The 55519-nt window shown below is 71.4% G+C and carries 53 protein-coding genes, 1 pseudogene and 1 riboswitch (2 of these 55 cut by a window edge); of the genes and pseudogenes, 30 read left to right on the forward strand and 24 right to left on the reverse strand.

Annotated elements, in window-relative coordinates; genetic code table 11:
• Positions 1 to 1003, reverse strand: the 5' portion of a protein-coding gene (locus tag SSP24_RS00775; protein ID WP_141306571.1) for an ABC transporter ATP-binding protein. 767 nt of this gene lie to the left of the window's left edge; only the first 1003 of its 1770 coding nucleotides appear in the window; the start codon lies at positions 1001 to 1003; the stop codon falls past the left edge of the window.
• A gap of 141 nt (positions 1004 to 1144) precedes the next feature.
• Positions 1145 to 1684 carry a hypothetical protein gene (locus SSP24_RS00780; RefSeq protein WP_141306572.1) on the reverse strand — a complete coding sequence of 180 codons (540 nt, stop codon included), beginning with the start codon at positions 1682 to 1684 and terminating at the stop codon, positions 1145 to 1147.
• 210 nt (positions 1685 to 1894) lie between these two features.
• On the opposite strand from SSP24_RS00780, the gene SSP24_RS00785 reads away from it, so the two are divergent.
• Positions 1895 to 2125 (forward strand): DUF397 domain-containing protein, encoded by a 231-nt coding sequence (locus SSP24_RS00785; RefSeq protein WP_141306573.1) that lies wholly within the window; start codon positions 1895 to 1897, stop codon positions 2123 to 2125.
• Positions 2126 to 2229: 104 nt separating this feature from the next.
• Complete coding sequence (locus SSP24_RS00790; protein ID WP_141306574.1) at positions 2230 to 3150, forward strand: helix-turn-helix domain-containing protein; 921 nt, start codon at positions 2230 to 2232, stop codon at positions 3148 to 3150.
• Between the two features lie 15 nt (positions 3151 to 3165).
• Here SSP24_RS00790 and SSP24_RS00795 read toward each other — a convergent pair whose 3' ends face one another.
• Entirely contained in the window at positions 3166 to 3990 is an 825-nt protein-coding gene (locus SSP24_RS00795; RefSeq protein WP_141306575.1) for an SAM-dependent methyltransferase, read from the reverse strand.
• 285 nt (positions 3991 to 4275) lie between these two features.
• Between SSP24_RS00795 and SSP24_RS00800 the strand changes: the two genes are divergently transcribed.
• Positions 4276 to 5166, forward strand: a complete 891-nt coding sequence (locus SSP24_RS00800) for a Gfo/Idh/MocA family protein (RefSeq protein ID WP_141306576.1) — start codon at positions 4276 to 4278, stop codon at positions 5164 to 5166.
• 105 nt (positions 5167 to 5271) lie between these two features.
• Here the strand turns inward: SSP24_RS00800 and SSP24_RS00805 are convergent, their stop codons facing one another.
• Positions 5272 to 5550: a GlsB/YeaQ/YmgE family stress response membrane protein gene (locus SSP24_RS00805; RefSeq protein WP_141306577.1), complete on the reverse strand. Its 279-nt coding sequence runs from the start codon at positions 5548 to 5550 to the stop codon at positions 5272 to 5274.
• Positions 5551 to 5716: 166 nt separating this feature from the next.
• On the opposite strand from SSP24_RS00805, the gene SSP24_RS00810 reads away from it, so the two are divergent.
• The 3 genes from SSP24_RS00810 (at position 5717) to sthA (ending at position 8692) form a co-directional block, all read left to right on the forward strand.
• Positions 5717 to 6826, forward strand: coding sequence for a PP2C family protein-serine/threonine phosphatase (locus SSP24_RS00810; RefSeq protein ID WP_141306578.1), 1110 nt, complete (start codon positions 5717 to 5719; stop codon positions 6824 to 6826).
• A gap of 127 nt (positions 6827 to 6953) precedes the next feature.
• Positions 6954 to 7160 carry a hypothetical protein gene (locus tag SSP24_RS00815; RefSeq protein ID WP_141306579.1) on the forward strand — a complete coding sequence of 69 codons (207 nt, stop codon included), beginning with the start codon at positions 6954 to 6956 and terminating at the stop codon, positions 7158 to 7160.
• 128 nt (positions 7161 to 7288) lie between these two features.
• Complete coding sequence (gene sthA / locus SSP24_RS00820; RefSeq protein WP_141306580.1) at positions 7289 to 8692, forward strand: Si-specific NAD(P)(+) transhydrogenase; 1404 nt, start codon at positions 7289 to 7291, stop codon at positions 8690 to 8692.
• Positions 8693 to 8696: 4 nt separating this feature from the next.
• On the opposite strand, the gene SSP24_RS00825 is transcribed toward sthA, so the two are convergent.
• On the reverse strand, positions 8697 to 9191 hold the full coding sequence (locus SSP24_RS00825; protein WP_141306581.1) for a DUF5709 domain-containing protein: 495 nt from the start codon (positions 9189 to 9191) through the stop codon (positions 8697 to 8699).
• Between the two features lie 402 nt (positions 9192 to 9593).
• On the opposite strand from SSP24_RS00825, the gene SSP24_RS00830 reads away from it, so the two are divergent.
• From SSP24_RS00830 to SSP24_RS00840, 3 genes are read left to right on the forward strand one after another with little or no spacing between them, the layout of a single operon-like run.
• Positions 9594 to 11066 carry an APC family permease gene (locus SSP24_RS00830; RefSeq protein WP_141306582.1) on the forward strand — a complete coding sequence of 491 codons (1473 nt, stop codon included), beginning with the start codon at positions 9594 to 9596 and terminating at the stop codon, positions 11064 to 11066.
• A gap of 11 nt (positions 11067 to 11077) precedes the next feature.
• Positions 11078 to 12031 carry a hypothetical protein gene (locus SSP24_RS00835; protein ID WP_141306583.1) on the forward strand — a complete coding sequence of 318 codons (954 nt, stop codon included), beginning with the start codon at positions 11078 to 11080 and terminating at the stop codon, positions 12029 to 12031.
• A 46-nt stretch (positions 12032 to 12077) separates the two neighbouring features.
• Entirely contained in the window at positions 12078 to 12800 is a 723-nt protein-coding gene (locus SSP24_RS00840; RefSeq protein WP_141306584.1) for a Type 1 glutamine amidotransferase-like domain-containing protein, read from the forward strand.
• Between the two features lie 9 nt (positions 12801 to 12809).
• Here SSP24_RS00840 and prcB read toward each other — a convergent pair whose 3' ends face one another.
• From prcB to SSP24_RS00865, 5 genes are all read right to left on the reverse strand, one after another.
• Positions 12810 to 13664 (reverse strand): proteasome subunit beta, encoded by an 855-nt coding sequence (gene prcB / locus SSP24_RS00845; protein WP_141306585.1) that lies wholly within the window; start codon positions 13662 to 13664, stop codon positions 12810 to 12812.
• Between the two features lie 74 nt (positions 13665 to 13738).
• Positions 13739 to 15205 (reverse strand): hypothetical protein, encoded by a 1467-nt coding sequence (locus SSP24_RS00850; RefSeq protein ID WP_141306586.1) that lies wholly within the window; start codon positions 15203 to 15205, stop codon positions 13739 to 13741.
• 108 nt (positions 15206 to 15313) lie between these two features.
• The gene (locus SSP24_RS00855) at positions 15314 to 17656 is read right to left on the reverse strand and encodes a glycoside hydrolase family 65 protein (protein WP_141306587.1); all 2343 of its coding nucleotides are present in this window, start codon (positions 17654 to 17656) and stop codon (positions 15314 to 15316) included.
• Entirely contained in the window at positions 17653 to 18393 is a 741-nt protein-coding gene (locus SSP24_RS00860) for an HAD family hydrolase (RefSeq protein ID WP_141306588.1), read from the reverse strand. Before SSP24_RS00860 ends, SSP24_RS00855 begins: the two co-directional genes overlap by 4 nt.
• Positions 18394 to 18469: 76 nt before the next feature.
• Positions 18470 to 18865 (reverse strand): YybH family protein, encoded by a 396-nt coding sequence (locus SSP24_RS00865; protein WP_141306589.1) that lies wholly within the window; start codon positions 18863 to 18865, stop codon positions 18470 to 18472.
• Between the two features lie 162 nt (positions 18866 to 19027).
• Between SSP24_RS00865 and SSP24_RS00870 the strand changes: the two genes are divergently transcribed.
• The gene (locus tag SSP24_RS00870; RefSeq protein ID WP_141306590.1) at positions 19028 to 19705 is read left to right on the forward strand and encodes a nucleoside/nucleotide kinase family protein; all 678 of its coding nucleotides are present in this window, start codon (positions 19028 to 19030) and stop codon (positions 19703 to 19705) included.
• On the opposite strand, the gene SSP24_RS00875 is transcribed toward SSP24_RS00870, so the two are convergent.
• Positions 19692 to 21527, reverse strand: coding sequence for a hypothetical protein (locus SSP24_RS00875; RefSeq protein WP_141306591.1), 1836 nt, complete (start codon positions 21525 to 21527; stop codon positions 19692 to 19694). The two genes, SSP24_RS00870 and SSP24_RS00875, sit on opposite strands and share 14 nt — an antisense overlap.
• A 273-nt stretch (positions 21528 to 21800) precedes the next feature.
• On the opposite strand from SSP24_RS00875, the gene SSP24_RS00880 reads away from it, so the two are divergent.
• The 4 genes and pseudogenes from SSP24_RS00880 (at position 21801) to SSP24_RS00895 (ending at position 28312) form a co-directional block, all read left to right on the forward strand.
• Positions 21801 to 23735: a phosphatase PAP2 family protein gene (locus SSP24_RS00880; protein WP_141306592.1), complete on the forward strand. Its 1935-nt coding sequence runs from the start codon at positions 21801 to 21803 to the stop codon at positions 23733 to 23735.
• A 419-nt stretch (positions 23736 to 24154) separates the two neighbouring features.
• Positions 24155 to 25078 (forward strand): MurR/RpiR family transcriptional regulator, encoded by a 924-nt coding sequence (locus tag SSP24_RS00885; protein WP_167529472.1) that lies wholly within the window; start codon positions 24155 to 24157, stop codon positions 25076 to 25078.
• Between the two features lie 310 nt (positions 25079 to 25388).
• Positions 25389 to 25769: a hypothetical protein gene (locus tag SSP24_RS00890; protein ID WP_174864559.1), complete on the forward strand. Its 381-nt coding sequence runs from the start codon at positions 25389 to 25391 to the stop codon at positions 25767 to 25769.
• A gap of 205 nt (positions 25770 to 25974) precedes the next feature.
• Positions 25975 to 28312 (forward strand): annotated as a pseudogene (locus SSP24_RS00895) (SpoIIE family protein phosphatase).
• Positions 28313 to 28348: 36 nt separating this feature from the next.
• Here SSP24_RS00895 and SSP24_RS00900 read toward each other — a convergent pair.
• Entirely contained in the window at positions 28349 to 28699 is a 351-nt protein-coding gene (locus SSP24_RS00900) for a helix-turn-helix domain-containing protein (protein ID WP_141306595.1), read from the reverse strand.
• Positions 28700 to 28831: 132 nt separating this feature from the next.
• On the opposite strand from SSP24_RS00900, the gene SSP24_RS00905 reads away from it, so the two are divergent.
• From SSP24_RS00905 to SSP24_RS00915, 3 genes are all read left to right on the forward strand, one after another.
• Entirely contained in the window at positions 28832 to 29491 is a 660-nt protein-coding gene (locus tag SSP24_RS00905) for an anti-sigma factor antagonist (protein WP_141306596.1), read from the forward strand.
• Positions 29492 to 29592: 101 nt separating this feature from the next.
• The gene (locus SSP24_RS00910; protein ID WP_141306744.1) at positions 29593 to 30261 is read left to right on the forward strand and encodes a TetR family transcriptional regulator; all 669 of its coding nucleotides are present in this window, start codon (positions 29593 to 29595) and stop codon (positions 30259 to 30261) included.
• A 152-nt stretch (positions 30262 to 30413) separates the two neighbouring features.
• Positions 30414 to 30827 carry a Zn-ribbon domain-containing OB-fold protein gene (locus SSP24_RS00915; RefSeq protein ID WP_141306597.1) on the forward strand — a complete coding sequence of 138 codons (414 nt, stop codon included), beginning with the start codon at positions 30414 to 30416 and terminating at the stop codon, positions 30825 to 30827.
• Positions 30828 to 30881: 54 nt separating this feature from the next.
• Here the strand turns inward: SSP24_RS00915 and SSP24_RS00920 are convergent, their stop codons facing one another.
• Both SSP24_RS00920 and SSP24_RS00925 read right to left on the reverse strand, forming a co-directional pair.
• On the reverse strand, positions 30882 to 31268 hold the full coding sequence (locus SSP24_RS00920) for a PPOX class F420-dependent oxidoreductase (RefSeq protein ID WP_141306598.1): 387 nt from the start codon (positions 31266 to 31268) through the stop codon (positions 30882 to 30884).
• A 25-nt stretch (positions 31269 to 31293) separates the two neighbouring features.
• Positions 31294 to 32472, reverse strand: coding sequence for a MalY/PatB family protein (locus SSP24_RS00925; RefSeq protein ID WP_141306599.1), 1179 nt, complete (start codon positions 32470 to 32472; stop codon positions 31294 to 31296).
• A gap of 146 nt (positions 32473 to 32618) precedes the next feature.
• Between SSP24_RS00925 and SSP24_RS00930 the strand changes: the two genes are divergently transcribed.
• Together SSP24_RS00930 and SSP24_RS00935 are read left to right on the forward strand one after the other, a co-directional pair.
• On the forward strand, positions 32619 to 33449 hold the full coding sequence (locus SSP24_RS00930; protein WP_141306600.1) for an SAM-dependent methyltransferase: 831 nt from the start codon (positions 32619 to 32621) through the stop codon (positions 33447 to 33449).
• A gap of 285 nt (positions 33450 to 33734) precedes the next feature.
• Positions 33735 to 35069 carry a S1 family peptidase gene (locus SSP24_RS00935; protein ID WP_141306601.1) on the forward strand — a complete coding sequence of 445 codons (1335 nt, stop codon included), beginning with the start codon at positions 33735 to 33737 and terminating at the stop codon, positions 35067 to 35069.
• 46 nt (positions 35070 to 35115) lie between these two features.
• Here SSP24_RS00935 and SSP24_RS00940 read toward each other — a convergent pair whose 3' ends face one another.
• Both SSP24_RS00940 and SSP24_RS00945 read right to left on the reverse strand, forming a co-directional pair.
• Entirely contained in the window at positions 35116 to 35301 is a 186-nt protein-coding gene (locus SSP24_RS00940) for a hypothetical protein (protein ID WP_141306746.1), read from the reverse strand.
• Between the two features lie 100 nt (positions 35302 to 35401).
• A complete protein-coding gene (locus tag SSP24_RS00945) occupies positions 35402 to 36562 on the reverse strand; it encodes an ROK family transcriptional regulator (RefSeq protein WP_141306602.1) in 1161 nt (386 codons plus the stop codon).
• A gap of 171 nt (positions 36563 to 36733) precedes the next feature.
• On the opposite strand from SSP24_RS00945, the gene SSP24_RS00950 reads away from it, so the two are divergent.
• The 4 genes from SSP24_RS00950 to SSP24_RS00965 are packed head-to-tail and all read left to right on the forward strand — an operon-like array spanning position 36734 to position 41145.
• A complete protein-coding gene (locus tag SSP24_RS00950) occupies positions 36734 to 37630 on the forward strand; it encodes a carbohydrate ABC transporter permease (protein WP_141306603.1) in 897 nt (298 codons plus the stop codon).
• Between the two features lie 17 nt (positions 37631 to 37647).
• Positions 37648 to 38571, forward strand: a complete 924-nt coding sequence (locus SSP24_RS00955) for a carbohydrate ABC transporter permease (protein WP_141306604.1) — start codon at positions 37648 to 37650, stop codon at positions 38569 to 38571.
• Positions 38572 to 38581: 10 nt separating this feature from the next.
• Positions 38582 to 39928, forward strand: coding sequence for an ABC transporter substrate-binding protein (locus SSP24_RS00960; protein WP_141306605.1), 1347 nt, complete (start codon positions 38582 to 38584; stop codon positions 39926 to 39928).
• Positions 39929 to 39942: 14 nt separating this feature from the next.
• On the forward strand, positions 39943 to 41145 hold the full coding sequence (locus SSP24_RS00965; RefSeq protein ID WP_141306748.1) for a Gfo/Idh/MocA family protein: 1203 nt from the start codon (positions 39943 to 39945) through the stop codon (positions 41143 to 41145).
• A gap of 24 nt (positions 41146 to 41169) precedes the next feature.
• Here SSP24_RS00965 and SSP24_RS00970 read toward each other — a convergent pair whose 3' ends face one another.
• The 4 genes from SSP24_RS00970 to SSP24_RS00985 form a co-directional block, all read right to left on the reverse strand.
• Positions 41170 to 41865 carry a L,D-transpeptidase family protein gene (locus SSP24_RS00970; RefSeq protein WP_141306606.1) on the reverse strand — a complete coding sequence of 232 codons (696 nt, stop codon included), beginning with the start codon at positions 41863 to 41865 and terminating at the stop codon, positions 41170 to 41172.
• Between the two features lie 132 nt (positions 41866 to 41997).
• The gene (locus SSP24_RS00975) at positions 41998 to 42912 is read right to left on the reverse strand and encodes an SDR family oxidoreductase (RefSeq protein WP_141306607.1); all 915 of its coding nucleotides are present in this window, start codon (positions 42910 to 42912) and stop codon (positions 41998 to 42000) included.
• Between the two features lie 94 nt (positions 42913 to 43006).
• Complete coding sequence (locus tag SSP24_RS00980) at positions 43007 to 43636, reverse strand: MBL fold metallo-hydrolase (protein WP_141306608.1); 630 nt, start codon at positions 43634 to 43636, stop codon at positions 43007 to 43009.
• Complete coding sequence (locus SSP24_RS00985; RefSeq protein ID WP_141306609.1) at positions 43636 to 44724, reverse strand: S-(hydroxymethyl)mycothiol dehydrogenase; 1089 nt, start codon at positions 44722 to 44724, stop codon at positions 43636 to 43638. Before SSP24_RS00985 ends, SSP24_RS00980 begins: the two co-directional genes overlap by 1 nt.
• Positions 44725 to 44905: 181 nt before the next feature.
• Here SSP24_RS00985 and SSP24_RS00990 point away from each other — a divergent pair, with 181 nt between their 5' ends.
• Both SSP24_RS00990 and SSP24_RS00995 read left to right on the forward strand, forming a co-directional pair.
• The gene (locus SSP24_RS00990; RefSeq protein WP_141306610.1) at positions 44906 to 46270 is read left to right on the forward strand and encodes an MBL fold metallo-hydrolase; all 1365 of its coding nucleotides are present in this window, start codon (positions 44906 to 44908) and stop codon (positions 46268 to 46270) included.
• Complete coding sequence (locus SSP24_RS00995) at positions 46267 to 47013, forward strand: sulfite exporter TauE/SafE family protein (RefSeq protein WP_141306611.1); 747 nt, start codon at positions 46267 to 46269, stop codon at positions 47011 to 47013. Before SSP24_RS00990 ends, SSP24_RS00995 begins: the two co-directional genes overlap by 4 nt.
• A gap of 6 nt (positions 47014 to 47019) precedes the next feature.
• On the opposite strand, the gene SSP24_RS01000 is transcribed toward SSP24_RS00995, so the two are convergent.
• Entirely contained in the window at positions 47020 to 47295 is a 276-nt protein-coding gene (locus tag SSP24_RS01000) for a metal-sensitive transcriptional regulator (RefSeq protein WP_141306750.1), read from the reverse strand.
• Between the two features lie 83 nt (positions 47296 to 47378).
• On the opposite strand from SSP24_RS01000, the gene SSP24_RS01005 reads away from it, so the two are divergent.
• The 4 genes from SSP24_RS01005 (at position 47379) to SSP24_RS01020 (ending at position 51307) form a co-directional block, all read left to right on the forward strand.
• Positions 47379 to 47945 (forward strand): rhodanese-like domain-containing protein, encoded by a 567-nt coding sequence (locus SSP24_RS01005; protein WP_141306612.1) that lies wholly within the window; start codon positions 47379 to 47381, stop codon positions 47943 to 47945.
• Between the two features lie 123 nt (positions 47946 to 48068).
• Entirely contained in the window at positions 48069 to 49823 is a 1755-nt protein-coding gene (locus SSP24_RS01010; RefSeq protein ID WP_141306613.1) for an ABC transporter ATP-binding protein, read from the forward strand.
• Between the two features lie 115 nt (positions 49824 to 49938).
• Complete coding sequence (locus SSP24_RS01015) at positions 49939 to 50304, forward strand: nuclear transport factor 2 family protein (RefSeq protein ID WP_141306614.1); 366 nt, start codon at positions 49939 to 49941, stop codon at positions 50302 to 50304.
• A 44-nt stretch (positions 50305 to 50348) separates the two neighbouring features.
• Positions 50349 to 50433: riboswitch (ZMP/ZTP riboswitch) on the forward strand.
• Positions 50434 to 50455: 22 nt separating this feature from the next.
• Positions 50456 to 51307: a bifunctional 5,10-methylenetetrahydrofolate dehydrogenase/5,10-methenyltetrahydrofolate cyclohydrolase gene (locus tag SSP24_RS01020; RefSeq protein ID WP_141306615.1), complete on the forward strand. Its 852-nt coding sequence runs from the start codon at positions 50456 to 50458 to the stop codon at positions 51305 to 51307.
• A 23-nt stretch (positions 51308 to 51330) separates the two neighbouring features.
• On the opposite strand, the gene SSP24_RS01025 is transcribed toward SSP24_RS01020, so the two are convergent.
• On the reverse strand, positions 51331 to 51993 hold the full coding sequence (locus SSP24_RS01025) for a TetR/AcrR family transcriptional regulator (protein ID WP_141306752.1): 663 nt from the start codon (positions 51991 to 51993) through the stop codon (positions 51331 to 51333).
• Between the two features lie 150 nt (positions 51994 to 52143).
• Here SSP24_RS01025 and SSP24_RS01030 point away from each other — a divergent pair, with 150 nt between their 5' ends.
• Positions 52144 to 53397 carry a YncE family protein gene (locus SSP24_RS01030; protein WP_141306616.1) on the forward strand — a complete coding sequence of 418 codons (1254 nt, stop codon included), beginning with the start codon at positions 52144 to 52146 and terminating at the stop codon, positions 53395 to 53397.
• Here the strand turns inward: SSP24_RS01030 and SSP24_RS01035 are convergent.
• Together SSP24_RS01035 and SSP24_RS01040 are read right to left on the reverse strand one after the other, a co-directional pair.
• On the reverse strand, positions 53390 to 55249 hold the full coding sequence (locus SSP24_RS01035) for a cellulase family glycosylhydrolase (protein WP_141306617.1): 1860 nt from the start codon (positions 55247 to 55249) through the stop codon (positions 53390 to 53392). The genes SSP24_RS01030 and SSP24_RS01035 overlap by 8 nt on opposite strands.
• Positions 55250 to 55332: 83 nt before the next feature.
• Positions 55333 to 55519 carry the 3' portion of an elongation factor G gene (locus SSP24_RS01040; RefSeq protein WP_141306618.1) on the reverse strand. 1787 nt of this gene lie beyond the right edge of the window, so only the last 187 of its 1974 coding nucleotides appear in the window; its start codon lies beyond the right edge, outside the window; its stop codon occupies positions 55333 to 55335.

Consider the following 55519-nt stretch of genomic DNA (forward strand, 5'->3'; position numbering starts at 1 on the left):
GTTCGGGCGCCTGGAGCACCTCACCGACCGAGCGGACCGATTCGAGGCCCTTGGTGATGACCGGGGCGAGGCCGGCGAGGGTGGTGGTGGAGTTGGTGAGGGTGGTCAGGAAGGCGCTGAGCATGACGACGTCGCCCGCGGTGACGCCCCAGACGTCGTAGTACGAGATCAGCGCGGCGCCCGCGAGGACGAGGACGCCGATCACATTGAGGACCACCCAGGCGAGCGAGCCGAACCGGCCGTTGACCAGGTCGAGGCGCATCCCGGAGGTGAGCAGGCGGCGCAGGGTGCCGTCCATGCGGTGCAGCGCCTTGCCCTCCAGACCGTGCGCGCGGGTCACCGGGATGAGCCGGGTCATCTCCGTGACCCGCGACGACAGGGTCTCGACCTCGTGCCGGAAGTGCTCGTTGTGGGTGCGCAGCCGGGCCCGGAGCCGGGCCACGAGGAGCGCGGCGGCGGGGACGACGACGAGGAAGACGGGGAGGAACTCCGGGGTGCGGACGGCGATGATGATCAGTCCGCCGGTGAGGACGGTGAGCGCGCCGAGTCCGTTCTCTGCGGTCTGCTGCACCATCTGCTCGACCGTCTCGACGTCGCGTACCACCTTGGCCTGCAGGACACCGGCGCTGACCCGGGAGTGGTATCCGATCGACAGCTGCTGCATTCGGGTGCACAGCGCGGAGCGCAGGGCGGTGCCCATGCGGCGCACGCTGCCGTAAAGGAGGCGGACGTAGAGGACGTGCAGGGGGTAGTTGATCACCAGGATGAACATGATGATCCCGGTGCTCGTCCAGAGCCTGCTGATCGGCCCGTGCTGGACGACGGTGTCGATGATGGACGCGGTGATCAGCGGCAGCAGCCAGATCGGGCTGTGCTTGACGGTGAAGACGCCGACGGCGGCGGCGAGCCGCCGGCGGTCGGCGTGGAACAGGTAGGCGAGGGTGCGTATCGGGTGTTCGCCCCGGTAGCGATGGTCGAGCGGTTGCTCCATCGACGACGCCATCCGCGGTGGTCCTCTCCGTTGGCCGAGTGGGTGCGGTGAGCGCAAGCGCGCGAAAGCGCTTACTCCCCTCGTTCGGCCAGGGGTATACCAGGGCGCGGGTGGAATGTGGGGGGCGTCCGGAGCGTGAGACCCGGTTGAGGGCTACTCGCCGAGAGAACGGGCGAGTTCGGTGGACGCGTGGGCGATCTCCGCGTCCTCCTCGGCCATCAGCTGCCGCAGGGCAGCCCTGCGGGCATGGACCGCGCGACGGGCGGCGCGCTCCCAGACCACGTGGTTCTCACGGTGGTTGAGCAGCTTGGGGTAGGCCGACGCGGTGTGCTCCCACTGGCGGGCGTCGGCGATGTTCTTGAGCAGCTGGATGATCCGGGCTCGGCAGGTCACCTGGGGAAGCTGGGCGAGCTCCCACAGGAACGGCACGGTCGCGGCCGTGGCCTGTTCCACCACGAAGCCGTACTGGCAGATGCGGTCCCGCAGTTCGTGCAGCGCGCCGCTCGCGGCCTCGGGGCCGCCCCACGCGATGGTGTTGAGCAGCAGGGGGATCGCGGCCGCGGACCCGGTCGAGTCCTGGATCTCCCGCCACGGCACCTCGCCCAGCGCCCGGAGCGGCGTCGCTGGGCCGCTCGGGCGCGTCTCACGGTCGGTGCGCTCGGTGCTCGGCTGCTGGGTCGAAGCGGTGCGCATGGCGTCGGGCCTTTCCGCGGCAGTCATGTCGGACGGGGAGACAGGTACGCCGACCTGCTCTTTTCCCTGATGCAGCGTCATGATCGGGCGTCTTCCGGTGGGTTGACGCCAGGGCTATTATCCACGCCGTCAGCGCCCGCGTGCAATTGCACGAGAAATTGCGCGAGAATCGGGTAGGGAACTCAGCACCGTGAACTGAGGGAGGTCGCGATGCCAGTGATGCCGAACGGAGTGCGGGCGAGTGCGCTGGACGCCCGCTGGATCAAGAGCCGGCACAGCAACGCCGAGGGCAACTGCGTCGAGGTCGCAGCGCTGGTGGACGGGGGCATCGCGCTGCGCAACTCCCGCGATCCGGACGGGCCGGCGCTGGTGTACACGGCGGCCGAGGTGGCGGCCTTTCTGGCCGGGGCGAAGGACGGCGAGTTCGACCATCTGCTGTGAACGGCGCCCGCTGTGGTCTCCGCCTGCGGTGAAGCTCCGCCTGCTGCGGATCGGTGAAGTGCGGTAGCGTGGTAGGTACTTCTGCCGGTCCGCAGGGAGCCAGGATGTCCGCCGAGTCACAGCGCATCTCCCGCCTCCGACCCTATCTCGATCGGGCGGAGCCCGCCCCGACTCTGCTGAAGATGCTCGTCGGCGTGCAGTTGGCGGGCTTCCGGGAGGACGCCGGGTTCGCCCAGGACCAGGCGGCGCGCGCCCTGGGGTTCAGCCCGGCGAAGCTGTCGCGCATCGAGTCGGGCAAGGGCCGCAGGCCACCGACCGAGGCCGATGTCCAGGCGCTGCTGAAGCTGTACGGCGCGGACGAGTACGAGGCGTCGGTGCTGCTCCAGTTGCTGCGACGGGCCGGGGAGCCCGGCTGGTGGCAGCGGTACGACAAGCGGCTGATGCCCGAGTGGTTCGACCGGCTGGTGGGCTTGCAGGAGGCGGCCGCCTCGATCCGTACCTTCGAGATCCAGTACGTGCCCGGACTGCTCCAGACCCCGGACTACGCGCGGGCGGTCGTGGAACGCGGGTTGCCGGTCGCGTCGTCGCACGAGGTACGGCGCCGGGTCGAACTGCGCGCCCGGCGCACCGAGTTGCTGCTGCGCCCGGCCGCGCCCCAGGTGTGGGTGATCATCGACGAGTCCGTGCTGCTGCGGGTGCTGGGGAGCCGGGCGGTGATGCGCGAGCAGCTCGCGCATCTGATCGAGATGGCCCAGCGGCCCCATGTCAGCGTGCAGATCGTGCCGTTGGACGTGAGCAACGCGTCGGCACCGTCCATCCCGATCACCTATCTCCGGTTCGACGGCCTCGATCTGCCGGACGTCGTCTACCTGGAGCACATCAGGAGCGCGAACTTCCTGGAGGACCGGGACGAGACGGAGGAGTACCGGATCGCCCTGGACCGGCTGGCGGACGAGGCGCTCACACCGCGCGAGTCGCTGGCGCTGCTGCGGGAGACGATGGAGCGGCGCTACCCGGAGGGGTGATCTCCGGGGTCGTGACTACGTGAGGGGGATACGGCCCACGCCGCCGAACTCGATCCACTCATGGGTGAGCTGACGGGGCACCACCTCGTTGTCCGGCCGCCAGGTGGACACCTCCACGAGGCCCGGTTCGAGAATCTTCAGACCCTCGAAGAGTTCGGCGACGTCCTTCTCCTGGCGGACCCGGCCCCAGTGTCCCTGCGTCACCTGGTCCATGAAGTTGGTGACGAAGTCACGGACCTCGGGGTCCTCGCTGACCAGCTGGCACATCACCAGGAAGCTGCCGGGCGCCAGCCGTTCGCTCACGCGCCGGACCACGGCCTGCGGGCCGTCGGTGTCGCTGTCCGGGATGCAGTGGAAGACCGAGTTGAACAGCACGGCCACCGGCTGGGAGAAGTCGATCAGGCGCTCGGTGTCGGGGTGGGCGAAGATCGCGTCCGTCTCCCGCATGTCGGCGTGGATCACGCAGGTGCGCTCGTCCTGCTCCAGCAGCGCGCGGCCGTGCACCAGCACCATGGGGTCGTTGTCGACGTAGACGACGTGCGCGGTGGGGTCGTGGTGCTGGGCGACCTGGTGGACGTTGTCCTGGGTGGGCAGGCCGGAGCCGTGGTCGAGGAACTGGCGGATGCCGTACTCGGCCGCGAGGGTGCGTACGACGCGCTGCAGGAAGCGACGGTTGTTCACGGCCAGTCGGCGGGTGCTGGGGACGACCTTGTCGAGCTCGTCGCAGGCCGCGCGGTCCGCGGCGTAGTTGTCCTTGCCGCCGAGGTAGTAGTCGTACATCCGGGCGGCCGTCGGGACGTTGGCGTCGATCTCCTTGGACAGCGGCTTGTCGGTGTTCATCGATCCCCCTGTTCGCGTCGAGCGCCAACTCGACTGGCCTGACAGGGAGTACATCCTAGGGATGCGGGGATGGCCGGTGCCAGTCCATGAGCGAAACCGGTGTGCTGCGGGCCACAGGCGCAGCTCGGGCTCGCCGGAGCGGAACGCCGGGGACGACGCGCCCGCGCACCTGCCCGCCCACGTCAGCACGCGGTACCCCTTTCCCCCATCCGTGTGACACGCTCACCTCGACCGGCAGCATCCGCGCTGGTCCTCGCAAGGTTCCGCACGTGGGAGAGGCGACGCATGCGTATCGGACTGCTCGGCACCGGCCCCTGGGCGCAGATGGTGCACGCCCCCGTCCTGAGCGGGCACGACGAGCTGGACTTCGTCGGTGTGTGGGGGCGCCGTCCGGCCGCCGCCAAGGAGCTGGCGGACCGTCATGGCACGCGAGCCTACGACGACGTGGACGCCCTGCTCGGAGACGTCGACGCGGTGGCGGTCGCGCTGCCCCCGGCGGTGCAGGCGGACCTCGCGGTGCGGGCCGCGCGGGCGGAGTGCCATCTGCTGCTCGACAAGCCCCTCGCGCCGACGGTCGCCGAAGGGCAGGCCGTGGCCGAGGCCGCGCGCCGGGCCGGTGTCGCCTCGGTCGTCTTCTTCACCGCCCGCTTCCAGACCGAGCCCGAGGCCTGGATCAGCGAGAAGGCGGGCAGCGACGGCTGGTTCGTCGGGCGCGCCCAGTGGCTGGGCGCGGTGTTCACCAGCGGCGACAGCCCGTTCGCCGCCTCACCGTGGCGGCGGGAGAAGGGTGCCCTGTGGGACGTGGGTCCGCACGCCCTGTCCGTACTGCTGCCGGTGCTCGGGGACGTGACCGGTGTGCCGGCGGCGGCGCACGGTCCGCAGGACACCGTGCACGCCGTCCTCGACCATGTCTCCGGCGCCTCCAGCACCCTGACCCTCAGCCTCACCGCCCCGCCCGCGGCGGCGGGCGCCACCGTCGAACTGAGGGGCGCGACCGGGGTGACGTCCCTCCCGGAGAGCTCCGAGGGCGCGCTGCCCGCCTTCTCCCGGGCGGCCGACGCGCTGCTCACCGCCGCCCGCACCGGGCGGCCGCACGCGTGCGACGCGGCGTTCGGGCTGCGGGTCACCGAGATCCTGGCGGCGGTGCAGGACGTGCTCGACCGGCCCGGCGCCTGAGCCGCGCTCGGCGTGACAGTGCGGGGGCACGGACCGGACGTCCGTTCCGTGCCCCCGCGCCAAGGGCTTCTCGGGCCGCGGCCCGCTCTGCTCGGGGCTCACGCCTCAGGCGTGCCGGTGCGAATGCCGGCCGCCGGTGAAGGCCCGGTACAGCAGGAGCAGGATGAGCGAGCCGACGATCGCGGCGACCCACGTCGACAGGTCGAAGAACCCGTCGATCGAGTCGACGCCGAAGATGACCTTCCCCAGCCAGCCGCCGAGCAGACCACCGGCGACACCGATCAGCATCGTGATGATGATCCCGCCCGGGTCTCTGCCCGGCAGCAGCATCTTGGCGATGGCACCGGCCAGAAGCCCGATCAGGATCCAGGCGATGATGCCCACGTCTCGTCCACCATCCGTCGGAACTGTGTTCCCCTACCGGATACGCCGAGAAGCCGTTGTCAAACCAGAAACCGCTCCGGCGAGGACAGGACTCGTCCTCGAACCCCACGCCGCCTCGGCATCCCGGCCCCGATGCGCGGTGCCCGGTCCGGCGTAGCGTGGTGGTGTGGGTAGGGTGCACCTGCTGTCACCGCTCCGGCACCTGGACCGGCGGGGCTGGCTTCGGGGCGCGCCGCCGCCGCGCTGGGTGCGGGTGCTGCCGGTTGCCCTGATCGCGGGTGTGGCCGTGGCCACGGCGGTCAGTCACGATCCGCTCGACATCGGCTTCCTGCTGGGTGCCATCCCGCCGCTCGCCGTGCTGTCGTACGGGCCGCTGGCGACGGCGCTCCTCGGTGCGGCGACGGTCACGCTGCTGCACGTCCCGGCGCTCCAGCTGAACCGGCCCGGCGACACCGACCTGTGGACGCTCAGCTTCGTCGCCGCCCTGAGCGTGTTCGTGTCCTTCGTCCGCAGTCGCCGCGACGCCCAGCTCGACCTGGAGCGCACCATCGCCGAGGCCGCGCAGCGGGCCCTGCTGCCGCCGTTGCCCGAAGCGGTCGGTCCAGTGCGCTGCCGGGGCCTGTACCGGGCGGCGCAGCGCGGGGCGCTGGTCGGGGGTGACTTCTACGACGTGCGCGACGGCCCGTACGGGGTGCGCGCGGTGCTCGGCGATGTCCAGGGGCACGGTCTGGCGGCCATCGGCACCGTGGCCTCGCTGCTGGGCGCCTTCCGGGAGGCGGTGCTCGACCAGCCGGACCTGGAATCGGTGGCCGGCCGGCTGGACCGCCGGCTGACGGCGGACGCGGCGGAAGCCCGGCACGCCGATCTCTTCGCGACCGCCGTGCTGCTGGAGTTCGCCCGCGACGTGCGTTCCGTACGGGTGCTGGCCTGCGGGCATCCGCCGCCCGTGCTGCTGCGCGCGGGGACGGCCACGGACATCGGGGTCGAGGCGTGTACGCCGCTGGGGCTGGGCCTCGCCGACCCCACCCCGCACCGGGGGATCACCGTGCGGCTGGAGCCGGGCGACCGGCTCTTCCTGGCCTCGGACGGGGTCTTCGAGGCCCGTGACCCGGCTGGCGCGTTCTACCCCCTGACCCAGCGGATGGCGCTCCTGACCGGGGACGACCGCGCCGCCCTGCCCGACCTCGTGTGGGAGGACCTGCTCCGGCACACCCGGAGCCTCCACGACGACGTCACGATGCTCGTTCTCGCGCCTCGGCCGCCGGAGCGGCCCTGATGCCTCCGGAGAAGGCCCGGTGCGGAGCCTTCCGGATGCAGGGAGGGCCCCGGCGTTGAATGGTGTAAGTGGACCCGATGCACGCACCGGGTCCATAGGAGAACCCCGGACCGGAGGAGCAGAGATCATGTCGACGCCACAGCCCGACGCGTCCAAGCCGGTCACGGACCGCGTCACCCCGGATGCCCTGCTCCACACCCGCACCGGCACGGACGTGTCGCCGGAGGACGTGGTGCTTGCCTCCGGCAAGGACCTCACGCCGAAGAACCTGGAGTGGGCGCGCCGCAAGCTGGCACAGGAGGGCGACGCCGCGCTCGACAAGCTGCTGCCGTAGCCCGGCGTCGGTGAGCGCCCGCAGGCCCGACTCGCCCGTGGCCCGCGGGAGTTGACCCACGCCACGTCGAGGTTCCGCCACGACTTCGCCCTTACGGAGAGGCCGTTCGGGCTGTCACACTTCCGAGGGTGCCCGACTTCGACATGCTCGTCCTCGGATCCGGCCCCGGTGGCCAGAAGGCCGCCATAGCCGCGGCCAAGCTGGGCCGCCGGGTCGCCGTCGTCGACCGCCCCGACATGGTCGGCGGGGTCTCCATCCACACCGGCACCATCCCCTCCAAGACGCTCCGCGAGGCGGTGCTCTACCTCACCGGTCTCACCCAGCGCGACCTGTACGGGCAGAGCTACCGCCTGAAGGAGGACATCACCGTCGCCGACCTGATCGCGCGCACCCAGCACGTGGTCGGCCGCGAGGTGGACGTCATCCGCAACCAGCTCTCCCGCAACCACGTCACCCTGTTCCCCGGCACGGGCCGCTTCGTCGACCCGCACACCGTCGCCCTGCAAGAGATCGGCGGCCGGGAGCGGCTGATCAGCGCCGAGCACATCGTGATCGCCACCGGCACCCGGCCCGCCCGGCCGGACAGCGTCGAGTTCGACGGCCGCACGATCATGGACTCGGACAACGTCCTGGCCCTCGAACGCGTCCCGCGCTCCATGGTCATCGTGGGTGCGGGGGTGATCGGCATGGAGTACGCGAGCATGTTCGCCGCCCTCGGCAGCAAGGTGACGGTGGTCGAGAAGCGGGCCGGGATGCTCGACATGTGCGATGTCGAGGTCGTCGAGTCGCTCAAGTACCACCTGCGGGACCTCGCGGTGACGTTCCGGTTCGGGGAGACCGTCGCCGCGGTCGAGCGGCATCCCCGGGGTGCCCTGACCGTGCTGGAGAGCGGCAAGAAGATCCCGGCGGACGCGGTGATGTACTCGGCGGGCCGGCAGGGCCTCACGGACGGCCTCGACCTCGACAAGGCGGGCCTGACCGCCGACGCGCGCGGCCGGATCACGGTCGACGAGCACTACCGCACGCAGGTGCCGCACATCTACGCCGTCGGCGACGTCATCGGCTATCCGGCGCTGGCGGCGACCTCGATGGAGCAGGGGCGGGCGGCGGCGTACCACGCCTTCGGGGAGCCGGTGGGGCGGATGCACAACCTCCAGCCGATCGGCATCTACACCATCCCGGAGATCAGCTTCGTGGGGCGTACGGAGGACCAGCTCACCGACGACCGGGTGCCGTTCGAGGTCGGTGTGTCCCGCTACCGTGAGCTGGCCCGGGGGCAGATCATCGGGGACTCGCACGGCGTGCTGAAGCTGCTGGTCTCCCCCGAGGACCGCACGCTGCTCGGCGTGCACTGCTTCGGCACGGGGGCGACCGAGCTGATCCACATCGGGCAGTCCGTGATGGGGTGCGGCGGCACGGTCGACTACCTGGTCGATGCGGTGTTCAACTATCCGACGCTGGCGGAGTCCTACAAGGTGGCCGCCCTGGACGCCACGAACAAGCTGCGCCAGATCGACCGCATCGCCGACTGACCGGTCAGGTCGTGTCCTCGTCCACGATGTGTACGGCCGCCTCCTCGGCGCCCGCGGCCCCCGCGTCGATGCCCTTGTCCTGCGCGACCGCCTCCTTCGTCGTGTCCGGGTGCGCCCCCTCGTCCGGGGCCACCAGCCGCCCGGCGCGCTCGGTGCCCGCCTCGGGGTCGACCGGCTCGCCCGCGCCGCCGGCCAGGTCGCCGATGTCGTCCCCGGCGGGTTCCTCCACGTCGGGGCGCTCCTGGGCGAGGCGCTGGTCGAGGGTCTCGCCGGTGTGCTGTTCGGCGGCCGTGGTGCCGTGCTTGCTGACGCCGAGCGGCTTCTCCGCCGGCGAGTAGCCCTCGTCCAGGGTGTCGTCGTACGTGCGCTCGTCGACGGCGTCCTGCAGGTCGAGGGGCGCGGCGTCCTCCTGCTCCTCGTTGGTCCCGGTGGGCTGGTAGGCGTCGTCGGCCATCGCGTCGTCCGCCCCCGGTTCGGGACGCGTTCCTTCGCTGCCCATGGCTGCCTCCCTGTCGCGGCCGCGTCGGCTCGTCGATCTCGGCGTTGGTCCCTGTCCGCGTTTCCCGTCGGGCACACTCCATTCGCCCGTCTCCCAGGCCGGACCGCGCGGGTTCCGCTTCGCGGGCGACAAGGTCCGTGACCGGCAGCGGAGTTGGCCATGCGGCGGTCCGCGAGATTTCCGCAGAGGTCAATCTTGCAAGGCCGACGCGCGGGGCTATCATCACTCGCACACTCGGTGTGACCGTCCGACAACGGGGCGGCCACCACGCCCACCCTCCGCTTTTTCTGCCGCCCCGGCCCGAGGCCATCCCTCGTCGGCCGCAGGCGGGTTCACCCCCCACACCACTTACGCCGTCGGGGCGTTCGCCCTCGCGTCGTGCAAGTCGAAAGCAGCGCAAGGATGAGCAAGAGCACGGGCAGAGGGCTGCAGGCAGGCGCCCTCAGTACGTTCGACACCGTGGTGATGGCGGTCGCGGGCAGCGCCCCCGCCTACTCGCTGGCCGCGACCACGGCCGTTCTGTTCGGGGCGGTGGGGCTGGCGGGCCCGGCGGCACTGCTGTACTGCGCGATCCCCATGCTGGGCATCGCGCTGGCGTTCAGCTATCTCAGCCGTATCGACGTGAACGCGGGCGCCAGTTACTCGTGGGTGGGCCGTACGCTCCATCCGTTCCTGGGGTTCATCAGCGGCTGGGCGCTGGTGGTGTCGGCGACGATCTTCATGGTGGCCGGTTCGCTGCCCGCCGGGTCGATGACGCTGGCGCTGTTCGACGAGGACCTCGCGGACAACACCGCGCTCGCCTCGGTGGTCGGCGCGGGGTGGTTCCTGCTGATGCTGCTGGTGGTGCTGGGCGGCGCCCGGCTGACCGTGCGCGCGCAGCTGCTGATGTCGGGTGTGGAGCTGGTCATCCTGGCCGTCTTCGCGGTGCTGGCACTGCTGCACTCGGACAACGCCCGCACGTTCGACTGGTCCTGGCTCGGGTTCGGCCACTTCGACGGCCTGTCGGGCTTCGCGTCGGGGGCGCTGGTCGCGGCGTTCTACTACTGGGGCTGGGACGTTGCCTGCAACCTCAGCGAGGAGACCCGCAACAGCCGCCGTACCACGGGTCTCGCCGGGCTCATCGGCGTCGGTATCGTCTTCCTGCTGTTCATGGTGTTCACGATCGCGGTGAACATCGTGCTTTCCACCCGGCAGATCGAGGAGAACGGCGCCGACGTGCTGGCCGTGCTCGGCGACGAGATCTGGCCGGGCTGGGGCGGCAAGCTGATCGTCGCGGCGGTGATGCTGTCCACCATCGCCACGCTGGAGACGACGCTGATCCAGGTCACGCGGTCGCTGTTCGCGATGGGCCGGGACCGTACGATGCCCTCCGCGCTGGGCCGGGTGCACCGCCGGTGGAACACGCCGTGGGTGGCGATCGCCCTGGTCGGCGCGGTGGCGCTGGCGATGTTCGTCGCGGCCAACGCGCTGGGTTCGGTGGGCGACATCCTGTCCGAGGCCATCTCGGCGATCGGTCTGCAGATCGCCGTGTACTACGGCCTGGCGGGCCTCGCCGCGGTCGTCGCCTACCGGGGGATGCTGCTCCGCTCGCCGGCGCACTTCGTGCTCGGCGGGGTGTGGCCGTTGCTCGGTTCGCTGTTCATGTTCTGGGTCTTCGTGGAGTCCCTGGGCGAGTTGAGCGCTACGGCGGTCGCGATCGGCGTCGGCGGGCTCGCCGTGGGCCTGGTTCCGATGCTCTGGTACTGGCACAGGGGCAGCGACTACTACCGTCCGGACCGGCTGGACGCGACCCGCGCCATCGTGCCGGACTACCCGCCCGACGGCCACGCGGCCGCGGGCTCCCGCAGCCATGAGGGTCTCTCCACCGACTTCTGAAAGAGACCCTGATGGCGCGCGACCGTTTCGCCCCCGACTTCGACCCCGACTGCGGGGACGCGGACCTCACCGCGGCCCGCCACGACATCGTCATCGGCCGCTGGCAGGGGCTGCGCGAACTGCTGCGGTCCACCGGCCCCGACTGGCCCCTGCGGGGGCACCGGGTGCGGCTGCTCGCGCAGGCCTGCGCGGGCAGTTCGGCGGTGGAGTCCTGGCTGGCCGCCGAGCCGTACAGCGCCGACGCGCTGGTCCTGCGGGCCGCGACCGAGACGGCCCGGGCGTTCAACCTGGCCATCGCGGCCGGGCGGGGCGTGCCGATCGAGCAGGAGCGGATCGACGGCACGGTCATGGCGTGCATGCGCGCCGCGGAGGCGTACCCGGCGGACCCGACGCCGTGGATCTCGCTGATCTCCGTGGCCCGCCTGTACCCGCAGGGGGTGCGCAGGCGCGAACTGGCTCGCTGGTGGGACGAGTTGCACCAGCGGGACCCGTACAGCATGGAGGGCCACCTTCAGGTCCTGCACTACTACTCCGCCCGCTGGCACGGCACCCACGGCCTGATGTACGACTTCGCCCGCGACGCCGCCGGAGTGGCCCCACCCGGCTGCGCGCTGCCGGTGCTGGTGCAGTACGCCCGCGTCGAGGAGTTCCGCTACGCCCTGGACGCCGCCCGCGGCCTCCACTCCGCGGTCCGTCTCGGCCAGCACTGGGACCACGACGGCGCCGTCAGCGACGTACGCCGCACCTGGCAGCGCTGGCTCCAGGAACGCCCGGACACCCCGGTCACCCCGGTCGAACTGCGCGACCTCAACTACCTGGCCCACGCCGCCTGCCACGCAGGTGCCTCCGCGATCGCCACGGAACTCCTCCGGCTGCTCGGCCGCCGGTACACCCGGACTCCCTGGTCCTACACCGGAGACCCGGCGAAGGAGATCACCAAGTGGCGGGGACAGCTGAGGGTGTGAGCCTTGGGAGACTGGGCCCGACGTTCCCGTCCCGCGCCCAGGAGGCATGCCCGTGACCGCCGCTCCCGCACGTCGTCTGGCCCTGCTCGGCGGGGGTTTCTCCACCGACGAGGACGGACTGCTGGACGACTGGGTTTTCGGCCAGGCGCGCGCGTCCCGGCCGAAGGTGTGCTTCGTCCCCACCGCCAGCGGCGACGCGCCCGGCTACATCGAGCGGTTCCTGGACGCGTTCGGGCCCCGGCGGTGCGAGCCGTCCGTCCTGCCGCTGTTCCGGCGGGAGTTGGACGACGCCGCGCTGCGGTCCTTCCTGCTCGCGCAGGACGTGGTGTACGTCGGCGGCGGCAACACCGCGAACCTGCTGGCCGTCTGGCGCACGCACGGCGTCGACCGGCTGCTCGCCGAGGCCTACGACCGGGGGACCCTGCTGTGCGGGATCAGCGCGGGCGCCAACTGCTGGGCCGAGGGCTCCCACACCGACTCGTTCGGCCCGCTCACCTTCCTGCCGGACGGCCTGGGCCTGCTCCCCGGCTCGGTCTGCCCGCACTACGACAGTGAGCCCGGCCGCCGCCCCTCGTACCGGGAGGCCGTGGCGACCGGCCGGCTGCCCGCCGGGTGGGCCCTGGACGACGGGGTGGGCGCGCTGTTCACGGACGGGGAACTGGCGGAGGTGGTGACTCGCGCGCCGGGCGCGCGGCTGTACCGGGTCGAGCCGGACGGTCGGGGCGAGGCGGTGGAGCGGGCCGTGGCGGCACGGCCACTCGCTCCCTGAACACCGCTGTCACGGTGTGGCGTTCGGCCCGTCGGGGCGGGTGCGGCGTTGTTCGACCATCTCGTGGGTCAGTTCCTCCGTCTCCTGAGCGGGCAGGCGTTCGAAGCCGTCCTCGGTGATGACGGAGACGATCGGGAAAATGCGGCGGTTGATGTCCGGGCCGCCGGTCGCGGAGTCGTCGTCGGCCGCGTCGTACAGGGCGTGGAGGGCGGCCAGGGCGGCCTCGCGCCGGGACATGCCCGGGCGGAACAGCTTCTTCAACGCGCCCCGCGCGTACGGCGAACCGGAGCCCTCGGCGTGGAAGTCCGGCTTCTCGTAGGCCCCGCCGACCACGTCGAAGCCGAAGATGCGGCCCCGCGCGCCCCCGGCGGCCTTGACGTCGTAACCGGCCAGGAGCGGCACGACGGCGAGGCCCTGCATGGCCTGGCCGAGGTTCTGCCGGATCATGCCGGCCAGCCGGGTCGCCTTCGCGCTGAAGGTCATCGGGGTGCCCTCGATCTTCTCGAAGTGCGTCAGCTCGACCTGGTACAGCTTCACCATGTCCACGGCGAGCCCGACGCTGCCCGCGAAGGCGACGGCGGTGTAGTCGTCCGCGGGGTGCACCTTCTCCAGGTCGCGCTGGGCGATGAGGTTGCCCGAGGTGGCCCTGCGGTCCCCGGCGATCAGCACGCCGTCGCGGTAGCCGAGCGCCAGCACGGTGGTGCCGTGCGGGAACCGGTCGTCCGCCGCGCGGACGCCGTCGGGGAAGGGGCGACGCATGGGCAGCAGCTCCGGGCGGTACGCCGCGAGGAACTCCGTGAAGGACGAGCTGCCGGGGACGCAGAACTCGTCCCCCAGTCGTCCGGCGCTCTCGTGTCCCGCCATGCCACTCCCCCCTCGTCCGAGCCGACAATCGGAGTCCTACCTGAGGCGGGCGCCGGGGAAACGTCCCGGCCGGGTCACGGAGCCTTGGTAAGCGCCGGTTCCCCAGGCCCGCTCCGCGGTGCGACGTACACCCGCAGCCCGTCGAGCCGGTGCTCGGTCCAGTCGCGGGCGTACGCCGGTGGGCGGCCGTCGGCTGTGGTCAGGGTGGCGACGGGGATGCGGCGGGCGCTGCTCAGGATCTCCGCCTCGGTGGTGTTGGCGTTGTGGCCGCGGACCGCGCCGGAGGAGCAGCCGGTGTAGTACGCGATGGGGATGGCCTGGTGGCCGGTGAGCAGGCAGGGCGGGCGTACCCCGAGGCTGTGCAGTCGGTCGGCGGTGCGCACCCAGTCCTCGCGGTCGGCGACGGTGCGCTGCGCGGTGCGGTCCAGGACGACGTACTGCACCGCCAGATGACCGGCCAGCCCGAGCGCGACCAGTGTCGCCGCCACGGGCCGCCACCGCCCGTCCGGTGCGGTGACAAGGCGCCACAGCGCGTCGGCGGCGGGGAGGGCGAGGAGCGCGTAGGCGGGCAGCAGGAAGCGGGGGGCCGCGTACTCGATCAGGAAGAGGTAGGGGACGGCGGCCGTCGTGGCGCAGGCGAGGGCGGCGAGGGTGGGTCTGGTGCGGCCGGCGCGGATGGCGATCGCGAGGCCGAGCGCGGCGAGGAGCGGAAGGGCGTACCACCACAGGGTGATGACCGGGTTGGGCATCGGCGCGGTGCACGGGCGGCACAGGGTACGGCCGACCAGGCTGCGCAGTTGATCGTCGACGGCGAAGTTCAGGCCGAGTCCGCCCTGGATGCGGGAGCCCTCGGCCAGCCGCTCCCCGAGGCCGCCGTAACTGACGTAGGCCTCGACGATCCACTCCGCGGCCCCGGCCGCCAGGCCCGCCAGCAGTGCCGCGAGGGCTCGCCACTGCCGTACGGACACGGCGAGGACCAGCAAGGGAATCGTCACCCACACCGCGTCCGTCGGCCGCATCAACGCCATCAGCGCCGCGCTCGCCCCGATCCCCCACAGCGCCCTGGCGCTGTCCCCGGCCCGCACGAAGCAGCCGACGCAGATCAGCGCGCCGATCGCCACCCAGTAGTTGGGCATGGCCTGCGGGGCGTAGAAGAGCGTCACCCAGAGGGTGCCGAACAGGGCGCCGGCGGTGGCCAGGACCCGGGGCGGGAACAGGCCGCGCCAGGAGCGCAGGGCCAGGTAGAGGCCGAGGCCGGCGAGGAGTGCGAGGTAGACGCGGAGCAGTGCGGTGGACGTCGACCAGGACGCGATCGGCGCCACCAGCAGGGAGACGCCGCGGGCGCGGGGTGCGCTGAAGAAGGCGGCGGGGGCCTGGTCGCCGACCTGGCTGACGTACACCGTCTCGTCCCAGCCGAGGCCCATGCCGGGCGGCACCAGCAGGAGTTGCGCCACGGTGAAGGCGCCCGCCACCACCGCCGGGGCGCCCGGCGGGCCGAGGCGCAGCCTTCCGACACGGGTCACCCTCGCACTTTCGGCCATGGTCCGGCCCCTCCCCCAAGCTCACCGGGTTACTGAAACCCCCACGGTCGATGAACTTGGGGAGGATTCAGGGAAAACAATCAAGAACATTAGCTTACGTGAGTGGGCTCAGTGGGCGTTCGGTGTGCGGTGCGGGGGCTGTTCCGGGGTCGGGCGCTCGGGTGTCGGCGGGACCGTGCGGACGGCGGGGCTGTCGGGGCCGACGTTCAGGTGCTCGCCGTGGTGAGTGATCGTCAGGCGTGGGCCGGATAGCAGGGTGTACGTGGCCTTGTCGGGGCTGATCTCCACGTGCAGGCGGCGGTCGAGGAGCTGGATCGTGAAGGCGAGCCTGCTGAACCGTTCGGGCAGGCGGGGCGCGAAGCGCAGCGTGTCGCCGGTGCGGCGCATCCCGCCGAAACCGGCGACCAGCGCCATCCACGTACCGGCCAGCGACGCGATGTGCAGCCCGTCGCGGGTGTTCTGCTCCAGGTCGGCCAGGTCCATCAGGGCCGCCTCGACGGTGTAGTCGTAGGCGAGGCCGAGATGGCCGGCCTGGGCGGCGATGACGGCCTGGACGCAGGCGGAGAGCGAGGAGTCCCGCACCGTCAGCGGCTCGTAGTAGGCGAAGTTGCGGGCGATGTGCTCGTCGTCGAAGTGGCTGCCGCAGGTGTACATCGCAAGGACCAGGTCGGCCTGCTTGACGACCTGCTTGCGGTACAGGTCGAAGTACGGGAAGTGCAGCATCAGCGGGAACTGGTCGGGGCCCGTCGACTCGAAGTCCCAGCGCTGGTAGCGGGTGAAGCCCGCGTGCTGCTCGTGCACGCCGAGGTCGGGGTTGTACGGGATGTGCATGGCGGTGGCCGCTGCGCGCCAGGCGGCGCTCTCCTCGTGGTCCACGTCCAGTTGCGCGGCCTGTTCCGGGTGGCGTTCGACGGCGGCGGCGGCGGCCAGCAGGTTCGCCCGGGCCATGAGGTTGGTGTACGTGTTGTCGTCGGCGATCGCGCTGTACTCGTCCGGGCCGGTGACACCGTCGATGTGGAAGGCGCCGTGGTGGTCGTGGTGGCCGAGGGAGCGCCACAGCCGGGCCGTCTCCACCAGCAGCTCCACGCCGGTGTCCCGCTCGAAGTCGCGGTCGCCGGTCGCCGCCACGTACCGGACGACGGCGTCGGCTATGTCGGCGTTGACGTGGAAGGCGGCGGTGCCGGCGGGCCAGTACGCCGAACCCTCCGAGCCCTCGATCGTCCGCCATGGGAACGCCGCGCCGCGCAGGCCGAGTTGGGCGGCGCGTTCGCGGGCGGCGGGCAGGGTGTTCTGCCGCCAGCGCAGCGCCTCGGCGACGGCACCCGGCGAGGTGTAGGTCAGCAGGGGCAGCACGAAGGTCTCGGTGTCCCAGAAGGCGTGGCCGTCGTAGCCGGAGCCGGTCAGGCCCTTGGCGGGTATCGCTCGGCCCTCGGCGCGGGCGCCCGCCTGGAGGACGTGGAAGAGGGCGAAGCGGACCGCCTGCTGGATCTCCTCGTCGCCGTCGACCTCTACGTCGGCCCGCGCCCAGAAGTCGTCCAGATACGCCTGCTGTTCGTCGAGCAGGCCCTGCCAGCCGCTGTGCGCGGCCGCCGCCAGCGCCGCCTCGACCTGGTCGCTCATCGCGGGCCGGGAGCGGACGCCGGACCAGCCGTGCGCGACCAGCTTCTCCACCCGCAGCCGCTCACCGGGGTCGAGCACGGAGGTGACGGTCAGGCGGGCCACGTCCACATTGCTCTCGCTGCTCGTGGTCGTGCGCTCCGGGCCGGTCAGGACGTGGTCGGCGGCCACGGCGACGCGCAGGCCGCTGCGCCGGGTGCGGTGCACGAGGCGCAGCCGGGGGCCGTCGGCGAAGTCCTCCTCGTGCTCCAGCGGCGACTTCAGCGCCCGGGCGGCACGCGGGTCGCCGTTCGGCTCGGGCAGGCTCTCGTTGGCGACCAGCTCCGACTGGATCACCACCCGCGTACGGCTGTCGACGGGCTCCACCTCGTACGCCACGGCGGCGATCGCCCGCTGCGTGAGCGACACCAGCCGCGTCGAACGCACCCGCACCGTCGAACCGGCCGGTGAGGTCCACTCGCAGACCCGCTCAAGGACACCCCTGCGCAGATCCAGGGTCCGTTCGTGCGCGACGAGCCGCCCGTAGCGCAGGTCGAACGGCTCGTCGTCGACGAGCAGCCGGACGACCTTGCCGTTGGTGACGTTGATGACCGTCTGACCGGACTCCGGATAGCCGTACCCGGCCTCGGCGTACGGCAGCGGATGCAGCTCGTGCACCCCGTTGAGGTACGAGCCGGGCAGGCCGTGCGGCTCGCCCTCGTCGAGGTTGCCGCGCCAGCCGACATGGCCGTTGGACAACGCGAACACGGACTCGCTCTGTGCCAGCACGTCGAGTTTGAGGTCCGTCTCCCGCACGGTCCACGGCTCGACGGCGTACGCCCCCTGTGCGATCACTCCTTGCCCCCCAGTTCGGCGAGATCCTCTACGACCCGGTCCGCGCCGTGCGCGTACAGGGCCTCGGCCTGTCCGGCGCGGTCGACGCCGACAACGTAACCGAAGTCGCCCGCGCGCCCGGCGTCCATGCCGGCCAGCGCGTCCTCGAACACGGCCGCCTGCCGCGCCTCGACGCCGAGGTCGTGGGCGGCGGCCAGGAAGGTGTCCGGTCGCGGCTTCCCCGGCAGCTTCCGCTCCGCCGCCACCACGCCGTCGATGCGTACGTCGAACAGCTCCTCGGCGTCGATCGCGCGCAGCACGTCACGGCAGTTGGCGCTGGACGAGACGATCGCGGTGCGCAGGCCCTGGGCGCGGACCGCCTCGATGTAGCGCAGGGTGCTGTCGTAGGCCTCGACGCCGCCGCTGCGGATCTTCGCCAGGAGGAGCTCGTTCTTGCGGTTGCCGACGCCGTGCACGGTCGGGGCGTCGGGCGGGTCGTCGGGGCTGCCTTCGGGCAGGTGGATGCCGCGGGAGGCGAGGAAGGTGCGCACGCCGTCCGCGCGGGGGCGGCCGTCGACATACTCGTCGTAGTCGGCGACGGCGTCGAACAGCCGGAAGTCGTCGCCGTCGCGCTCGCGCAGGAAGGCGTCGAACGTCTCCTTCCAGGCGGCGGCGTGCACCACGGCCGTCTTGGTGACGACCCCGTCGAGGTCGAAGAGGCAGGCCAGGATTTCTTCGGGGAGACCGAGCTCTGTCATACAGGGACGGTTCCCCGGCTCGCCGGGGTCCAGTGGGTGGCGGGCGCCACACCGGGCACGTTCCGCCGTACGACGGTCAGTCGAGGGGGAACGAGTGGTGCTCGTGCGCGATCCGCCAGCGGCCGTCCTCCTTGCGCAGGCCAATCGTCAGCCGCAGGCGCAGGGTGGGCTGCGCGGCGAGTTCCTTGGGCATGCCGCAGCGCAGCAGGGCGTGCGCGTAGGCCACCTCGGTGCCCGCGGTGACGTCCAGGGACTCGATCTCGAAGGACGCGCCCTGGGACTGCCACTCGAAGAACGGCGGCCAGGTGTCCCGGTAGGCGTCGATACCGCGGACGCCCTCGTGCGGTGGCGGCACGTCGAACATGACGATGTCCTCGGTGTGGTCCGCGAGGACGCCGTCGAGGTCTCCACGGTGGACGGCTTCGGCCCACCGGGTGATGAGGTCACGGATCAGGGTCTCGTCGTCGGACATGTGCCTTGCTCCCTTCTTCCTGTCTCTCCCCCCTTCTTCCTCGTCTCGCAACCCCCCTTCTTCCTCGTCTCGCAACCCCCCTTCTTCCTCATCTCTCCCCTGATCCGACTCTGCCCGGAGCCGGAACTCATCGCCCGTCGGCCGGATGCCACACTCTGCTGTGTGCCAGTGACCTTCGACGACCTCCTGGCCCGCGCCCGTGCCCTCGCGGCGGACGGCCGCCGGGCCGTCCTCGGCATCACCGGCAGCCCCGGCGCGGGCAAGACGACCCTCGCGGAACGCCTGGTGCGGGAGCTGAACGACACCGGCCGGCCCTGGGTCGCACACGTCCCCATGGACGGCTTCCACCTCGCCGACGTGGAGCTGGACCGGCTCGGCCGCCGCGAGCGCAAGGGCGCGCCCGACACCTTCGATGCGGCCGGGTACGCGGCCCTGCTGCGGCGGCTGCACGAGGACGGTGACGACGTGGTGTACGCGCCCGGCTTCGAGCGCGTCCTGGAGCAGCCGATCGCGGGCGCGATCCCGGTCCCGGCGACCGCCCGCCTGATCGTGACCGAGGGCAACTACCTGCTGCTCGACTCGGGCGCCTGGGCGCGGGTCCGGCCGCAGCTGGACGAGGTGTGGTTCTGCGAACTGCCCGAGCCGGAGCGAATCCGCCGCCTCGTCGCCCGGCACGAGGAGTTCGGCAAGGGCCACGAGGAGGCGGTGGCGTGGGTACTGGGGACGGACCAGCGCAACGCCGAGCTGGTGGCGGCGACCCGGGGGCGTGCGGACCTGGTCGTGGGCATGGGCTGGCGGGGTTTCGACGTCAACTCCGGTTCGCCGGTTAGTGGGGCTTGAGTCTCAGCTCCGGTTCGCCGTGGGTGTCGCCCGCCGCGATGCCGATCAGGGCCGTGAAGGCCTCCGTGCGGACCGTCAGGCCGCGTGGGCCGGGCTCGAACGTGGGGGCGAACGGGGTCGGATCGCCGTAGCGGACGGCGAAGACGTGCAGGTCCGCCGGTGCCTCCGGGGCCGGGGCCGCCTCCAGGGCCGTGGAGGAGATCAGGTGCCGCCAGCTTTCGTCCGGGTTGCCGAAGACGCGCGGGTCGGCGGCGAGTGCGAACGCCGCCTGCTCCTGGGTGACCTCGGCGCGGGCGTCGAAGTGGTCGGGCCCCGGCGCCGAGGGGTGCGTCAGGCGCAGGGGGCCCGCGGAGGTCACGCCGGCGGGCTGCGCGGTCCTGCGCACCCGGTCGCCGTCGTCCGCCGCGTACGGCATCCCGGCCAGCAGATACGGCGTCCCGGCCAGCCGCTGCACGGCGACCGTCACCCACAGACGCGTGCCGTCGGTGACGTACAGGGACCGCACATGACGCAGGACGTGCTCGCGGTCCACGACCGGCTGGGTGACCAGCTTGCCCGCGAGGCCGCCGGTGCGCAGGTCGCGGACGCGGACCTCGCCGAACGGACGGCACAGCAGGAAGCCGTCCGTCACCGGGCCGAAGCCGTGCTGGCGGTGGACGGCGGCCGGGAGGTAGTAGGTGCCCGCCGCCTCGATCAGTGACGGGGTCATCCGGTCGTCGAACGCCACCGAGACGCCGCCCGCGCGCAGTTGGTGGCGGGCCGGGGTCGTCGAGGGCGTGCGGTGCCAGCCCGGGGTGTCCTGGATCTGCCAGACGAGCATGAAGGCGAAGTGGCCGTCGAGGCCGCCGTCGGGCTGTGCCGCGTGCCGGGCCCAGCGGGTGTCGCCCCGGTAGCGGCCCAGGTCGGCGCCGATACGGCGGCCGAAGTGCCGCAGGCCGAGGACCGCCTCGAAGCCGCAGTGCTGTTCGCTGTAGCGGGGCCCGCCGAGGTCGAAGCCGCCGCCCGTCAGGCGGGCGTCGAGATAGCGGGCGAGCGCGTCGCCGTCCTCGGCGAAGACCTCCTCGCCGCTGACCCGGTGGGCCTGGGCGAGGAAGGAGAGGGAGATGGGGCCGTAGTTGTTGTCGTACGCCCCGCCGTGCTCGGGTGGCAGGAGGGCACCCCGGTCGCGGATCCGGCGGGCGCGGATCTCGTGGTCGTACAGACTCATCGCCCGGAGCCGAACCGCCTTGCCCTCCGCGGGCGGGAGATGGCGTGCCAGCATCAGGCCGCCGACGACGCAGGCGATCGCCTGGTTGCCGGCCTGCTGCGGGTTGAAGAAGGTGGCCTCGGTCAGCCAGCGCCAGTAGCCGTGGGCCAACTCCCGCAGCGCGCTGACCGGTTCGTCGTCGAGGATGCTGTCCGTCGCGTCCAGCACGTTGACCGTCTGCAGCAGCGCCCACACCGTGCTCGGCCAGTCGCCGTGCGGGTGCGCGCCCGCCCGCAGGGCGAAGCGGGCGTACGGCAGTCCGGAGCCGCGGATCCTCAGGTTCGGATAGCCGGGGTTGTCCTCGCGGAACACCCGCTCGCGCAGATGGAAGGCGAGGCTGCGGCGCACCACCTCCGGCAGGCGTGGATCCCGGCCGCGCTGCCAGGCGAGCGCCAGCAGGGACGTGACGCCGAGGGAGGTGTCGCCGACGTCGAGGACGGCGGCGGGGTGTTCGAGGCTGCCGTCGGGCGCGATGCGGGCCAGGGCCTGCTCGGTGACGGCGGCGAGGACGGCGTCGTAGGCCTCGGGGGTGTCCGGCAGGTCGTGCAACGGACGGCGCTGGTAAGGGAGATGCACGTCGGTCAGCCTTTCCGCGCGGCCGCTTCGGCGAACGCGGCATCGGATAGGATCCCACGCGTTCACACAGCGAACATCAATGTCCGTCAGGCAGAACGAACACACCCGCACAGAGATCACCAGATCTCGTTCACCCGCAGGACATGGCGCCGTCGCCGGACCATCCCCGGACCGACACAACTCGCCCGTAGATCTTCGCTCGCAGGCCTTGAGTGCCTCACCCACCCCCGTCGCCACCGCACCCACCCACCCGAACTCCAGAGAGGCACCCTCATGCCGTCACCAGCCGGGCACCCGTCCACCGCGTCGGCGGGTCAGCTCGCCCTCAACCGCCGGGGTTTCCTCAGGACCTCGCTGGGCACCTCCGCGGGACTGCTGGCCGCCCCGACCTTCGCCGGCTGGCTGGCCGCCGCGGACGCCAAGGCCGCCACCCCGCTCGCCGCGTTCGTCGACGACTACAAGAGCAACGACACTGCCAACCGGACGCCCGAGACCAACGCCGTGGTGCGGATCCTCGGCGGGATGGCCGAGGTGTGGAAGACCGGCGACGCCTGGAACACCGGCACGCCGCTCCACCCCGAGGTGCTGCGCGCCAACATGCGCTACTGCGCCCGGATCACGGCCAGGCGGACGCCGGAGCAGGCCAAGGAGGCGTTCATCGTCGACCGGCAGCACCAGAGCTACGCGATGATCGCGGGCCTGGGCCCGCTGGCCGGCCTGTACCGGGAGGGCGCCAAGGCGGTCACCTCGATCACCAGCGCCCCGGACGGCACCCCGGCCACCAAGATCAGCGACGCGGTTCCGGCCGACGCGCCCGCCGGATCGGCGCTCGGCGCGGGCTCGACCGCCTCGGAGCTGGGCAAGGTGGCCGAGCTGGTCAACACGGTGCGCGGCCCGTTCGCCTCCAGCAACCCCGCCAAGTTCACATACCAGTACCCGCGCCCGTGGCGCATGAACGAGGACAGCGAGGTCGTCGACACCGGGCGGACGGACGCGTTCGGCTACCCGGTGTACGACTGCGAGGTGATCGTCGCCCCGCAGCTGCTGCGTCAGCGCAGCACCAGCCCCGCCGACGACGGCGGGTTCCCCAGCGGTCACGCCAACGCCCTGCACCTGGCGTGCCTGGCGTACGCCTACGCGATACCCGAGCGGTTCCAGGAGCTGGTGACGCACGCCTTCGCGCTCGCCGACACCCGGATCGTGGCCGGTATGCACTCCCCCGTCGACGTCATCGGCGGCCGCGTCATGGCCACGGCCCTGGCGGCGGCCGCGCTGGCCGACCCGGCGAACGCGGAGCTGAAGGCCGCGGCGCGCGCCCAGGCCCTCGCCTACTTCCGGGCGCGGACCGGCACCACGGCGGACACCCTGAACGCCTACGCGCACTCGGCCGACGCCGAGACCGACCCGTACGCGGACCGGGCCGCCAACGCCCGTTCCGTGCGGCCCCGGTTGACGTACATCCTGACCCGGCACGGCCGTAGCAAGCCGATGACCGTGCCCAAGGGCGCGGAGGTGCTGCTGGAGACGCGGCTGCCGTATCTGACCGCCGAGCAGCGCCGCGAGGTGCTGCGCACGACCGCGCTGCCCTCGGGGTACGTGCTGCTGGACGGCGTCGAGCAGTGGGGCCGGCTGAACCTGTTCGCCGCGGCGGACGGTTACGGCGCCTTCGACTCCGACGTGACAGTGACGCTGAACGCGGCGGCCGGCGGCTTCGGCGCAGCCGACGCCTGGCGCAACGACATCGACGGGCGGGGCGGGCTGACCAAGCGGGGCACCGGCACGCTGACCCTGACGGGCCACAACAAGTACACCGGCGGCACGGTGGTTTCGGGCGGTGTGCTGGCCGCCGGTTCGGGCCACGCGCTGGGGCACGGTGACGTGCGGGTGACCGGCGGCACGCTGAGGCTCGCCAAGTCGGTGCAGGTGCACGGCACCTACGCCCAGGAGTCGGGCACGCTGGAGGTGACCCTGCGTTCGGGCAAGGAGCCCGCCCTGGAGGTGACGCGCCGGGCGATGCTCGGCCGGGGCAGCACGCTGTCCCTGCGGCTCGACGCCGACAAGCCGCCGGCCGCGGGCAGGACGATCCGCGTGCTCGACGTCCCGGTGCTGCGCGGCCAGTTCGACCGCGTCGAGCTGGACTCCGACACGCTGCGGGCCGTGCCGCTTTACACCGCGCGCGGTCTGTCGGTACGGCTGCTGAAGCGGTGACGCCCGGCCGGTGCGGGAGCCTGTGCACGACCCCGACTCCCGCACCGGTTCCGGCCGCCCTCGGTGACCGGCGTGCGCCCCTGGCCCAACTGCCCCCGGTGACCGGCATGCGCCCCTGCTCCGACCGCCCCGGTGACCGGCATGCGCCCCTGCTCCAACTGCCCCCCGTGACTGGCATTGGCCCTTGCTCCGGCTGCCACCGGTGACCCGCGTGCGCCCCTGCTCCGACCGCCCCGGTGACTGGCATTGGCCCCTGCTCCGGCTGCCACCGGTGACCCGCGTGCACACCTCCTCCGACCGCCCCCGGTGACCGGCATGCGCCCCCGCTCGGGCCGCCCCCGGATGACCGGCATGGGCCCCTGATCGCCACGGTGCGTGAGCTATGTTGAAGCTCCGTGGGAAGCAAAGGAGGCGCACCCGTGGCATCGCCGCAGCAGGCACGCGCACAGGCATCCGCGATCACCTCGGGGAAGACCGCACCGGAGGCGGAGGCCGCCCCGAGTTCCCAGCTCAGGGCGCTGTTCGACCAGCCCAGACTGTCGCCGGGGCAGCGGCGCATCGCGCAGTACCTGATCGAGCACCTCACCGAGGCGGCGTTCCTGTCGATCACCGAGCTCGCCGACCGTGCCGGGGTCAGCCAGCCGTCGGTGACGCGTTTCGCCGCCGCGGTCGGCTTCAGCGGTTACCCCGCGCTACGGGAGAAGCTCCAGGCGATCGCCCTCGGCGCGCTGGCCGGCGGCCCCGCGACCGCCGAGGAGGACCGCGGCAACGAACTCCAGGCCGCGGTGGACGCCGAGATCGAGAACCTGGAGAACCTGCGCCGTGACTTCGCCGACCCCGACCAGGTGATCGCGATCGGTCGCCAGCTGTCGGAGTCGACCCCGCTGACCGTGCTGGGGCTGCGCATCTCCGCCTCGCTCGCCGAGTACTTCGCGTACGCCGCGCGCCGTATCCACCCCGACGTACGGCTGGTGACGAAGGGCGGCAGCGTCGCCTACGACGCGCTGCTGCAGTCCCGCGAGGCCGGCGGCACCTGGGTGCTGGCGTTCTCGATGCCCCGGCACGCCCAGGAGACCCTCGCCGCGGTACGCCTCGCGCGCGGCGCCGGGCTGCGCGTCGCCCTGATCACCGACCTGGCGCTCGGACCGGTCGCCGACGAGGCCGACGTCACGTTCGCCACCGGCACGGGCTCCCGGCTCGTCTTCGACTCCTACGCGGCGCCCGGCGTGATGGCGGCCGCGCTGCTCCAGGCCATGACGGACGCCGACCCGGAACGCACCCAGGCCCGCCTGGAGGCGTACGAGCACGTCTCCGACCAGCACCAGTTCTTCCTGCGGGACTGAGCTCCCGCCCCTACCTGAGCGGAATTACAAAGGGACCTTTCATTTCAAAGCGCGCATGAATGTTTTCATACGTCTTGCAAAGCGATCGGCATATATAAATACTGCTCGCGGATCCGCACCCGCCCGAGAGAGCCGACCGTCAGCCCATGCGCAGGCCTGCTTTCCCGGGTGCCCGCACGAACACCCGAAGCCGACGTCCCCTACCCGCGTCGGTGCCCTGGGTGTTCGGTCAGGGCGGCCCCGGTCATCCCCTAGGCCGGGGCCGCCCCACCACCGCGGACCACCTCCGCACCGCAGCACACCGGAAGCGATGATCATGCCCCTGACGTCCACGCGCACCAGCCCGGACTGGCCGTGCCAGGTCAAGACCCCCGGCAGCTACGACTGGGAGCGCTCGGCGGCCAAGTGGCTGCGCGAGCTGGTACCGGCGCGGTACGCCGGCTATCCGGCGCTGATCCGCCACCCCGTGCTGCTCGCCCGGCACGCGCAGATCCAGGTCCAGCACGAGATCCGGGTCGCCCGCACCGCCCTGCAGACCGCCCGCGCCGACCTGCCGCGGCTCGGCATGCCGGAGTCGGTCATCGAGCACACGATCAAGCTGTACGCCGCCGAGGTGCTGCAGCTCCAGCACATCGCGCGCAGCGTACGGGCGGTGACCGACGCGTTGGTGGAGCGCAACATGGGGCGCTGAGGGGGCTTCGGGAGCACTTCACTGCTTCGCCGACCGGAACCGGCGTGACCAGCCATGGCCACGCCTTGCGCTTTCGAGTGGATTCCCTCCAGGCGACCTTGCGCTCTCCGGGGGGTCCCTGTGCGATGCTCGACGCGTGACGAGCGACCCCGCGATCCCGGCGGAGAACAGCACCGGATCCGAGACGGTCACATCGGCCGGAGCCATGGCCGGGCGACGCGCCGAGCTGGACCGGCTGCGGGACCTGGCGGCGACCTCGGCTGTCCTGGAGCGGGCCAAGGGCGCTCTCATGGCCCTCACCGGGTGCTCCGCGGACGCGGCGCACGAGGAACTCCTCAGGCGCGCGAACGCCGGGAACCGCACGCTGATCGAGGAGTGCTGGATCACGCTCGGCAACGGCTCCCCCGGCAAGGCCATCCCGGCCCCCGACCGGGCCCCGCCGGCGCCCGACAACCCCGGCGTCCCGGTCCCCCCGCCCGCCCGTGAGCCGTCCGACGACGGATCGACCGCCCTGGGACGACTGGGCCGAGCACTCGTGGGCGTGCGCACCCCGCAGGAGCTGGCCGGATGCCTGCTGGAGCATCTCGCGCACACCGTCGCCGCCGACGCGGTCATGATCTTCGCCCGGCTCCCCGAGGGCGGCCTCGAACTGGTCGGGCACGCGGGCGTCGACGCCACACTGGCCGCCCAGTGGCGTCGGGTGCCCCCGCTGACCGGCATCGCCGCGCTGGAGACGCTGCGCACCCGGCAGGCGCGCTGGCTGGAGGACCTCGCGGAGGACCGGAAGCGGTTCCTGCTCATCGGCGACCCGCCCGAGCGCTGGCGGTCGCGCGCCTGGCTGCCGGTGGTGACCGGCGACACCGCCGACGTCGCGATCGGCGTGCTGCGCACCCGCCCCGTTCCGTTCACGCCGCGCACCCGCGAGCATCTGCGGGCGGTCGTCCGGCTGTGCGCGGGTCGGCTGCGGGCCTTCGACGCCCGGCCGGAACCCGTCGCCGACGGCGCCGCCGAAGCCGTACAGGCCGTGTTCGACACCCTGCCCGGCGCGGCGATGCTGCTCACCCCGCTGCGCGCCCCCTCCGGCGACATCGAGGACTACCGCATCGACGCGGCCACCCCGGAGGCGATCGACGTCATCGGGCGTGGTGGCCGTGAGCTGGTGGGGCTGCGGATCCTGGAGTGCTGGCCGCCGATCGCGGACGAGTCGCTGTGGCAGCGGTGCCTGGATGTGCTGAGCGCCGGGAGGCCGTACGAGGGCGAGCCGTTCGGGCAGCAGGACGTGGTGGCCGGCGTCGCCGAACTGTCGACGTACTCGGTACGGGTGGCGCGGCTGGGCGACGGGCTCGTGGTCAGCTGGATCCGGCTCGACCCGTCGGACCGGCAGGAGCAGCGGCTGGCGGACGTGCAGCGGCTGGGCAACCTCGGCTGGGCGAACTGGAACCTGGTCAGCCACGACGCCACATGGTCCGCCCAGATCTTCACCGTCCTCGACCGCGATCCCGCGCGCGGACCAGTGCCGCTCTCCGACCTGCCCGGCCTGGCCGTGCCGGAGGACGTGCCGGCCCTGACCCGCGCCATCAGGGCGCTCCAGCACGAAGGACGGCCGGTCGACGTGCCGTTCCGGATCCGGACGGCGCGTGGGCTACGCCATCTGCGGGTCGTCGCCGAGGCGGTGGCCGACCTGCACGGCACGCCCGTGGAGGTGCACGGCTTCGTCCAGGACCTCACGGCGCAGCGCAGCGCCGAACTCGCCCTGGTGGCGAGCGAGCGGGCGATCCTCACCCAGCACGGGGTCCTCCAGGCCGAACGGGCGCTGGCCGCCCGGCTCCAGCACGCGCCTGCTGCCGCTGCCGGACAAGCCGTTGCGGCTGGCCGGACTGCGGGTGGAAGTGGCGTATCTGCCCGCGCAGTCGGGGATCCACGTCGGCGGCGACTGGTACAGCGCCATCGAACTGCCCGACGGGAACGCGCTGTTCGTGGTCGGGGACGTCGCCGGTCACGGCATCGACGCGGTCGCCACGATGGCCCAACTCCGGTTCACCGCCAAGGGCATGGTCATCACGGGCTCCTCACTCACCGGTGCCCTGAGCCGGCTCAACACGCTGCTGCTGCACTCCCGCGACCCGCATGGCACGGCGACCATGGTGCTGGCCCACTACCGGCCCGGCGAACGACGACTGGTCTGGGCCCAGGCCGGCCATCCCCCGCCGCTGCTGCTGCGCGCCGGTGCGGTACGACGGCTCGGGCGGCCCGGCGGCATGCTGCTCGGGGCGAGCACCACACCGGTCTTCGAGGAGGCGGAGTGCCGACTGGAGCCCGGCGACCGGCTGTTGCTCTACACCGACGGGCTGGTGGAGCGCCCCTCGGAGGGCATCGACCGCGGCCTGGAACGGCTCGCGCAGGCCCTCGTCACCCACCACACCGACGAGCCCGGCTCACTCGGCCCGCTGCTCGCGGCCGTGTTGGAGGAAGAACGACGGGACGACGTCTGTGTGGTGGACATCCGCGTGCCGACCGACCCGGCGGACCCCGCGCAGAGCTGACCGTCGCATGTGATCCCAGGTCAGAAAATGCGGGTCTCAGCTTTCGCCGACCGACGCCCCGCTGTCCGCGGACTCCCGGCCGCGGTGCGCCTCGTCCCGGGCGAGCAGGGAGAGCAGGGCCGCCACGGTCAGCCCCGCCTCGGCCGGGTGCCGCAGCACCTTGGTGGGCTCGATGCGGTACATGTTGCCCCGCCCCTCACGCCGGTGGGAGAGGTAACCGGCCTGCTCCAGATCGACGATGATCTTCTGCACGGCTCGCTCGGTGAGCCGGCAGTGCGCCGCGATATCGCGTACGCGGGCGTTGCGATCATCGGCGATGGCGGCCAGCACCCTGGCGTGGTTGGTCAGGAAAGTCCATCCGGTATGCGGCTCAGGCACTCCACCCATGGCCCCCATCATAGGAGCGACGGTTCCCGCATTCAAAAACGCGAACCGGATTTCATGTATCCCTTGACGTATACCGACATGAGGTCGACTCTGGTGGGGACGGCAGGCAGGAGATTCGAAGGAGTGTCGGCCATGCCGGAGCCTGCGTACTCCACGCAGCCCGCTACCCCCGCGGCCGTGCGGCCACAGCCGCTGACGATCGCCACACAGCCCGACGGCGGCCGCTCCATCGTGGTGGTGCGCGGCGAGTTGGACCTGCAGGCGGCCGACGAGCTGGGGGCCGCCCTGCGCCGGGTGCTGAAGTCCGCGGCCGAGGGCATCGACCTCGACATGCGAGGCGTCACCTTCTGCGACTGCTCGGCCCTGAACGTCCTGCTCGCCGTCCGCGAACAGGCCCTGGCAGAGAGCAGGACGGTGACGATCCAGTCCCCCAGTCCCGCGACCGAACGGCTCCTCACCCTCACGGGCACCCTGTCGCTCTTCACCGCCGAAACCGACGACGGCACCGACCACCAACTCGGGGTGGAGGTCGTGCAGTTGCGCCGGGCCATGCAGACCCGGCCGACCATCGATCTGGCCCGCGGGGTCCTGATGGCCACGTTCGGGCTGAGCCCGCAGGACGCGTGGCACGTGCTGGTGATGGTGTCGCAGCACACCAACACCAAGCTCCATCGTCTCGCCCAGGACCTGGTGACCGCCGTACAGGGAGAACCGCTGCCCGACTCGGTACAGCGTGAGGTGGCCGCGGCGGTGGCCCGGCTGGCGGAGTCCGACGGCGACGGGGAGGCATAGGGCGGTCGCACGCAGGGCACTCGGTTCCCCGCCTGCGCTGCACTGAGTGCCATCAGACCTGTTCAGGTGCTACGTTCCGTCCCATGAGCGCGAAACCGCCCATGCGGGAGGCCCTGGTCGCGGCGGCGTTCCAGCTGTTTCTGGAGCGGGGCTACGAACAGACCACCGTCGACGACATCGTGGCCCTCGCGGGCGTCGGACGGCGATCGTTCTTCCGCTACTTCCCGTCCAAGGAGGACGTGGTCTTCCCCGACCACGAGCGCTGCCTGGCCGACATGACCGCCTTCCTGTCGACCGGCGGCGAGGACGACGAGCCGGTCGAACGGGTCTGCGACGCGGCCCGGCTGGTGCTGCGGATGTACGCGGAGAACCCGGCCTTCTCCGTGCAGCGTTACCGGCTCACCAGGAAAGTCCCGGGGCTGCGCGCGTACGAGCTGTCGGTGGTGTGGCGCTACGAGCGTGCCCTCGCCGAGTATCTGCGGGGGCGCTTCGCGGGCCGGCGCGACGGCACCCTGCGGGCGGACGTGATCGCGGCCGCCGTCGTCGCGGCGCACAACAACGCGCTGCGGTCCTGGCTGCGTTCGGACGGCAAGGGCGACGCGACCGCGGCGGTGGACCACGCCCTGGGCCTGGTGCAGGCCACCTTCGCGGGCGGGCCCACTCCCCCGGTGGACGAGCGGCCGGAGGACGTGGTGGTCGTCGTCTCGCGGCGCGGGGCTCCCCTGTGGCGGGTGGTGCAGGAGATCGAGACCACGCTCGGCCGGGACTGACTCCTCGGGATTCTGGGGTACGGAGTGCCTTTACGCGTGGCACTCAGTGCCATACGCTGGGGCCGTGCACGGTGGCACGGTGAGCCGCGCACAGACGTGCGCGCGGTGTCGCGCACGCGGGTTTTCCGGCCGAGCGCAGGGAGTTGACCAGCGTGTACCACCACTCAGGAAGCGTCGCTCAGCAGGCATCCGGCTCCGCCGCGGGCGTCCTCGACCATCGGGCCCCCGACCAGGAGGCCATGCTCTTCCAGCGCTGCACCTGGTGCGGCACCGCCATGTACCACCGGCTGCTGTGCCCGGTCTGCCAGGGCAGCGACCTGCGGACGGAACGCAGCGAGGGAACCGGTACGGTCCGCCACACGACGGTGGTGCACCGCAACACGCCCGCCGCACGCAATGTGTCCCTGGTCGAGATGGCCGAGGGGTTCGTGGTGCGGGGCCGGGTGATGGGCCCGCCGGTCGGCATCCACAGCGGCGACCGGGTGCGGCTGTCCACCGCCAAGGACCCGGTGCGGGGCGAGCCCGTGTTCCAGCTGGTCGACGAGCCGTATCGGGCCTGGAGCTGACGGGGCTCGCGCTCGGGCGAGTTGACGGGCGTTCCCGAGTCGAGGGGCGTCCCCTCAGCCCTTCAGCGTCACCCGGATCCCGACCGTGCCCTCCGGGCCGCGTCGCAGTCGGCTGCCGAGCAGCACGAGGCGGCCCGAGATGCCGTACTTGCGCGCGATGAGCTGCCGATAGCGGGCCGTCGTCGCCGCGTCGGTGATCTCGGCGGTGGCCGGGACCTGCTCGCCGGTCGGGTTGCCGCGCAGGTCGCAGGGGCCGACGAGGACGTCGGAGCGGCGCCGGATCCGCTTGACCTTCCAGGAGTCGGCGACCGTCCAGACCCCGAGCGCGTCACCGTCGGCGACCACCCAGACGGGCGTCGGGACCGGGGTGCCGTCCTTGCGGTAGCTGGTGATCAGCAGGTACTTGCCGGCGCCGAGCCGGGCCGGTGACGTGGCGTCCATGGCGGGAGTGTAGGCGGCCCGCACCTCAGTCCAGCGCGGCGGCCATCCGCCGTACCGCTTCCGTGATGATCTCCGGCGATGTGGCCAGGTTCAGCCGTACGTGCCCGGCGCCGCCCGTCCCGAAGGGCAGACCTGAGTTGAGTGCCACCCTGCCCCGGTGCAGCAAGACGTCGGCCGGGTCGTCGCCCAGGCCGAGCGGGCGGCAGTCGAGCCAGGCGAGGTAGGTGGCGTCGCCGGGTTGGTAGGCGATGGCGGGCAGGTGCTCGGCCAGTAGCTCGGCGAGCAGGCGCCGGTTCTCGTCGAGGCCGGCCAGCAGGGCGTCCAGCCAGGCGGTGCCGTCGCGCAGGGCAGCGGTGTGGGCGATGATGCCGAGGTGGCTGGGGCCGTGGCTGACCTCCCCGGGCATCAGGGCGAGGTCGGCGGCGGACTCGGGGCCTGCGATGGCCAGGGCCGCCTTGAGACCGGCGAGGTTGAAGGCCTTGGACGCCGACATCAGCGACAGGCCCCTCCCGCCGCCCGGCACGCTGAGATACGGCACGAAGTCCGCGTCGCCGACGACCAGCGGGGCGTGGATCTCGTCGGCGACGACGCGCACGCCGTACTCCTCGGCGAGGCGGGCGACGGCGGCCAGCTCCTCGGTGGTGTGCACGGTCCCGGTCGGGTTGTGCGGGCTGCACAGCAGGAACGCCGCCCGGCGCCCGCCCGCCACGGCCTGCCGGAAGGTTTCCTCCAGGACGCCGAAGTCGACGCGCAGGTCAGCGCCCAGCGGGGCCTCGACCACCCGCCGGTCCATGTGCGCGACGAACTGGAAGAACGGTGGATAGACGGGCGGGTTGACCACCACCGCGTCCCCCGGCCCGGTCACCAGCTTGAGCATCTCGACCACGCCGAGCATCACGTCGGGCACGATCGCGGTGCGCGCCACGTCGAGCCCGGTCCAGCCCCACCGCTTCTCCGCGAAGTCGGCCAGCGCCTCGGCGTAGGCGGTCCCCGCCGGGTAGCCAGTGTCGCCGAGCGCGAGCGCGTCGGTGAGCGCGCGGACGACGGGTTCGGCGAGCGGCACGTCCATCTCGGCCACCCACAGCGGCAGCACGTCGTCGGGGTAGGTGCGCCACTTCATGCTCGTACGGCGCCGGAGCTGGTCGAGGTCCAGTGCGCGCAGGGGGTTCGGTTCACCGGACGTTCCGTGCGTGATGCTGGTCATGGGCACACGATAGGCGGCACGGCTCGGACCGCCCACCGAAAACGCACAAGCCCCGGCAAAGATCAATTCATCGGTCTAGATTGCGTCTTGACACCGCACGAGGCGTCTTCACGCCCCGGCACCAGGCATCCCCAGGAGCTGATCCCGTGACCGAGAACCCGCCAGCCGCGGACGGCATGGCCCAGTCGCTGCGCGAGCGCATCAACACGTCCCAGCCGCACACGGCCCGGATCTGGAACTACTGGCTCGGCGGCAAGGACAACTACGAGGTCGACCGGGCGGCCGGTGACCAGATCCGCCAACTGCACCCGGGCATCGGCGAGTACGCGCGCGCGGACCGCCTGTTCCTGGGCCGCGCCGTGCAGCACCTGGTCTCCGACGTCGGCATCCGCCAGTTCCTGGACGTCGGCACCGGCCTGCCCACCGCCGACAACACCCACGAGGTCGCCCAGCGGCTCGCCCCCGACGCCCGGATCGTGTACGTCGACAACGACCCGCTCGTCCTCGCCCACGCCCGCGCGCTGCTCACCAGTACGCCCGAGGGCCGCACCGACTATCTCGACGAGGACCTGCGCAACGTCGACGCGATCCTCGGACACGCCGCGAAGACCCTGGACTTCACGCAGCCCGTGGCGCTGATGCTGCTCGGCGTCGTCATCTTCCTCGGCGACGACGAGAACCCGTACGGCGTGGTCCGCCGGCTGATGGACGCGCTGCCGTCCGGCAGCCACCTGGTGCTGTCGCACACCATCACCTCGCCGGCGATGCCGGACGTGGACGAGGCGGTGAAGTTCTGGAACGAGCACGGCACTCCGAAGCTGACCCAGCGCACCCCCGAGGCCATGACGCGCTTCTTCGACGGTCTGGAGCTGCTGGAGCCGGGTGTCGTCTCGTGCTCACGCTGGCGGCCGGAGCACACCAACGAGGCGGAGCCGGAGGAGGTCGCCATGTTCGCCGGGGTGGCCCGGAAGAACTGAGCCGATCGCCCCTCGGGCCTGCCTGACCAATCCCCGCCTCCCCCGCGACTCCTGGCACGCACGCTCGTAGGGCGCCCCGGTGCCTTGCGAGCGCACGCTCGAACGGGCTCCGCGGGGGCGCCCCCATCGCCGCTTCGGGGACCGCACTTGGGACGACGGAGATTTGTCAGACCGGCCCTCGGGGTGAACGCTGCGGGACCCCGGCACGTATGGAGAGGGGGCGCTCGACGACCCGGGCGCCCCGCGGCGTAGGCGCGCCGCGTGTTCGGGGTTCGGGAGCCATGCATGAGGCACGCACGACGACGGATCGTCCGGCGAGTGACACGGCTGGCGTCAGTCGGCGGGATCGTCCTCGGGGCGGCCATGGTCACGCAGGCAGTCGCGAGCGAACCTCCTGTCGCGTCCCCCAGAGTGCTCGCCGAGGACACCGGCGCCGACCTCGTCGAGCGGCTCGGCGCCTCCCGTACGGCGGGCAGCTGGATCGACGACAAGGGGCGGCCGGTCGTCGCGGTCACCGACGACAAGGCGGCCGCCGAGGTCCGCGAGGCGGGCGCGACACCCAAGCTGGTGCGGCACAGCATGCGCGAGCTGAAGTCGGCCACGGAAACGCTGCGTTCGGCGCCGACGGTGACGGGCACGGCGTGGGTGGTGGACTACCGGTCGAACGAGGTGGTGGTACGAGGCGACAGCACCGTCTCCGCCGGCGACTGGTCCGAGCTGACCGACCTCGCGGACGGCATCGGCGGCTTCGTCCGCATGGAGCGCACCGAGGGCACCTTCACCACCCGCATCAACGGCGCCCTGCCCATCCTGTCCACGGCCGGGCGCTGCTCGGCGGGCTTCAACGTCACCAACGGGGAGACCGACTTCATCCTCACCGCCGGGCACTGCGGACCCAACGGTTCGGTCTGGTTCGCGGACAACCGGGGCAACCAGCCGGTGGGCCGGACGGTGACCGGCAGCTTCCCGGGCAACGACTACTCCCTCGTGGAGTACACCGGGGGCCGGGCGGGCGACGGGGCGGACGTGGTGGCCATCGGCAACGGGCAAGGGGTGCGGATCACAGGTGTGGGTCAGGCGTCCGTCGGGCAGCGGGTGTTCCGCAGCGGCAGCAGCAGCGGGTTGCGGGACGGGGAGGTGACCGCGCTCAACGCCACGGTGAACTACCCCGAGGGCACGGTCTCCGGTCTCATCGAGACCAACGTGTGCGCCGAACCCGGGGACAGCGGCGGCCCGTTGTTCTCGGAGGGCATCGCGCTCGGCGTGACCTCCGGAGGCAGCGGGGACTGCCAGGCGGGCGGGACGACCTTCTTCCAGCCCGTGACCCAGGCGCTGTCCGCGCTCGGTGTGCAGCTGATCACGTCGGCCGCTCCGGCGCCGTCCGCGTCGGGCACCCAGAGCGCGGTCGCGCCCCCTCAGGCGGCGGCGCCGGGAGCGTCGACGCCGATCTCGGGTGAGGCGGGCAGGGAGCTGCTGGCCCGGCTGGCGGACCCGAAGAACGTCGGGCCCGGCCTGCTGGTCATCGGGGGCAGTCTGATCGCGCTGGTGGCCACGCGGTGGATCCGTACGGAACAGGACCGCAAGGCCTACCAGCGGTACTACTCGGCGACGTGGGGCTGACGGAGAGATCCGGGGGCCCGAGGGGGCACCGGGCCGTCGGGAGCGGTCAGGCGGCCCGCGCCGATTGCGGCGTCGCGGCGGCCCACTCCATGACGAGGCGCTGATACTCCTCGCGCTGCTCGGTGCTCAGTGTCCCGCCCGACCGGCGCCACAGCGCCCGGATCTCCTCGTTGACCTCCGCAGCCGATCGCTCGATGGCGGCTTCAACACTGGTGGACATGCTGTGAAGCATACGGCGCCCGAGGTGAAGGCGATGTGAGTAATCGTGAGCTAAACGGACATATCGGGCCGTGTTGCTGATCACGTCCATTTCCCTGAACCGGCCGGGCAGTTCAGGCATCCGCCGCACCCAGCACGAGCACCTGAATCGCCAGCACAGCGGCACCGCGGGCCCAGTCGTGAAAGTCGGACTTCCTGGTCTCCAGGTCGACCGGGGTGGCCAGCGGATGCCGACGGGCACGGATGGTCTCCTGCACCGTGTTCCTCGCCACGTCCATCAGCCCGACCCCCTCTCCGGCGAGCAGGATCTTCTGCGGCATCGCGAAGTTGGCGATGTGGGCGACGAGGACACCCAGGGCTCGGGCGGCTTCGTCGACGACGCGGGCGGGCATGGGCTCCCCGGCGGCGGCGAGGGCGAGGATCTCCTCGTAGGTGTGGTCGCCTCCGGTGGCGGCCCGGATCTGGTAGCGGATGCTGGGGATGGCCAGCAGCGAGACGGCGCTGCCGCGGTCGCCGTCGGGGGTGAGCGGACCGTTGGGGTCGAGGATCCAGCGCCGCCCGAAGGCCCGGTCCTCCCCCTCGGACGGCACCCGCTTGCCGCCCAGCACCAGCCCGTAGCCGATACCGGCGCCGATGGTGAGCACGACGAACCGGTCGAGGCCACGCCCGGCGCCGAACCACGTCTCGGCCTCGACGAGGGCGGCCACGTCGTTCTCGACGACCACGGGCAGCCCGGTGCGCTCCTCGACGAGCGCGGCGAGAGGGATGTCACGCCAGTTCAGGAACGGTGACTCGCCCACGACGGCCCGGTCCTGCACGAATCCGCCCACGCCGATGCCGATCCCGGCGAGCCCGGGGTGGCTGCGGGCCAGTTCGTCGGCCATCTCCGCGAGCAGGTCGGCGACTTCGCCGGGGTCGTGCGTGGTGAGGGGGCGGTCGTGGCGGGCGACGATCTCGCTTCTGAGGGTGGTGACGACGCCGTAGACCATGTCCTCGGTGACCTTGAAGCCGAGAAAGAAGCGGGACTCGGCGACGACGTCCAGCGGCTGTGAGGGCCGTCCCTGCCGGGCCTCCCCCGGGGCGCCACCGTCGGGGGCCTCGACCAGCAGGCCGGACTCGATCAGCGGTTTGGTCAGCCGGGTGAGGCTGCCCGCGGACAGGTTCAGCCGCCGGGCGAGCTCCGCGCGGGAGAGCGGTCCGTTGACGAGTACCTCGATCGCCACCGAGCGTTCACCCGGACTCAGCGGCAGCCAGTTGTCGGAACCTGCGGTCATGGAGATCAGACTCCCACGAGTTTTTTCTTTCGCGCCACAACTAATGATCCCACAGTAGGGCCGAGGGGCCAGCCTTCAGAAGATGTCCGCGCGCCTCTTGACGCCGAGATTATTCCGGCTCAAAAGTAAGTGGCACCCAGGACGAGCCGCCACAGCCGAGGGAGCCTGCCCATGTCCATCGCCTCCAGCAGTCCGCCGACATCCCGGGGTGACGGGCGTCTCGCGGCCGTGTTCCTCGCGCCCGCCCTGCTGGGCTTCCTGGTCTTCCTGCTGTGGCCCACGCTGCGAGGCGTGTATCTGAGCTTCACCCGCTTCAATCTGCTGACCCCGGCGGAGTGGGTCGGCCTCGACAACTACGTCCGGATGGTCAACGACCCCATCTTCTGGGACTCCTTGCAGGTCACCGTCGCGTACGTGGTGATCAACATCGGGGTGCAGACCGTCGCGGCGCTGGCGATCGCCGTGCTGTTGCAGCGGCTGACCCAGTCGGCGGTGCTGCGCGGGATCGTGCTCACGCCGTATCTGATGTCGAACGTCGTCGCGGGCATCGTCTGGCTCTGGATCCTGGACACCCAGTTGGGCGTGGGCAACGAGATCGTCACGGCGCTCGGCGCCGACCGTATCCCGTTCCTGGCCGACGAGACCTGGTCGATCCCGACGATCGCGCTGATCAACGTCTGGCGGCACGTCGGCTACACCGCGCTGCTGCTGTTCGCCGGTCTCCAGGCCATCCCCCAGCACCTGTACGAGGCCGCGAAGGTGGACGGCGCGGGCGAGTGGCGGATGTTCTGGCGGATCACGCTGCCGCTGCTGCGGCCGGTGCTGGCCGTCGTACTGATCATGACGGTGATCGGCTCGTTCCAGGTGTTCGACACCGTCGCGGTGACGACCATGGGCGGCCCGGCGAACGCCACCAATGTGCTCCAGTACTACATCTACGGCTCCGCCTTCGGCCGCTTCCAGTTCGGCTACGCCTCCGCGATGTCCGTGGCCCTGCTGATCGTCCTGACCGCCATCACCGTCCTGCAGTACCGGCTCACCCGGGCCGGCCGGACCGACCTCGGCTGACGGAAGGGAGAACCGACATGGCTGCTGTCGCGACGACGACCGTGACGACCGTACGGCGCACAAGGCGCAGGCCTCCCCTCGGGCGTGCCGTGGCCTGGGCGGTGATGGCCGCGATCGTGCTCGTCACCCTGCTGCCGTTCTACTGGATCCTGCGCACCGCGCTGTCCACCAACACCGGGCTTGCCGCGCAGCCCGCCGACCTGCTGCCGGTCGACTTCACCACCGGCGGTTTCGAGCGGGCGCTGGGCCTGCAGTCGACGGAGGAGGCGATCGCGCAGGGCGGTTCGGGCGCCGGGCTGGCGTTCTGGCGCTATCTGCTCAACTCGGTGCTGGTCTCCACACTGATCACCGCCTGCCAGATCTTCTTCTCGGCGATGGCCGCGTACGCCTTCTCCCGGCTGCGCTGGCGGGGCCGGGACAAGGTGTTCGGGCTGTTCCTGGCCGGGCTGATGGTGCCGACGATCTTCACTCTGCTGCCGAACTTCGTGCTCATCAAGGAACTCGGCCTGGTGGACACGCTGTTGGGGATCGCGCTGCCGACGATGTTCATGACGCCGTTCGCAGTGTTCTTCCTGCGCCAGTTCTTCATGAACATCCCTCGCGAGGTCGAGGAGGCCGCCCTGCTCGACGGTGCCGGGAAGGTGCGGGTCTTCTTCCGGGTGCTGCTGCCGATGGCGTCGACGCCGGTCCTGACGCTGGCGGTGCTGACGTACATCACGTCCTGGAACGACTACTTCTGGCCGCTGATGGTGTCCTACAGCGACAGCTCGCGGGTGCTGTCGGTCGCGCTGGCCGTCTTCCGCGCGCAGACGCCGCAGACCGGCACCGACTGGTCGGGGCTGATGGCGGCGACGCTGATCGCGGCGCTGCCGATGCTGGTGCTGTTCGGGCTGTTCGCCCGGCGCATCGTCGGCTCCATCGGCTTCACCGGGATCAAGTGAGGGAACTGCCATGCGCATTCGTACGGTCTTCGCGTCGCTGGCCTCAGCCGTGGCGCTGTCCCTGGTGACCGGGTGCGCCCAGGGCGGCTCTGCCGGGTCGTCGGGGAACACGGTGACGTACTGGCTGTGGGACGCCAACCAGCTGCCCGCCTACGAGGCCTGCGCCAAGGACTTCGAGCGGCGCAACCCCGGTCTGAACGTCGAGATCACCCAGATGGGCTGGGACGACTACTGGACCAAGCTCACCGCGAGCTTCATCGCGGGCACCGAGCCGGACGTGTTCACCGACCACATCCAGAAGTTCGGCCAGTTCGCCGACCTGGACGTCCTCGAACCGCTCGACGACCTGGGCATCGAGGAGTCGGACTACCAGCCGGGCCTCGCCGCCAACTGGGTCGGCCAGGACGGCCACCGCTACGGTGCCCCGAAGGACTGGGACACGGTCGCCTTCTTCTACAACAAGAAGATGGCCGACGACGCCGGCCTCACCGCCGAGGAGCTGAACGACCTGTCCTGGAACCCGCAGGACGGCGGCACCTTCGAGAAGGCCGTCGCCCGCCTCACCGTCGACAAGAACGGCAAGCGGGGTGACGAACCCGGCTTCGACAAGAACAACGTCAAGGTGTACGGGCTGGCCACCGGCGGCGCGGGCGACGGCGACGGGCAGACGCAGTGGAGCCCGTTCACCGCGTCGGCCGGGTGGAGCTACACGGACGAGCAGCGTTGGGGAACGAAGTACCAGTACGACAGCGAGACCTTCCAGTCGGTCGTCGACTGGTACTTCGGTCTGGCGAAGAAGGGCTATCTCGCGCCGTTCGCGGACTACAGCAACAACGGCAACCCGGCCAACGCGCAGGTCGCCTCCGGCAAGGCGGCGGCCGCCTTCGACGGCGCCTGGATGATCTCCACGTACTACGGCGCCAAGGGCCTTGAGGTCGGCACGGCCGTCACTCCGCAGGGCCCGACCGGCAAGCGGGCGACCATGATGAACGGCCTCGCCGACTCGGTCAGCAAGAACGCCCGCAACAAGACGGGCGCGAAGAAATGGGTCCGGTATCTGGCCTCCGACGCCTGCCAGCGGATCGTCGGCCGCTACGGGATCGTCTTCCCCGCGACACCGGACGGTACGGAGGCGGCCGTCGCCGCGTACCGGAAGAAGGGCATCGATGTGACGGCGTTCACCGAACCGGTCACGGACAAGGAGAGGTTCACGACCTTCTCCTTCCCCATCACCGACTACGCCGCGGACGTGCTCGCGCTGATGCGCCCTGCCATGCAGGACATCTACGCCAACGACGCCCCGGTGAGCGGCCTGAACCAGACCAACAGCCAGATCAATCTCATCCTCGGCCAGTGAAAGGCACCCATCCCATGACGTTCTCCCTCGGCATCGTCGGCGCCGGGCAGTTCTCCGGGCAGTTCGCGAAACTGTTCCTCGCCCATCCCGGCGTCAGCGACGTCTACGTCACCGACCTGCTTCCGCAGCGGGCCGAGCAGCTGGCCGCCGCGGAGGGCCTGAGCGGCACCTTCCCGACGTACGAGGCCATGCTGGAGTCGACGGCGGTCGACGCGGTCGCGATCTTCACGCAGCGCTGGACGCACGGCCCGCTGGTGCTCCAGGGGCTGAACGCCGGGAAGCACGTCTACTCCGCGGTCCCCATGGCGATCACCACGGAGGAGATAGCGGCGATCATCGACGCGGTCAAGGCGACCGGGCTGACGTACATGATGGGCGAGACCAGCCAGTACAACCCGGCGACGGTGCACGCCCGCAACCAGATCGCCAAGGGCGCCTTCGGGCGGATCTTCTACGCCGAGGGCGACTACGTCCACGACATGGATCTGGGGTTCTACGAGGCGTACCAGTACAGCGGCGGGGAGAACTGGAAGGCGACCGCGAGCTATCCGCCGCTGCTGTACCCGACGCACGCGGTGGGCGGGGTGCTGGGCGCCTGGCAGACGCACGCGGTGAGCGTGTCGGCGATCGGGGTGGTGGACGAGCGGGGCGACGGCGTGTTCGACCGGTCGGTGAGCCAGTTCGACAACGACGTCTCGAACGCGACCGCGCTGTTCGAGGTGGCGGGCGGTGGCTCGTTCCGTACCAACGAGTTCCGGCGGGTCGGCTACCCGTCCCACATCCGGGAGTCGCGCTTCCGCTTCTTCGGTACGGAGGCGAGCATGGAGCAGCTCGCCACGGTGGCGCTGTGGCAGGACAAGACGGGCGTCACGGATATTTCCGAACTGCTGGAGCCCAAGCCGACGATGTCCCCCGACGACCCGTCGCTGCAGCACATCGCGCCGGATCTGCGGGCGGCGTTCACCTCGGGGTCGGCGCCGGTGCACGACCGGTCGCGGCTGCCGCGCACGTTCGACCACCTGCACAACGGCCACGAGGGCAGCCACCACTTCCTGGTGGACGACTTCGTGACGGCGGTGAACACGCGCTCGCTGCCGTCCGTGAACGCCTGGGTGGCGGCCCGCTACACCCTGCCGGGCATCATCGCGCACGAGTCCGCGCGGCAGGGTGGTGTACGACTGGAGATCCCGGACTTCGGCGACGCGCCCGAGGCCTGACACCTCCGCGCGGGCCGGGTCCCGTCAGGTGCCCGGCTTGCGCCCGTACACGTAGACGTCGTCGCCGTTCTTCAGCAGCGACCAGTACTTCTTGGCGGCGGTCTTGGTCATGTTGACGCAGCCGTGCGAGCCGGGCGGGTTCCACATGCTGACGCCGACGGAATGGAAGGCCTGACCGCCGTCGAAGAACTGGGCGTAGGGCATCGGCACGTCGTAGATGGTCGACACGTGGTCGATGTTGCGCCAGTAGATCTTCTTCAGGCCGGTGCGGGTCTCGTAGCCGTTGCGTCCGGTGCGGACCGGGACGGGGCCGTAGACGAGCTTCTTGCCGTCCTGGATCCAGCTCAGCTGGAGCGTGAGGTTCACACAGGCGATGCGGCCCTTTTTGACCGGGCACTTCCCGGCCTTGTTCGGGTTCTTCCCAACGGCCTTCTGCTTGTTCATGAGGTCCATCACACCCCAGGTGACGGGACCCGCGTAGCCGATGTTCGGCTTGATGCCGTGCTTGGTCTGGAACGCCTGGATCGCCTTGCAGTCGGCGGCGGACTGCTTGCCGTCGACGGGGCGGCCCAGGAACTTCTCCACCTGCTTCTGGTACGGCCCGGTCTGTGTGGTGCAGCTCGCCGCCTGCGCCGGGCCGGCGCCCAGCGCGAGTGTGAGCGGCGCCACAAGTGCGGTGGTCCCCAGAACGACGGTCGCCCGTCTGCGTGTCTCCCCCATGGGTGGCCTTGTCTCTCTCGCATGGATTGCGCGTCGGTCGCGCGGTCTCTGCCAGCTAGACCGGTTCCGGGCGGAATGGGTTGTACGGGCGGGTCGATCGCGACGAAACGGTGACATTCGGGTCCAGCGGGATCACCGGTACCCGGTCGTGTCCGCCGGTTTGCCCGCGTCCTGGACCTCGACAAGATAACGCCAGGCGTCCGGCCGGCTGCCGTCGAGGTCGGTGAAGCCGTACTCCTGGGCGAGGGCGCCGCTGGAGAGGGAGTGGCCGTTGAAACGGGACACCTCGGGGTCGGCGGCGAGGGCCGCGACGGCGCGGCCGACGTAGCGCGGGGTCTCCGAGATGGCGAAGTGCGGGACCTTGTCGAGGGCGTCACGCCAGTTGTCCTCGCGGACGCCGTAGTGTTCGAGCATCATCTCCGAGCGCAGCCAGCCCGGTGTGAGGGCCACGGCGGTGGCGCCGCGCGGGCCCAGTTCGTGCCCCAGGGAGAAGGCCATGCGCAGGACGGACGCCTTGGCCAGGTCGTAGAAGAAGTTCACCCGGTAGTTGTCGCGGTTGTAGTCGGCCGTGCCGTCGGTCATCTCCACGACCAGGCCGCCGGGGCGGCGCAGCAGGAGGGGCAGGGCGTGGTGGCTGGTGATGGCGTGGGTCTCGACGGCGAGGCGGAGCAGCCGTAGGCCGTTGTCGAGGTTGTGCTCCCAGACGGTGGTGTCCCATTCGAAGAGCTTCTCGCCGCCCCAGATGTCGTTGGCCAGGATGTCGAGGCGGCCCTGTTCCCCGTCGATGCGCTCGACGAGGGTGCGGACCTGCGCCGGGTCGAGGTGGTCGGTGGGTACGGCGATGCCGTGGCCGCCGGCCTCGGTGACCAGGTCGGCGGTGTCCTCGATGGTCTCGGGGCGGTCGTACTCGGAGCGGCGGGCGCGGGTGCTGCGGCCGGTGACGTAGACGGTGGCGCCGGCCGCGCCGAGTTCCACGGCGATCCCGCGGCCCGCTCCGCGGGTCGCTCCGGCGACCAGCGCGATCTTGCCCTGCAGCGGCTGTGACATGTCCGACCTCCCGTGTGGCTGTTCCCGGGGAGGAGCCTGACGCGAAAGCCGGACATCTTCTGTCACCTTTCCCGGCGGGTCACTCCGCCGGGATTCAGTGACCCCGTGCGATCCACTCCTCCAGGTGCGGGGCCTCGGCACCGATGGTCGTCGAGTCGCCATGGCCGGTGAGGACCTTCGTCTCCGGCGGGAGGGTGAGGAGCCGTTCGCGGATCGAGTCGATGATCGTCGGGAAGTGGGAGTACGAGCGGCCGGTCGCGCCGGGGCCGCCCTGGAAGAGGGTGTCCCCGGTGAAGACCACACCGAGGCCCGGATCGTGGAGGCAGACCGCGCCGGGGGCGTGGCCCGGCGTGTGCAGCACCCGCAGGTCGGCGCCCGCCGCCTCGATGACCTGGCCGTCGAGCAGCCCGGCGTCCGGGTCGCGGTCGGGGTGGGTCTGCTTCCACAGAGCCAGGTCGTCGTGGTGCAGCCAGATCAGGGCTCCGGTGCGCTCGGCGAGCGCGGGCGCGGCGTTGATGTGGTCGTTGTGGGCGTGGGTGCACACGATGGCCGTCAGCCGGCGGCCGCCGACCGCCTTCACGATCGCGTCGACGTCGTGGGCGGCGTCGATGACGACGACCTCGTGGTCGTCGCCGACGAGCCACACGTTGTTCTCGACGTCCCAGCTGCCGCCGTCGAGCGTGAACTGCCCGGCGGTGACGAGGCGTTCGATGCGGGCGGTCATCACAGCACCACCACCGAGCGCAGTACGTCACCGTGGTGCATCCGCTCGAACGCCTTCTCCACCTCGTCGATCCGGATCGTCTCGGTCACGAAGGCGTCCAGGTTCAGGCGCCCCTGCAGGTGCAGGTCGATCAGCATGGGGAAGTCGCGGGACGGCAGGCAGTCGCCGTACCAGGAGGATTTCAGCGCACCGCCGCGTCCGAAGACGTCGAGGAGCGGGAGTTCGAGCTTCATCTCCGGGGTGGGTACGCCGACCAGGACGACCGTGCCGGCCAGGTCCCGGGCGTAGAAGGCCTGCTGGTACGTCTCCGGGCGGCCGACCGCCTCGATGACGACGTCGGCGCCGAAACCGCCGGTCAGGTCGCGGATCGCCTCGACCGGGTCGGCCTTGGTCGAGTTGACGGTGTGGGTGGCGCCCATCGTGCGGGCGGTCTCCAGCTTGCGGTCGTCGATGTCGACCGCGATGATCCGCGCCGCTCCGGCCAGGTGCGACCCGGCGATGGCCGCGTCGCCGACGCCGCCGCAGCCGATGACGGCGACGGTGTCGCCGCGGCCGACGTTGCCGGTGTTGATGGCGGCGCCGATGCCGGCCATCACACCGCAGCCCAGCAGTCCGGCGACCGCCGGGGAGACGGCCGGGTCGACCTTGGTGCACTGACCGGCCGCGACCAGCGTCTTCTCGGCGAACGCGCCGATGCCGAGCGCCGGGGAGAGCTCCTGGCCGGTGTTGGCGAGGGTCATCTTCTGCTCGGCGTTGTGGGTGTCGAAGCAGTACCACGGCCGACCGCGCAGACAGGCCCGGCAACGGCCGCACACCGCACGCCAGTTGAGGATCACGAAGTCTCCGGGCGCCACGTCGGTGACACCGTCGCCGACCGTCTCGACGACCCCGGCGGCCTCGTGGCCGAGCAGGAAGGGGAACTCGTCCGTGATGCCGCCCTGCTTGTAGTGCAGATCGGTGTGGCAGACCCCGCAGGCCTGCACCCGCACCACGGCCTCGCCCGGCCCCGGGTCCGGCACGACGATCGTCTCGACCCGCACCGGCTCGTCCTTCCCCGGTGCGATCACGCCGCGTACTTCCTGCGCCATGGTGCTGACCCCTTCCCTCTCCGGGCGTCCGTCCCGCTCCCGACCTTACGTGTGACTGATCGGTAAGGGGCGGGTTCGGGGACCGGAGGAAGGGCGGGCGGTTGCTTCCGGCCACCTTTCTGGATACCCCCGGGGGTACTTCACCTTTGCTCCCGGGTTCGCCTAGGAGAGGAGCGCTGCCGTGTACTTCGTCGACACCATCGACGTGCCTGGTCTGGGCAACCGCGGCTATCTGGCGGGTGGTGCGCACGGTGCCGTCGTGGTCGATCCGCCGCGTGACATCGATCGGGTGATCGGGGCCGCCGCCCGGCGCGGGGTGCGCATCTCGCACGTCGCCGAGACCCATGTCCACAACGACTACGTCACCGGTGGCCTGGAGCTGGCCCGGGTCACCGGCGCCCGCTATCTGGTGCCGGCCGGGGCGCGGGTGGCGTACGAGCGGACTGCCGTCGAGGACGGCGATCTCACCTGGATCGGAGACGGTCTGGCGCTGCGCGCGCTGGCCACGCCCGGCCACACCCCGCACCACATGTCGTACGTCCTGGAGGACGACGGGCGGGCCGTGGCCGTGTTCACGGGCGGCTCCCTGCTCATCGGCACCGTGGGGCGGCCGGACCTGGTCGAGCCACGGCTCACCGAGCGGCTGGCGCGGGCGCAGTACGACTCCGCGCACCGGCTGGCCGCCGAGCTGCCGGACGCGGCGCAGGTGCTGCCGACGCACGGCTTCGGCAGCTTCTGTTCGGCCGGGCAGGATGACAGCCGGACGCAGACCACGATCGGCCGGGAGCGCACCGCCAACGAGGCGCTCGTCAAGGACGTCGACACGTTCGTCGCCGATCTGCTGGCCACGCTGGACGACATACCGGCGTACTACGCCCACATGGGCCCCGCCAACGCGGGCGGTCCGGCGCCGGTGGACCTCACGCCGCCGCGCAGGGCCGACGCCGGGGAGATCGCCGCCCGGCTGGCCGCCGGGGAGTGGGTGGTGGACCTGCGTAGCCGGGTCGCGTTCGCCGAGGGGCATGTCACCGGCGCGCTGAACTTCGAGGCGGAGGGGCAGCTCGCCACCTATCTGGCCTGGCTGTTGCCGTGGGGCAAACCGGTGACGCTGCTGGCGGAGTCGGCCGAGCAGCTGGCCGACGCCCAGCGGGAACTCGTCCGGGTCGGCATCGACCGCCCCGCCGCGGCCGCGACCGGCTCCCCCGCCGACTGGGTGCCCGCGGGCGAGCGGCCGCGCTCCTTCCCGCGCGGCACGTTCGCGGAGCTCGCCACCCGTGACGGCGCCGTGATCCTCGACGTACGGCGCGACTCCGAGCGGGCGGCCGAGCACATCGCGGGTTCGCTGCACATCCCGCTGCACCGGCTGCGCGACCGGCTCGCCGAGGTGCCGGACGGCACGGTGTGGGTGCACTGCGCCGGCGGGATGCGGGCGGCCATCGCGGCCTCGCTGCTGGATGCGGCGGGGCGGGACGTGGTGGCCGTCGACGACGGGTTCGACGCGGCGCGGGAGGCGGGGTTGCCGCTGCACCGCGAGTCCCGCGCGTGAGCGCGCTGATCCTCGCGCTGCTCGCCGGTGCCGTCACCGGTCTGGCCCTGGGGGCCCTCGGCGGTGGCGGCAGTGTGCTGGCCGTGCCCGCGTTGATCTACCTACTCGGCCTCACCCCGGCCGCGGCGGCCACCGCGAGCCTGCTGATCGTCAGCGTCAGCTCCGGCATCGCACTGCTCGGACACGCCCGCGAGGGCACGGTTCAGTGGCGTCGAGGCGTGCTGTTCGCGCTCGCCGGTCTGGTTCCCGCCGCCGTCGGTGGCGCGGTCTCCGGGCGGCTCCCTGCCGGGCTGCTGACCGGCGCCTTCGCCGTCCTCGCGGCCGTCGCCGCGGTGCGGATGCTGCGTCCCTCGGCGGCCGTGCGCGACGAGGCGCCGGTACGGCGCGGGCGCGTCGCCACCGCCGGGGCCGGGCTCGGCGCGGTCACCGGGGTGCTGGGCGTGGGCGGCGGCTTTCTGGCCGTACCGGCGCTGGTGAACGTCGTGGGCCTGGGCATGCGAGCGGCCGTCGGCACCTCGCTGCTGGTCGTCACCGTCAACTCGCTGGTCGCGCTGGCGGCCCGCGCGGGAGCGGCCGTGGGCGTCGACTGGGCGCGCATCGCGCCGTTCGCGGCGGCGGCTGTCCTCGCGGCGTGGGACGGCAGACGGCTGGCGGCGCGGGTTTCCGCCGGTTCGCTGCGGCGGGTCTTCGCCTGGACGCTGCTGGCGGTGGCTGCGTTCATGCTGGCGGACGCCGTCTGGTGAGAACGCTCAGGCCAGAGACAGGAAGAGCTTCTCCAGGCGGCCCTTCATGGCGTCCGTGGTCTCCTCGTCCTGCGCGTCGGTCAGGCACTGCTGAAGCCCCGTCGCGATGATCGCGAACCCGGCGCGGTCCAGGGCCCGGGAAGCCGCGGCGAGCTGGGTGACGACGTCCTCGCAGTCGCGTCCCTCCTCGATCATCTTGATCACTCCGGAGATCTGCCCCTGCGCCCGGCGCAGCCGGTTCAGCACCGACTTGAGCTCATCACCCTCGAACCGCAACTCCACAGCCACCACCCACTCCTCTACCCACCGGACCATATACCGGTGGGGGTATTCTACCTCTCCCTCCACGGAAGGATCGAACCATCATGACCGCTCCCGTCGCCCTCACCCCGGAAGAGGCCCGGACCCGACTCCCCCACCTCACCGTCGTGGACGTCCGCACCCCGGCCGAGTACGCAGGCGGCCACCTCCCCGGCGCCCTGAACGTCCCCCTGGACCAGCTCCCCCGCGCCCTCCCCGCGCTGCGCGAGGCGCGCGGCGAGCTGCTCATGGTCTGTGCCTCCGGCCGCCGTTCGGAGCAGGCCTGCGCGGCGCTCGCCGAGGAGGGCGTAACGGCCATGACGCTGACGGGCGGTACGCAGGAGTGGGCCCGGCGCGGTCACGAACTGGGCCGCCCCGACAGCACCCCGCGCACTACCTGGTCCATGGAACGCCAGGTTCGGTTCACCGCGGGGGCTCTCGTCCTCACAGGGCTCGCGCTCGGACTGCTGCATCCCGCCTGGCAGTTGCTCGCCGCGGGCATCGCGGGCGGGCTGGTCTTCTCCGCGCTGACCAACACGTGCGGCCTGGCCGCCCTGCTCGGCAGGCTGCCGCACAACCGGCCGCGCCCGGCCGACCTCGACGCCACCCTGACGGCGCTCAGGGCGCGGTAGCCGCCGACGGCGAAACCCGGAGGTCGATTGTCAGTGCTCCCCCGTAGTCTCTGAACATCCCGCCGGATTCGTGAACGAGCGAATTCGTGAAAGAGCGAGTTCGTGAAAGAGCCAAGGAGCAGCGTGAGCATCGCACAGACGGAGACCGCCCCGCCCCCGTGGCGCATGCTGCTGGGTTATGTACGACCCCACCGGTGGGCCCTGTTCGTGGGCGCGGTGCTCTCGCTGGTCACCGGGGCCACCGGGCTGCTGCTGCCGCTGGTGGCGCGGGAGTTGATCGACGACCTGTCCCACGACCGGGCCATCACCGGCGCGTTGATCGCCATGTCGGGCCTGGTCGTGGCCAACGCCGCGGTCGGCGCGCTGGGCGCGTACGTGCTGCGGCGCACCGCCGAGTCGGTGGTGCTCGGCGCGCGGCGCACCCTGTCGTCGTATCTGCTCCGGCTGCGCATTTCCGCGGTGGACCGCAGCGAGCCCGGTGACCTGATGGCCCGGATCACCTCGGACACCACGCTGTTGCGCGAGGTCACCACCGACTCCCTGGTCGGCCTCGGCACCGGTGGGCTCACGCTGGTCGCGACCGTGGTGATGATGGGCCTGGTCGACCCGGTGCTGCTCGGCGTCACCCTCGCCGTGGTCCTCGGCGCGGGCACGGTCCTCGGCGTCATCGTGCCGCGCATCAACAAGGCCAGCCGGCGGGCGCAGGACGCGGTCGGGGTGATGGGCGCCTCGCTGGAGCGGGTGCTGGGCGCGCTGCGCACGGTGAAGGCGTCCGGCGCCGAGCACCGCGAGGAGCAGACTCTGCACGCCGCGGCTCAGGAGTCGTGGCGGCAGAGCGTGCGCGCCGCCAAGTGGTCGGCGGCCGCGGGCAACACGGCCGGGCTGGCGATGCAGATCGCCTTCATCACGGTGCTCGCGGTCGGCGGCGCGCGGGTCGCGACCGGCGCCGTCGACGTGGGCACGCTGGTCGCCTTCCTGCTGTACGTCTTCTACCTCATGGCGCCGATCCAGCAGGTCGTCGGCGCGATCACCCAGTACCAGACGGGTGCCGCGGCCCTGGCCCGGATCCAGGAGGCGCTGCGGCTGCCCGCCGAACCCCCGGCGTCCGCCGCCCCGTTGCCTTCGTCCGAAGCGCGCCCGGCGGCGCTCACCTTCGAGGACGTCCGCTTCCGCTACGCCGACGACCTGCCTTACGTCCACCACGGCGTGAGCTTCGAGGTGCCGGCGCAGGGCATGACGGCGTTCGTCGGCCCGTCCGGCGCGGGCAAGACGACCGTCTTCTCGCTCATCGAGCGGTTCTACGACCCCGAGTCGGGCGTGATCACGCTGGACGGGCGGGACCTCACGGAGTGGGAGCTGCCGCAGCTGCGCTCGGCGATCGGCTACGTCGAGCAGGACGCGCCGGTGCTGTCCGGATCGCTGCGCGACAACATGCTGCTGGGCAATCCGGAGGCGGACGACGACGCCCTCGCGCGGGTGCTGAAGACGACCCGGCTGGACGGGCTGGTCGGGCGGCTGCCGAGCGGGCTCGACACGCTGGTCGGCCATCGCGGCACCAAGCTGTCGGGCGGCGAGCGTCAGCGGGTGGCGATAGCCCGCGCGCTGCTGCGCCGCCCGAGGCTGCTGCTCCTGGACGAGGCCACCTCGCAGCTGGACGCGGTCAACGAGGCGGCGCTGCGCGACACCGTCGCCGACGTGGCCCGTACGACCACGGTGCTGGTCGTCGCGCACCGGCTGTCCACGGTGACGATGGCCGACCGGATCGTGGTGATGGACTCGGGCAAGGTCCGCGCGGTGGGCACGCACCGCGAACTCGTGACCGCCGACCCGTTGTACGCGGAGCTGGCGGCAACGCAGTTCCTCGCCACGGCGGGCTGACCCGTCAGGCGCGGCCGCCTGCGCTTGCCGAGGCCCACCGTGCGGAGGAATCTCGTAGGTGAGGCCCTGCGCGGCCCGCGTCCCCTGTGGGCCGCGGCCCTCGAAGGAGGTCACGATGGGTACTGCGGCAAGTCCCGCCTTCGACGCAGAGACGTTGCGCCGGGGCATTGAAGGCAATCCGAACACCCTTCTGTCGCTCTACGCCGACGACGCCGAACTGCGCGTCGTGGACCACAACACACAGCCCAGCCACCCCCGGGTGCTGCACGGCCGCGACGAGATCAGCGCCATGCTCGACGACGTCTACAGCCGTGACATGACGCACAAGCTGGAGGACTGCATCGTCCAGGGCGACCGTGCGGCCTTCAGCGAGTCCTGCGAGTACTCGGACGGGGTCCGCGTCTTCGCCGAGTCGATGATCAGGCTGCGCGGCGGCAAGATCACCGAGCAGACCCTGATCCAGGCGTGGGACGAGCAGTAGCGCAGAAGCAGGAGAGCAGGTGCGGCACGGCCTCGGTTACTCTGGTCCGGGGCCGTGACTGGCGCTGAGGTGGAGTACCACCGGGGAGCGGTCCACGCAGAGTCGATGCCGCGCGCCTGGGCGATCCGCACGATCGACCCAGGAGTGGATCATGTCTCAGGCCCGGCTCATGGATGGCACCGCGCTCGCCCGGCGCATCGTCGAGGACACCGCGAAGCGCGCCACCGCTCTCACCGAACGCACCGGCACCGCCCCGTGTCTGGCGACGGTGCTGGTGGGCGAGGACCCCGCGTCCGTCACCTACGTCCGTATGAAGCAGAACCGCTGCCGCAAGGCCGGTATCACCTCCCGGCATGTGGCGCTGCCCGCCGCCACGACCACCGAGGAACTCGTCGGCACGCTCAGGGCCCTCTCCGCCGACCCCGAGGTGCACGGCATCCTGCTCCAGCACCCGGTCGGCGAGCACATCGACGAGCGGGCCGCGTTCGAGGCGATCGCGCCGGAGAAGGACGTCGACGGCGTCACCTTCGCGTCCTTCGCGACGATGAGCTTCGGGCTGCCGGGGTTCGTCTCGTGTACGCCGGGCGGGATCATGCGGCTGCTCGACGCGTACGACGTCGACCCGGCCGGCAAGCGGGCCGTGGTGGTCGGCCGCAGCGCGATCCTCGGCAAGCCGGTCGGCATGCTGCTGCTCGCCCGGGACGCCACGGTGACGTACTGCCACTCCCGCACCCGGGACCTGTCGTCGGCCGTCCGGGAGGCGGACATCGTGGTCGCCGCCGTCGGCCGCCCCCGCCTGATCCGTGGCCAGGACATCAAGCCGGGCGCCGTCGTGATCGACGCCGGTTACAACGCCGGGAACATCGGTGACGTCGATTTCGACTCGGCCGTGGAACAGGCCGCGCTGATCACGCCGGTGCCGGGCGGGGTCGGGCCGATGACGATCGCCACGCTGCTGGAACAGACGGTCCACGCGGCGGAGCGGCAGCTGGGGGTGGCCTGAACCCGGCGCTCAGGTAAGGGAGTTCACCTCTCCCCCGACCGCCATCCCGTAGGCCGCAAAATCCCCAGCAGTTGTCGCACCAGCTCGTCCACCACCTCGTCGAGCGTCGCCGGCACCCACCCCGCGCTCCAGTCGTGGATCAGGCCGTTGACGCTGCCGATGAAGGCCGTCGCGGCGAGGCGGTAGTCACGGCGGGCCGCCTCTCCCCGCTCGGCGGCCGCATGTGCCTCCGCGCAGATCAGGTCGACCCAGCGGGCGCGGCGCGTGAGCCGCTGCTCCTCCATGCGCGGGCTGACGCCGACGATCTCGACGAAGGTGATGCGGATACGGCGGGGGTCGGCGGTGACGTTCCCTGCGTACGCGCGGAAGATCGCGGTGGCCCGCTCGTCGATCGGTGAGCCCTGTGTGGCGGCCGACGCCGTCAGTACGGCTTCCTCGGCCCAGGCGTTGACCTGGAGGTGGAGGGCGGCCAGCACATCCTCCAGGGTGCGGAACTCCTCGTAGAACTGCCGGGTGGACAGTCCCGCCGCCTCGCTGAGCGCGGCGACGGTCGTGGACCGGTAGCCGGGGCTGTCGCCGAAGAGCTGGAGCGCCGCGTCCAGGAACCGCCCGTGCCGCTCGGCCTGGCGTTCCTGCGCCGACTTGCCGCCGTAACGCCCCGTCGGCGCCCTGAGCCTGCCCGCCAACATCCCTCCCGTTCCGAACCGTTGGCCAATTTTGTCGTGTACGCAGTCTTGTGGAGAAGGGCGCCGCCTCCTTACTTTCCAGTAAGTCAAACTCTGAACGATCTCGTATTCAGAATCCAGAGCATTCAGAATCCAGAGGAAAGAGCCGTCATGCCTGCCATCAGCCCCAGGCACCTGTGCTCCATCGCCGCCGCCCTCACCCTGACCCTCGCCGCCCCCGCGACCACCTCCCTCGCCGACACGCCCGACTCCGCCGCCCTGCGCGAGGTCCTGTTCGTCGGCAACAACTGGGACGGCACCGCCGACGTCATCAAGTCCACCGGCGACTTCGCCAAGATCGGCCGCATCAACGTCATCCCCGACAAGGACGAGCGGATGGCGGAGATCAACGCCGATCCGATCAAGTGGATCTACTTCATGGCGATCCGCAACAGCGTCGGCGAGGGCCACGACCAGTTCGTCGACGACATGTACGCCACCCCGGACGGCACAGCGATGGTGGTCTCCCGGCCGAGCTTCGCCGATGTCGTCTCCATCGACCTGGCGACCGGTGACATCAACTGGCGCTTCCCGGTGTCGGGTTACCGCTCCGACCACATGGCCGTCTCCCCGGACGGCACCCGGGTCGCCGTCTCCGCCTCGACCTCGAACACCGTCCATGTGCTGGACATCGCCACGGGCGAGCAGGTCGGCCGGTTCGCCACCGGCGACAAGCCGCACGAGAACGTCTTCAGCAAGGACGGCAAGTACATCTGGAACATGTCCATCGGCGACGTCAACACCGCCACGGACGCGCCCTGGCTGGACTGGACGAAGGGCGACCGCCGCATCACCGTCGTCGACGCGAGCACGTTCCAGCAGGTCAAGGTGATCGACATGCGCGAGCGGCTGGACGCGATCGGCCTCGACGACTACTCCGACGCCGTCCGCCCCGCCGCCTTCAGCCCCGACGAGAGCAAGCTGTACTTCCAGGTGTCGTTCTTCAACGGGTTCTTCGAGTACGACGTCGCCACCGACAAGATCACTCGTACGAAGACCCTGCCGAAGAACCCGGAGACCAGCGAGGACCGCACCACCTGGGTCAATGACTCCCGCCACCACGGCATCACCATGAAGCCCGACGGCAGCAAGCTGTGCGTCGCGGGCACCATGGACGACTACGCGGTCGTCGTCGACCGCGCCACCCTCCAGGAAGGCCCGCTCGTCCCCGCCTCCAAGCCCTACTGGTCGACCGTCAGCGGGGACGGCAAGGCCTGTGTGGTCTCCGAGAGCGGCGCCGACCAGGTCACCGCGATCGACTTCGCCACCGGCGGGAAGCTCGTGTCGGTCCCGGTCGGCGACCACCCCCAGCGCGTACGGCTGGCCCGGGTGCCCGCCGACTGGACGGGCCCGTCGGCTAGTTGACGGCCTGCGCGGCCCACGCCGTGAGTTCGGCGCGGGCCGCGCTCAGCAGCTCGGCGGAGGGAGCCGTCGCCCCGTTGGTCACCAGCGCGTAGTGCAGGACCCTAGAGTCCGGCGCGGTGAGCAGCAGGCGGCGGCTGCCCGCGCCGCCCGCCTCGGCGGCCACGCCGATCGGGGTCGTGCCGGTGTAGGCCGGTGGGGTGTGTGCCGTGCCGAGGTCCGACACCACCGTCGTCGCCGAGGTCGGGAAGGACGCCGGAAGGTGCAGTTCGGTGGGCGCCGAGCCGCCGTTCGACCGCCACAGCAGCAACGCGTACTGGCCCGACCCCACCAGTCGTCCCACGTTCGGCAGCGAGCTCGGCACCGGGTTCCAGGTCAGGGTGGTCGAGCCGTCCCGGGAGCGGTCCTCGTAGGTGAAGGCGACCGTCGTACCGGACGTGGCGCTCGGGTAGACGCGGTCCAGCAGCCGGGCGTCCTGACGCAGGGTCACCGCACCGGAGTCGTCGAGGTGGACGGCGGACAGGTCCTCGTCGTTCCAGGCGTCGCCCTCGGTGAGCACCTTGTCGGGGTTGCCGTTCATCAGCTCCTGGTGGCGGCCGTTGTAGATGTCCCACTGCCACTGCGTGCCGGACAGCACCGGTCCGGACGCCTTCGGGCTCGACCACCAACTCGCTCCGGGCAGCCGGGAGTCGAGGGCCTGGTACATCGCCTTGAGGACGGTAGGCGCCTTGTCGGAGACATTCCCGGCCAGCGGATGGCCGAACTCGCTGACGATCGCGGGCGTCCCCGTCGCCGCCGCCCGGTCCCGGACTGTGCCGAAGTCACCGGCGTACTGGCCGTCCTGCGCCTTGCCCCACATGAAGACGCCGGAGATGGCCTTCTGGTCGTAGAAGTGGGTGTTGAAGACATAGCGCGGGCCGAGCGTGCCCGCGTCGAGCAGGCCGCCCTCCTCCTTCTGGAAGTCGAGGTTGGCGTTCCAGAAGAGGTTCGGTTCGACGAAGGCGGGCTTGGACTGCCAGCCCGCCGCGTCCATCCGGGCGCGGAACCGCTCGTAGAACGGCCACAGCACGTCCCGCTCCCAGGTGCGGCTGGTCTGCCCGGAGTCGTACACGCCGGCGTGCGGCTCGTTGTAGGGGTCGAAGCCGACGACGCCGGCGAAGTCCTCGGCGGACAGGTGCTGTCTGACGTACGCCATGGTCTTTTCGGCGGTGGTGAGGAAGGCGTCCTGAAGGCCGTGGGCGTTGTGCCAGAAGTCGTACGACGCCTGCTTGACGGCCTCGTTCTGGGTGATGTTCTGGCCCCAGAAGAGGCAGATCCCGCAGAATTCGTCGGGGTAGTCGCCGAGTTCGACGGCCCATTTGGGGGCGCCGTCGCCGGTGTACCAGCTGTCGGGGTCGAAGAGGTACCGCGAGTAGAGGTCCTGGTGGAAGTCGGGATAGACGCGGATGCCGACATCGAGGAACGCGCGCATCTGGTCGGTGGCGGCGGCCAGGTACGCCGTGTCGACCTGGCCGCGCACCGGCTCGGCGTAGGCCCAGGAGAGCAGGAAGCGGACGGTGTTGCCGCCGCCGAGGGCGCGCAGCGCGGTCGCCGACTTTCGGGCGTCGGCGACCGAGGCGAAGGGCAGGCCGTCGTTCTCGGCGAGCTTGGTCTCGCCGGAGACGTTGTAGCCGCGCAAGACCACCTCGCGGCCCGAGGCGTCGGTGAAGCGGCCGTTCTGCACGGTGAGCGGGGAGCCGTCGAACCAGAGGGAGTCGGGGAGGGTGTCGGCGGTGGCGGGGCGGGTGCCCGGGACCGACAGGAATCCACAGAGGACAACCAGAACAACGAGCAAACGCGCACGTTTATTCGGCATGTCCACCACAGTCCGACCAAATCCGGACACCGTCAACACTTCTGACTCGGGAGTAAGTTCGTTCTCGGCCACATCGAGCCACCTCACGGACCGACGCGGCGCGTCACATTCAGCAGATACTCCTTCCGGTTCAGCGGGTTGTGGTCCGTGCGCGGCCGCTCGGGCACCGGGGTGCCGGACGCGACGGGCGCGTAGTGGTCGAAGGCGCTGTCCAGTTCGCCCTCGCCCCGGGTGAGCCCGGGCAACTGCTGCTCGAGGGCGTGCACCTGG

Origin of the sequence: Streptomyces spinoverrucosus (genome assembly GCF_006539505.1) — a bacterium.
Lineage (GTDB): Bacteria > Actinomycetota > Actinomycetes > Streptomycetales > Streptomycetaceae > Streptomyces > Streptomyces spinoverrucosus.

Excerpts from the sequence above, each read along its gene's own strand:
- SSP24_RS01035 (WP_141306617.1), bottom strand. The coding sequence starts at position 55,249 with ATGCCGAATAAACGTGCGCGTTTGCTCGTTGTTCTGGTTGTCCTCTGT.
- SSP24_RS00790 (WP_141306574.1), top strand. The coding sequence starts at position 2,230 with ATGTCCGCCGAGTCACAGCGCATCTCCCGCCTCCGACCCTATCTCGAT.
- SSP24_RS00920 (WP_141306598.1), bottom strand. The coding sequence starts at position 31,268 with ATGGACGCCACGTCACCGGCCCGGCTCGGCGCCGGCAAGTACCTGCTG.
- SSP24_RS00955 (WP_141306604.1), top strand. The coding sequence starts at position 37,648 with ATGGCTGCTGTCGCGACGACGACCGTGACGACCGTACGGCGCACAAGG.
- SSP24_RS00980 (WP_141306608.1), bottom strand. The coding sequence starts at position 43,636 with ATGACCGCCCGCATCGAACGCCTCGTCACCGCCGGGCAGTTCACGCTC.
- SSP24_RS00925 (WP_141306599.1), bottom strand. The coding sequence starts at position 32,472 with ATGACCAGCATCACGCACGGAACGTCCGGTGAACCGAACCCCCTGCGC.
- SSP24_RS00900 (WP_141306595.1), bottom strand. The coding sequence starts at position 28,699 with ATGGGTGGAGTGCCTGAGCCGCATACCGGATGGACTTTCCTGACCAAC.
- SSP24_RS00785 (WP_141306573.1), top strand. The coding sequence starts at position 1,895 with ATGCCAGTGATGCCGAACGGAGTGCGGGCGAGTGCGCTGGACGCCCGC.
- SSP24_RS00890 (WP_174864559.1), top strand. The coding sequence starts at position 25,389 with ATGATCATGCCCCTGACGTCCACGCGCACCAGCCCGGACTGGCCGTGC.
- SSP24_RS01020 (WP_141306615.1), top strand. The coding sequence starts at position 50,456 with ATGTCTCAGGCCCGGCTCATGGATGGCACCGCGCTCGCCCGGCGCATC.
- prcB (WP_141306585.1), bottom strand. The coding sequence starts at position 13,664 with ATGGCGGGACACGAGAGCGCCGGACGACTGGGGGACGAGTTCTGCGTC.
- SSP24_RS00945 (WP_141306602.1), bottom strand. The coding sequence starts at position 36,562 with ATGACCGCAGGTTCCGACAACTGGCTGCCGCTGAGTCCGGGTGAACGC.
- SSP24_RS00840 (WP_141306584.1), top strand. The coding sequence starts at position 12,078 with ATGCCCGTGACCGCCGCTCCCGCACGTCGTCTGGCCCTGCTCGGCGGG.
- SSP24_RS00800 (WP_141306576.1), top strand. The coding sequence starts at position 4,276 with ATGCGTATCGGACTGCTCGGCACCGGCCCCTGGGCGCAGATGGTGCAC.
- SSP24_RS00975 (WP_141306607.1), bottom strand. The coding sequence starts at position 42,912 with ATGTCACAGCCGCTGCAGGGCAAGATCGCGCTGGTCGCCGGAGCGACC.
- SSP24_RS00905 (WP_141306596.1), top strand. The coding sequence starts at position 28,832 with ATGCCGGAGCCTGCGTACTCCACGCAGCCCGCTACCCCCGCGGCCGTG.
- SSP24_RS00865 (WP_141306589.1), bottom strand. The coding sequence starts at position 18,865 with ATGTCCGACGACGAGACCCTGATCCGTGACCTCATCACCCGGTGGGCC.
- SSP24_RS00850 (WP_141306586.1), bottom strand. The coding sequence starts at position 15,205 with ATGGCCGAAAGTGCGAGGGTGACCCGTGTCGGAAGGCTGCGCCTCGGC.
- SSP24_RS00780 (WP_141306572.1), bottom strand. The coding sequence starts at position 1,684 with ATGCGCACCGCTTCGACCCAGCAGCCGAGCACCGAGCGCACCGACCGT.
- SSP24_RS00935 (WP_141306601.1), top strand. The coding sequence starts at position 33,735 with ATGAGGCACGCACGACGACGGATCGTCCGGCGAGTGACACGGCTGGCG.
- SSP24_RS00825 (WP_141306581.1), bottom strand. The coding sequence starts at position 9,191 with ATGGGCAGCGAAGGAACGCGTCCCGAACCGGGGGCGGACGACGCGATG.
- SSP24_RS00965 (WP_141306748.1), top strand. The coding sequence starts at position 39,943 with ATGACGTTCTCCCTCGGCATCGTCGGCGCCGGGCAGTTCTCCGGGCAG.
- SSP24_RS00985 (WP_141306609.1), bottom strand. The coding sequence starts at position 44,724 with ATGGCGCAGGAAGTACGCGGCGTGATCGCACCGGGGAAGGACGAGCCG.
- SSP24_RS01005 (WP_141306612.1), top strand. The coding sequence starts at position 47,379 with ATGACCGCTCCCGTCGCCCTCACCCCGGAAGAGGCCCGGACCCGACTC.
- SSP24_RS00950 (WP_141306603.1), top strand. The coding sequence starts at position 36,734 with ATGTCCATCGCCTCCAGCAGTCCGCCGACATCCCGGGGTGACGGGCGT.
- SSP24_RS01015 (WP_141306614.1), top strand. The coding sequence starts at position 49,939 with ATGGGTACTGCGGCAAGTCCCGCCTTCGACGCAGAGACGTTGCGCCGG.
- SSP24_RS01030 (WP_141306616.1), top strand. The coding sequence starts at position 52,144 with ATGCCTGCCATCAGCCCCAGGCACCTGTGCTCCATCGCCGCCGCCCTC.
- SSP24_RS00970 (WP_141306606.1), bottom strand. The coding sequence starts at position 41,865 with ATGGGGGAGACACGCAGACGGGCGACCGTCGTTCTGGGGACCACCGCA.
- SSP24_RS00960 (WP_141306605.1), top strand. The coding sequence starts at position 38,582 with ATGCGCATTCGTACGGTCTTCGCGTCGCTGGCCTCAGCCGTGGCGCTG.
- SSP24_RS00940 (WP_141306746.1), bottom strand. The coding sequence starts at position 35,301 with ATGCTTCACAGCATGTCCACCAGTGTTGAAGCCGCCATCGAGCGATCG.
- SSP24_RS00880 (WP_141306592.1), top strand. The coding sequence starts at position 21,801 with ATGCCGTCACCAGCCGGGCACCCGTCCACCGCGTCGGCGGGTCAGCTC.
- SSP24_RS00815 (WP_141306579.1), top strand. The coding sequence starts at position 6,954 with ATGTCGACGCCACAGCCCGACGCGTCCAAGCCGGTCACGGACCGCGTC.
- SSP24_RS00830 (WP_141306582.1), top strand. The coding sequence starts at position 9,594 with ATGAGCAAGAGCACGGGCAGAGGGCTGCAGGCAGGCGCCCTCAGTACG.
- SSP24_RS00860 (WP_141306588.1), bottom strand. The coding sequence starts at position 18,393 with ATGACAGAGCTCGGTCTCCCCGAAGAAATCCTGGCCTGCCTCTTCGAC.
- SSP24_RS00835 (WP_141306583.1), top strand. The coding sequence starts at position 11,078 with ATGGCGCGCGACCGTTTCGCCCCCGACTTCGACCCCGACTGCGGGGAC.
- SSP24_RS00910 (WP_141306744.1), top strand. The coding sequence starts at position 29,593 with ATGCGGGAGGCCCTGGTCGCGGCGGCGTTCCAGCTGTTTCTGGAGCGG.
- SSP24_RS00795 (WP_141306575.1), bottom strand. The coding sequence starts at position 3,990 with ATGAACACCGACAAGCCGCTGTCCAAGGAGATCGACGCCAACGTCCCG.